General features: G+C 66.1%; 50 protein-coding genes and 1 tRNA gene (2 of these 51 cut by a window edge). 23 read left to right on the top strand and 28 right to left on the bottom strand.

From position 1 onward, the window contains the following. The 6 genes from tolA to yccX all read right to left on the bottom strand — a co-directional run. Positions 1-620 carry the 5' portion of a cell envelope integrity protein TolA gene (tolA, locus tag TK90_RS02800; RefSeq protein ID WP_012981978.1) on the bottom strand. The gene continues 394 nt to the left of window position 1, outside the view, so only the first 620 of its 1014 coding nucleotides appear in the window; its start codon is at positions 618-620; the stop codon falls past the left edge of the window. 11 nt (positions 621-631) lie between these two features. Further along, positions 632-1084, bottom strand: a complete 453-nt coding sequence (tolR, locus tag TK90_RS02795; RefSeq protein WP_012981977.1) for a protein TolR — start codon at positions 1082-1084, stop codon at positions 632-634. 3 nt (positions 1085-1087) lie between these two features. After that, positions 1088-1762, bottom strand: a complete 675-nt coding sequence (tolQ, locus tag TK90_RS02790) for a protein TolQ (RefSeq protein WP_026148154.1) — start codon at positions 1760-1762, stop codon at positions 1088-1090. A 40-nt stretch (positions 1763-1802) separates the two neighbouring features. Next, positions 1803-2255, bottom strand: coding sequence for a tol-pal system-associated acyl-CoA thioesterase (gene ybgC / locus TK90_RS02785; RefSeq protein ID WP_012981975.1), 453 nt, complete (start codon positions 2253-2255; stop codon positions 1803-1805). Beyond that, positions 2252-3298: a Holliday junction branch migration DNA helicase RuvB gene (gene ruvB / locus TK90_RS02780; protein ID WP_012981974.1), complete on the bottom strand. Its 1047-nt coding sequence runs from the start codon at positions 3296-3298 to the stop codon at positions 2252-2254. The genes ybgC and ruvB overlap by 4 nt, the downstream gene beginning before the upstream one ends. A gap of 81 nt (positions 3299-3379) precedes the next feature. Further along, entirely contained in the window at positions 3380-3670 is a 291-nt protein-coding gene (yccX, locus tag TK90_RS02775) for an acylphosphatase (RefSeq protein ID WP_012981973.1), read from the bottom strand. Positions 3671-3692: 22 nt separating this feature from the next. Between yccX and arsC the strand changes: the two genes are divergently transcribed. The 3 genes from arsC to TK90_RS02760 are packed head-to-tail and all read left to right on the top strand — an operon-like array spanning position 3693 to position 5022. Further along, a complete protein-coding gene (arsC, locus tag TK90_RS02770) occupies positions 3693-4049 on the top strand; it encodes an arsenate reductase (glutaredoxin) (RefSeq protein WP_012981972.1) in 357 nt (118 codons plus the stop codon). Then, positions 4046-4663: an NAD(P)H:quinone oxidoreductase gene (gene wrbA, locus TK90_RS02765; protein WP_012981971.1), complete on the top strand. Its 618-nt coding sequence runs from the start codon at positions 4046-4048 to the stop codon at positions 4661-4663. The genes arsC and wrbA overlap by 4 nt, the downstream gene beginning before the upstream one ends. Next, the gene (locus tag TK90_RS02760; RefSeq protein WP_012981970.1) at positions 4660-5022 is read left to right on the top strand and encodes a DUF2069 domain-containing protein; all 363 of its coding nucleotides are present in this window, start codon (positions 4660-4662) and stop codon (positions 5020-5022) included. The genes wrbA and TK90_RS02760 overlap by 4 nt, the downstream gene beginning before the upstream one ends. A gap of 12 nt (positions 5023-5034) precedes the next feature. Here TK90_RS02760 and hda read toward each other — a convergent pair whose 3' ends face one another. The 3 genes from hda to TK90_RS02745 are packed head-to-tail and all read right to left on the bottom strand — an operon-like array spanning position 5035 to position 7870. After that, positions 5035-5730: a DnaA regulatory inactivator Hda gene (gene hda, locus TK90_RS02755; protein WP_041444301.1), complete on the bottom strand. Its 696-nt coding sequence runs from the start codon at positions 5728-5730 to the stop codon at positions 5035-5037. 32 nt (positions 5731-5762) lie between these two features. Next, positions 5763-6842, bottom strand: a complete 1080-nt coding sequence (locus tag TK90_RS02750; RefSeq protein WP_017925846.1) for an AI-2E family transporter — start codon at positions 6840-6842, stop codon at positions 5763-5765. Then, positions 6839-7870 (bottom strand): DUF2066 domain-containing protein, encoded by a 1032-nt coding sequence (locus tag TK90_RS02745; RefSeq protein WP_017925845.1) that lies wholly within the window; start codon positions 7868-7870, stop codon positions 6839-6841. Before TK90_RS02745 ends, TK90_RS02750 begins: the two co-directional genes overlap by 4 nt. A gap of 382 nt (positions 7871-8252) precedes the next feature. Between TK90_RS02745 and purM the strand changes: the two genes are divergently transcribed. The 4 genes from purM to TK90_RS02725 are packed head-to-tail and all read left to right on the top strand — an operon-like array spanning position 8253 to position 12208. Continuing rightward, the gene (gene purM / locus TK90_RS02740) at positions 8253-9311 is read left to right on the top strand and encodes a phosphoribosylformylglycinamidine cyclo-ligase (protein ID WP_012981966.1); all 1059 of its coding nucleotides are present in this window, start codon (positions 8253-8255) and stop codon (positions 9309-9311) included. Beyond that, positions 9308-10045, top strand: coding sequence for a phosphoribosylglycinamide formyltransferase (gene purN / locus TK90_RS02735; protein WP_012981965.1), 738 nt, complete (start codon positions 9308-9310; stop codon positions 10043-10045). Before purM ends, purN begins: the two co-directional genes overlap by 4 nt. After that, on the top strand, positions 9996-10796 hold the full coding sequence (locus TK90_RS02730; protein ID WP_012981964.1) for a DUF3108 domain-containing protein: 801 nt from the start codon (positions 9996-9998) through the stop codon (positions 10794-10796). The genes purN and TK90_RS02730 overlap by 50 nt, the downstream gene beginning before the upstream one ends. A gap of 5 nt (positions 10797-10801) precedes the next feature. Next, complete coding sequence (locus TK90_RS02725) at positions 10802-12208, top strand: NAD(P)/FAD-dependent oxidoreductase (RefSeq protein WP_012981963.1); 1407 nt, start codon at positions 10802-10804, stop codon at positions 12206-12208. A 55-nt stretch (positions 12209-12263) separates the two neighbouring features. Here TK90_RS02725 and ilvA read toward each other — a convergent pair whose 3' ends face one another. After that, entirely contained in the window at positions 12264-13778 is a 1515-nt protein-coding gene (gene ilvA / locus TK90_RS02720) for a threonine ammonia-lyase, biosynthetic (RefSeq protein WP_012981962.1), read from the bottom strand. Positions 13779-13874: 96 nt separating this feature from the next. Here ilvA and rpiA point away from each other — a divergent pair, with 96 nt between their 5' ends. Together rpiA and TK90_RS02710 are read left to right on the top strand one after the other, a co-directional pair. Next, on the top strand, positions 13875-14537 hold the full coding sequence (rpiA, locus tag TK90_RS02715) for a ribose-5-phosphate isomerase RpiA (protein ID WP_012981961.1): 663 nt from the start codon (positions 13875-13877) through the stop codon (positions 14535-14537). A 12-nt stretch (positions 14538-14549) separates the two neighbouring features. After that, complete coding sequence (locus TK90_RS02710; protein WP_012981960.1) at positions 14550-14759, top strand: DUF2905 domain-containing protein; 210 nt, start codon at positions 14550-14552, stop codon at positions 14757-14759. Between the two features lie 76 nt (positions 14760-14835). Here the strand turns inward: TK90_RS02710 and TK90_RS02705 are convergent, their stop codons facing one another. From TK90_RS02705 to TK90_RS02660, 11 genes are all read right to left on the bottom strand, one after another. Next, entirely contained in the window at positions 14836-15672 is an 837-nt protein-coding gene (locus TK90_RS02705) for a rhodanese-like domain-containing protein (RefSeq protein ID WP_012981959.1), read from the bottom strand. Positions 15673-15872: 200 nt separating this feature from the next. Next, on the bottom strand, positions 15873-19715 hold the full coding sequence (locus TK90_RS02700) for a DUF3683 domain-containing protein (RefSeq protein ID WP_012981958.1): 3843 nt from the start codon (positions 19713-19715) through the stop codon (positions 15873-15875). Between the two features lie 150 nt (positions 19716-19865). Continuing rightward, positions 19866-20015: a DUF3096 domain-containing protein gene (locus tag TK90_RS14580; RefSeq protein WP_012981957.1), complete on the bottom strand. Its 150-nt coding sequence runs from the start codon at positions 20013-20015 to the stop codon at positions 19866-19868. 53 nt (positions 20016-20068) lie between these two features. Further along, positions 20069-20986, bottom strand: coding sequence for an MBL fold metallo-hydrolase (locus TK90_RS02695; protein WP_012981956.1), 918 nt, complete (start codon positions 20984-20986; stop codon positions 20069-20071). A 1025-nt stretch (positions 20987-22011) separates the two neighbouring features. Then, positions 22012-22085: transfer RNA gene (locus tag TK90_RS02690), tRNA-Gln, on the bottom strand. Between the two features lie 39 nt (positions 22086-22124). Further along, entirely contained in the window at positions 22125-22517 is a 393-nt protein-coding gene (gene rpsI, locus TK90_RS02685) for a 30S ribosomal protein S9 (RefSeq protein ID WP_012981955.1), read from the bottom strand. A gap of 29 nt (positions 22518-22546) precedes the next feature. After that, complete coding sequence (gene rplM, locus TK90_RS02680) at positions 22547-22975, bottom strand: 50S ribosomal protein L13 (RefSeq protein ID WP_012981954.1); 429 nt, start codon at positions 22973-22975, stop codon at positions 22547-22549. 259 nt (positions 22976-23234) lie between these two features. Continuing rightward, the gene (locus TK90_RS02675) at positions 23235-23762 is read right to left on the bottom strand and encodes a DUF4168 domain-containing protein (RefSeq protein WP_012981953.1); all 528 of its coding nucleotides are present in this window, start codon (positions 23760-23762) and stop codon (positions 23235-23237) included. Positions 23763-23860: 98 nt separating this feature from the next. After that, positions 23861-24322: a hypothetical protein gene (locus TK90_RS02670; protein WP_012981952.1), complete on the bottom strand. Its 462-nt coding sequence runs from the start codon at positions 24320-24322 to the stop codon at positions 23861-23863. Between the two features lie 312 nt (positions 24323-24634). Next, a complete protein-coding gene (locus tag TK90_RS02665; protein WP_017925835.1) occupies positions 24635-26062 on the bottom strand; it encodes a sigma-54 dependent transcriptional regulator in 1428 nt (475 codons plus the stop codon). Continuing rightward, entirely contained in the window at positions 26059-27594 is a 1536-nt protein-coding gene (locus TK90_RS02660) for an ATP-binding protein (protein WP_012981950.1), read from the bottom strand. The genes TK90_RS02665 and TK90_RS02660 overlap by 4 nt, the downstream gene beginning before the upstream one ends. Positions 27595-27958: 364 nt before the next feature. On the opposite strand from TK90_RS02660, the gene TK90_RS02655 reads away from it, so the two are divergent. Further along, entirely contained in the window at positions 27959-28639 is a 681-nt protein-coding gene (locus TK90_RS02655; RefSeq protein WP_012981949.1) for an MBL fold metallo-hydrolase, read from the top strand. 120 nt (positions 28640-28759) lie between these two features. Here TK90_RS02655 and htpX read toward each other — a convergent pair whose 3' ends face one another. Then, positions 28760-29647 (bottom strand): protease HtpX, encoded by an 888-nt coding sequence (gene htpX / locus TK90_RS02650; protein ID WP_012981948.1) that lies wholly within the window; start codon positions 29645-29647, stop codon positions 28760-28762. A gap of 229 nt (positions 29648-29876) precedes the next feature. Here htpX and TK90_RS02645 point away from each other — a divergent pair, with 229 nt between their 5' ends. Both TK90_RS02645 and TK90_RS02640 read left to right on the top strand, forming a co-directional pair. Continuing rightward, positions 29877-31970, top strand: coding sequence for an ATP-binding protein (locus tag TK90_RS02645; RefSeq protein ID WP_012981947.1), 2094 nt, complete (start codon positions 29877-29879; stop codon positions 31968-31970). After that, positions 31954-33747, top strand: a complete 1794-nt coding sequence (locus TK90_RS02640; protein ID WP_012981946.1) for a bifunctional diguanylate cyclase/phosphodiesterase — start codon at positions 31954-31956, stop codon at positions 33745-33747. Before TK90_RS02645 ends, TK90_RS02640 begins: the two co-directional genes overlap by 17 nt. A 48-nt stretch (positions 33748-33795) precedes the next feature. Here TK90_RS02640 and parC read toward each other — a convergent pair whose 3' ends face one another. Next, positions 33796-36057 carry a DNA topoisomerase IV subunit A gene (gene parC, locus TK90_RS02635; RefSeq protein WP_012981945.1) on the bottom strand — a complete coding sequence of 754 codons (2262 nt, stop codon included), beginning with the start codon at positions 36055-36057 and terminating at the stop codon, positions 33796-33798. A gap of 288 nt (positions 36058-36345) precedes the next feature. Between parC and TK90_RS02630 the strand changes: the two genes are divergently transcribed. Both TK90_RS02630 and TK90_RS02625 read left to right on the top strand, forming a co-directional pair. Then, on the top strand, positions 36346-37770 hold the full coding sequence (locus tag TK90_RS02630) for a phospholipase D-like domain-containing protein (RefSeq protein ID WP_012981944.1): 1425 nt from the start codon (positions 36346-36348) through the stop codon (positions 37768-37770). A gap of 85 nt (positions 37771-37855) precedes the next feature. Further along, positions 37856-40741, top strand: coding sequence for an EAL domain-containing protein (locus TK90_RS02625; RefSeq protein WP_012981943.1), 2886 nt, complete (start codon positions 37856-37858; stop codon positions 40739-40741). A gap of 11 nt (positions 40742-40752) precedes the next feature. On the opposite strand, the gene TK90_RS02620 is transcribed toward TK90_RS02625, so the two are convergent. Further along, positions 40753-42480 carry a diguanylate cyclase domain-containing protein gene (locus TK90_RS02620; protein WP_012981942.1) on the bottom strand — a complete coding sequence of 576 codons (1728 nt, stop codon included), beginning with the start codon at positions 42478-42480 and terminating at the stop codon, positions 40753-40755. A 156-nt stretch (positions 42481-42636) separates the two neighbouring features. On the opposite strand from TK90_RS02620, the gene TK90_RS02615 reads away from it, so the two are divergent. Continuing rightward, entirely contained in the window at positions 42637-43122 is a 486-nt protein-coding gene (locus TK90_RS02615; protein WP_012981941.1) for a DUF3293 domain-containing protein, read from the top strand. Here the strand turns inward: TK90_RS02615 and TK90_RS02610 are convergent. Then, the gene (locus TK90_RS02610; protein WP_012981940.1) at positions 43119-43586 is read right to left on the bottom strand and encodes a CopD family protein; all 468 of its coding nucleotides are present in this window, start codon (positions 43584-43586) and stop codon (positions 43119-43121) included. The genes TK90_RS02615 and TK90_RS02610 overlap by 4 nt on opposite strands. A 157-nt stretch (positions 43587-43743) precedes the next feature. Here TK90_RS02610 and TK90_RS15340 point away from each other — a divergent pair, with 157 nt between their 5' ends. Together TK90_RS15340 and TK90_RS15335 are read left to right on the top strand one after the other, a co-directional pair. Next, a complete protein-coding gene (locus TK90_RS15340) occupies positions 43744-44796 on the top strand; it encodes an SO_0444 family Cu/Zn efflux transporter (RefSeq protein WP_012981939.1) in 1053 nt (350 codons plus the stop codon). Between the two features lie 9 nt (positions 44797-44805). Beyond that, complete coding sequence (locus TK90_RS15335) at positions 44806-45468, top strand: O-methyltransferase (RefSeq protein WP_012981938.1); 663 nt, start codon at positions 44806-44808, stop codon at positions 45466-45468. A 27-nt stretch (positions 45469-45495) separates the two neighbouring features. Here TK90_RS15335 and TK90_RS02595 read toward each other — a convergent pair whose 3' ends face one another. Beyond that, on the bottom strand, positions 45496-45912 hold the full coding sequence (locus tag TK90_RS02595; RefSeq protein ID WP_012981937.1) for a hypothetical protein: 417 nt from the start codon (positions 45910-45912) through the stop codon (positions 45496-45498). Positions 45913-46026: 114 nt separating this feature from the next. On the opposite strand from TK90_RS02595, the gene TK90_RS02590 reads away from it, so the two are divergent. From TK90_RS02590 to TK90_RS02580, 3 genes are all read left to right on the top strand, one after another. After that, positions 46027-46596: a hypothetical protein gene (locus TK90_RS02590; RefSeq protein WP_017925827.1), complete on the top strand. Its 570-nt coding sequence runs from the start codon at positions 46027-46029 to the stop codon at positions 46594-46596. A 77-nt stretch (positions 46597-46673) separates the two neighbouring features. Continuing rightward, positions 46674-47207, top strand: coding sequence for a cytochrome c (locus TK90_RS02585; RefSeq protein ID WP_012981935.1), 534 nt, complete (start codon positions 46674-46676; stop codon positions 47205-47207). Between the two features lie 204 nt (positions 47208-47411). Beyond that, positions 47412-49469, top strand: a complete 2058-nt coding sequence (locus TK90_RS02580; RefSeq protein ID WP_012981934.1) for a bifunctional diguanylate cyclase/phosphodiesterase — start codon at positions 47412-47414, stop codon at positions 49467-49469. A gap of 32 nt (positions 49470-49501) precedes the next feature. Here the strand turns inward: TK90_RS02580 and TK90_RS02575 are convergent, their stop codons facing one another. Both TK90_RS02575 and TK90_RS02570 read right to left on the bottom strand, forming a co-directional pair. Beyond that, entirely contained in the window at positions 49502-52252 is a 2751-nt protein-coding gene (locus TK90_RS02575) for a cation-transporting P-type ATPase (protein ID WP_012981933.1), read from the bottom strand. Positions 52253-52367: 115 nt separating this feature from the next. After that, positions 52368-52919, bottom strand: a complete 552-nt coding sequence (locus TK90_RS02570; protein ID WP_012981932.1) for an outer membrane beta-barrel protein — start codon at positions 52917-52919, stop codon at positions 52368-52370. 326 nt (positions 52920-53245) lie between these two features. Here TK90_RS02570 and TK90_RS02565 point away from each other — a divergent pair, with 326 nt between their 5' ends. From TK90_RS02565 to TK90_RS02555, 3 genes are all read left to right on the top strand, one after another. Beyond that, positions 53246-53569, top strand: coding sequence for a high-potential iron-sulfur protein (locus TK90_RS02565; protein ID WP_012981931.1), 324 nt, complete (start codon positions 53246-53248; stop codon positions 53567-53569). Positions 53570-53854: 285 nt separating this feature from the next. Next, a complete protein-coding gene (locus tag TK90_RS02560) occupies positions 53855-57073 on the top strand; it encodes an EAL domain-containing protein (RefSeq protein ID WP_012981930.1) in 3219 nt (1072 codons plus the stop codon). A gap of 2 nt (positions 57074-57075) precedes the next feature. Beyond that, positions 57076-57087, top strand: the 5' portion of a protein-coding gene (locus TK90_RS02555; RefSeq protein ID WP_012981929.1) for a DUF3524 domain-containing protein. It continues 1071 nt past the right edge of the window; only the first 12 of its 1083 coding nucleotides appear in the window; the start codon lies at positions 57076-57078; its stop codon lies beyond the right edge, outside the window.

The following is a 57087-nucleotide window of genomic DNA, read 5'->3' as shown; positions in this document are numbered from 1 at the left end:
CGACGCTCGGCCTCTTCCTGAGCGCGACGTTCGGCCTCTTCCTGCTCGCGGCGCTCCTGCTCCTCGCGGGCCTGGCGCTCGGCCTCTTCACGCTCGCGTCGCTCCGCCTCTTCGCGCTCGCGGGCCTCCTCGGCCTCCTGTCGCTCACGCTCCGCCGCCTCGCGCTCGGCACGGATGCGTTCACGCTCGGCCTCGGCTTCTTCCTGTGCGCGCTGGCGCTCCTCTTCGGCCTCGCGGCGGGCCTGCTCGGCTTCCTCGATCGCCTGCTGCCGCGCCCGTTCTTCCTCTTCGCGGCGGCGCTGCTCTTCGGCCTGTCGCCGCTCCTCCTCGCGGCGGGCCTCTTCTTCGGCACGCCGTTGCTCCTCTTCCTCGCGCAGCTGCTCGGCGACTTCTTCCTGACGAGCAACCTCGCGCTGGTGCTCGACCTGATCGAACGCCTCGGCATCCACCGCCACCGCGTCGATCACCTCAATGTCCTCCTGCACCGAGATCTCCACCGCAGCCTGCGAGGAGGTGGGAGATATCAGGCTGATATTGAACATCAACGCCGCAAACAGCACCCCGTGCAACAGGAGCACGAGGAGGAAGCTGACAGGATGACGGCGGACAAGCTCGAACACGGTGGCGGGAATCAGTCGCTGTTTTCGCGCGGCGGCTCGGTAATCAGACCGACACGCCCACCGCCCGCTCGCTGCAGGGCGATCATGGCGTCGATCACACGCCCGTAGTCCACGTTACGGTCGCCACGCACAAAAGTCTGGGTTCCCGGGTGCTCCGCCAGGAATTCGCGCACGATCTCGGTCATCTCCTGCGGCGCCAGCGGCTCGTCAATGATCGGCCCCTGGTTCAGGCTCATGGCCCCGCTGGCATCCACGGTCACCACCAGCGGCTCGGCCGCCTGTTCGTCCCGATCCAGGGCCTCGGCGTCCGCCTCCGGCAGGTCGACTTCCACGCCCTGCTGCAGCATCGGCGCGGTGATCATGAAGATGATCAAAAGCACCAGCATCACGTCGATAAACGGCACGACGTTGATCTGGGACATGGGCCGCCGCAGGCGGCGGCTGTTACGGCGCTGCTCGGACATGGGTCAGGCCGTGGCCTCGGAGGCCGTATCCGTGGACTTCGCGTGCACCTGTCGGTTGAGCAGGGCCACGAACTCGTCATTGAAGTTCTCCAGGCGCACGGCCACGCGGTCGACATCCCCCGCAAAGCGGTTGTAGGCGATCACGGCCGGGATCGCAGCGAACAGGCCCAGCGCCGTGGCAATCAGTGCCTCCGCAATGCCGGGTGCCACCATCGCAAGGGTCGCCTGCTGCACCCCGGAAAGCCCCAGGAAGGCATGCATGATGCCCCAGACCGTGCCGAACAGGCCGATATACGGGCTGGTCGACCCCACCGTGGCGAGGAACTGCAGATAACGCTCCATCTCGTCAATCTCGCGTGCGATCGCCACACGCATGGCGCGCTGGGCGGGCTCACCGGCCGGGATGCCATGCTGGCGCGCACGCAGAAATTCCTTGAACCCAGAGGAGAAGACGTGCTCCATGCCCGTCATTTCCTGCTTGCGCCGCACCCCTTCGTAGAGGTGAGACAGATCGGCCCCCGACCAGAAGCGCTCCTCGAAATCATCGCAGGCGCGGTGCGCCGCGTTCAGGGATCTGGCCTTGACGATAATCGCCAGCCAGGAGAGTACGGAGGCGAGCACCAGAATCACCATCACCAGCTGGACCACCAGGGTCGCCTCCATCACCAGCTGGTACATCGAAAAGTCGACTGCCACTTGTCCGTCTCCCGTTACAGCGTTATTTGGTTCCGGCCGCGCGCGCTACCGGTCCGTGATCATGATGTCGACGCAAGGCCTCCAACACCGGGCCGGGGATCGCGGCGGGCGCCTGGCGCGCCACCTCGACACAGGCAATCCCCACCTCGCCGCTGGCCAGGGTCTCCCCGTCGCGCTCCACCCCCTGGTGGAACTCCAGGCTCGCCCGGCGCAGCGAATGCAGCCGGCAGGTCACCGTCAGGGCATCGTTGAAGCGCGCCGGGCGCCGCATGTCCACACAGCAGCGGCGCACCGCAAAAACGATCCCGTATTCCTCGCGCAATGCATCCTGCTCGAACCCCAGCGCGCGCAACCACTCGGTTCGCGCGCGCTCCATGAACTTGAGGTAGTTCGCGTGGTAGACCACGCCGCCGGCGTCAGTGTCTTCGTAATAGACCCGCACCGGCCACTCGAACGGGGCGTCAGAATCCGTCATCGACGATCTCCGCCCTGGCTGTCGACCGGCGCCAACAGGTCGGGTTCCACCGACCCGGCCAGACCGAACATCGCCAGCGTCCGCCGCGTAGCCTGACGCCCGCGCGGGGTTCGCTGCAGATACCCCTGCTGGATCAGAAACGGCTCGACCACATCCTCCAGGGTGCCGCGATCCTCGTTCAGCGCCGTGGCCAGGCTCTCGACTCCAACGGGACCGCCGTCGAATTTCTCGACCAGCACCTCGAGCAGGCGTCGATCCTGGGCATCCAGGCCCGAGGCATCTATCGCCAGCAAATCCAGCGCCTGGGCCGCAACCTCGGCGGTAATCACCCCGGACGCGCGGACCTCGGCATAGTCACGTACGCGCCGCAACAGGCGATTGGCCAGGCGCGGCGTGCCCCGCCCGCGGCGTGCGATCTCCGCCGCCCCTTCAGGCTCGATCCCGACACCGAGCAATCCGGCGGCGCGGCCGACAATATGGGCGAGATCGGTGACAGTGTAATGATCGAGTCGCTGAACGATGCCAAACCGGTCACGCAACGGCGCCGAAAGCAGGCCCGCGCGGGTGGTCGCGCCCACTAGTGTGAACGGGGGCAAGTCCACCTTGATCGAGCGCGCCGCCGGCCCCTCGCCAATCACGATGTCGAGCTGACCGTCCTCCAGCGCCGGATACAGGATCTCCTCGACCACGGTCGGCAGGCGGTGGATCTCGTCAACGAACAGGACATCCTGGGGCTCCAGCGCGGTCAGGATCGCGGCCAGGTCGCCGGCGCGCTCCAGAACCGGACCCGAGGTCTGGCGCAGCCCCACCCCGAGTTCGTTCGCCACGATATGGGCCAGGGTCGTCTTGCCCAGGCCCGGAGGGCCGGCCACCAGGGTATGGTCCAGGGCCTCCCCGCGCCCGCGCGCCGCCTCGATGAACAGGCCCAGTTGTTCAACCACCCGGGGCTGTCCGGTGTAGTCGTCCAGCCGTTTGGGACGCAGGCTGACCTCCACCCGCGGGTCCTCCGACTGACTCTGCATATCAACCAGGCGTGATTCCATGACCCCGCAGTATGCATCCGTCGCGATGGCGTTTATAGACCCCTTTGGAACTTTGGACTCAGCGTCCCGACACCAGACGACTCAGTCAGTCCTGAAGCCCGTCGGCAGCGGCTCGGGCGACGGCACAGCCTGCGCCTCCAGCCCCTCCACGCGGGCCATGCGCGGGCCTTCCCGGAGCCATGTCTCCAGCCGGTCCAGGGCATCCGGGGAACCGACCGCCAGCACCTCCACACGACCGTCCGGCAGGTTGCGCGCATACCCTGTCAGTCCGAGCGCCTGCGCCTGTTCCCGGGTCGAGGCGCGAAAGAACACGCCCTGCACGCGCCCCCTGACATGCCAGCGGCGGGCGTGGGTATCATGGGCCTTTGCCATCGATGACCTCCGGAGTCGATTCATGTCCGATGCCCCTACGCTGTATCACAACCCGCGCTGCAGCAAGTCGCGCGCGGCCCTCGCCCTGCTGCGGGAGCAGGGCGTGGAGCCCGAGATCGTGGAATACCTGAAGACACCACCGGACGCCGCCACCTTGAAGAGCGTGATCGAGAAGCTGGGCATTCGCCCGCGCGACCTGCTGCGCACCGGCGAGGCGGAGTACCGCGAGCTGGGCCTGAAGGACGCCGAGATGGATGACGAGGCGCTGATCCAGACCATGATCCAGCACCCGAAACTGATCGAGCGGCCGATCCTGGTCGCCGGGGGCCAGGCCCGCATCGGACGCCCACCGGAACAGGTCCTGGAGATCCTGTCGTGAGCAGCACGACGGAGATCCTGGTCCTGTACTACAGCCGCTACGGGGCGACCGCCGAGCTGGCCCGCCAGGTCGCAACCGGCGTCGAAAAGGCCGGTGCCTCCGCGCGGGTGCGCACCGTAGCCCCGGTCTCCACGAATATCGGGGAGGACCGTCCGGCGGTGCCCGAGGACGGGCCGCCCTATGCCGAACTGCGCGATCTCGAGGAATGCGCAGGGCTGGTCATGGGTTCGCCGACCCGCTTCGGCAACATGGCCGCACCGCTGAAGTACTTCCTCGACGGCACCAGCGGGCTGTGGGCCAGCGGCGGGCTGGTGGACCGACCCTTCGGCGTCTTCACCAGCACCGCCACCCAGCATGGCGGGCAGGAGACCACCCTGCTGAGCATGGCACTGCCGCTGATCCATCAGGGCATGCTGTGGGTCGGCGTGCCCTACACCGTGCCGGAACTGAACAGCACCACCAGCGGCGGGACCCCCTATGGCGCCAGCCATGTCGCCGGCACCCAGGGCGATCAGGCGGTGACACGCGACGAACAGCGCATCGCAACAGCCCTTGGGGAACGCGTCGCGCGTATCGCCCTGCGCCTCGACGCGGCACCTGGCGCCCCGGCATGATCGCGCTGTCTCGCGCCCTGGCCCTGGCCGGCTTTCTTGGACTGCTGCTGCTGATCCTGATCTGGACCACCTGGATCGCCCCGCCGGAGATCGTCCCGGTTTGGCTGGCGCTGATCGTGCTGGTCATGCCGCTGTTGTTTCCGCTGCGCGGGATGCTGCACGGAAGGCGCTACACCCATGCCTGGTCCAGCCTGCTGGCGCTCGCCTACATCACACTCGGGATCACCATCGGCGCGGCCGCGGAGGACCGGCTCTACGGCCTCCTGATGACCGGTACCAGCCTCGCCTGGTTCGCGGGCAGCCTGCTGTTCGTGAAACTGGACGCCCGGCGGGCCCGCGCGGCGGCCGAGCAACCTTAGGCAATCCCGGATTCAGCCCATGCGGGCCAGCTGTTCGCGCACGAACGGGATGGTCAGTCGCCGCTGCTGGGCCAGCGCGGCCAGATCCAGACGGTCCAGCAGCGCCAGCAAGGTGGACAGGTCACGCGAGCAGCGGCGCAGCAGGTAATCCGCGACCGGCTCCGGCAGCTCCAGCCCGCGCAGTGCCGCGCGCTGCGCCAGGATCTCCTTGCAGGCCACATCATCCGGCCGCTGCATCCGGAACACCGGGCCCCAGGCCAGGCGCGAGGCCAGATCCGGCAGCCGCACCGGGAGGCCCTCGGGAGGCGCCGCCGCCGCCAGCAGCACCCGACAGCCGGCGTCGCGCAGCCGATTCACCAGCCCGAACAGGGCCTCGTCCCAGTCTCCGCGCCCCACCACGGCCTCCAGGTCATCCAGCGCCACCAGACACGAACGTTCCAGGCCATCCAGCACTGCCATCGGCGGCGCCTCGGCGACTTCACCCAGCGGCAGGTAGCTGACCGGATCCCCGCGCTCATGACCCTGATAACAGGCGGCCTGCAACAGGTGCGTCTTGCCGGAGCCGGAAGGCCCGTGCAGCAGGATCTGTGGCTCCTGGATCCCGGTCCCGACACTCAGGGCCTGTACGGCGTCCCGCGCCAGGGCGTTACCCCGTGCATAAAAACCGGAAAAACGCGAGGCGTCCCGCAGGCGCAGATCCAGCGGCAGCTGACGCTCGAGCGGGCTGTTGCCCTCGGATCTCACGGGGTATCGGCCTCGGCTGCGTTCATGCCCCGATAGCGCGCCAGCGCCTGACGCACCGCCACCGCCAGCACCGCCGCCACCGGCAGCGCGAGCAGAACCCCGAAGAAACCGAACAGTTGACCGCCGGCGAGCACAGCAAAGATCACCGCCACCGGATGCAGCCCAGTCCGGTCCCCCACCAGCCATGGCGTCAACACCACCGATTCCAGGACCTGCGCCACCGCAAAGATCACCAGCACCGCCAGCAACAGCGTCCAGCCATCGCCCTGGAACAGCACGGCCGCCGTGGCCAGCACAATGCCCACGATCACACCCACATAGGGGACGAAACTGACCAGCCCGGCAATCAGGCCAATGGCCAGCCCCATCTGCACGCCCGCCACACTGAGGGTAATCGCGTAGAACAGCCCCAGCGCCAGCATCACCAGCAACTGCCCGCGCAGAAACGCCCCCAGGGTATTGTCCGATTCCACCGCAAAACGCGTGACCGGATCACGCCAGGCGCGCGGCAGCAGGTCATGCAGCCCCGCGACCAGCCGTGGCCAGTCACGCAGCAGATAGAAACTGACCACCGGGATCAGCACCAGATTGAGCACGCCCAGCACCAGGGCGCTGGTCGAGCTGCCCAGCCAGTGCAGCAGCCCGCCCGCCAGCCCGCCGGCCTCGCGCCAGTGTTCGGCCAGCAGCTCCTGCAGTGCCGCCGGCTCCAGGGCCGGCAGGCGATCGCCCGCCTGCTGTTCGATCCAGGGACGGACCTGCTCGTCGAACCAGGCGATCACCTCGGGCAACAGCAGCATCAGGCGCTCGAACTGGGCCATGGCCAGCGGGATCAGGACCAGCACCAGCCCCGCCAGCCCGAGCATCACCAGCACGAAGATCACCAGCGTGGCCAGGGTGCGTGAACCGCCCGTGCGCACCGCCAGGCGCGTGACCAGCGGGTTGAACAGGTAGCCGATCAGAAGCGCGATCAGAAACGGTGTGAGAATCGGCGCCAGTAGATAGAGTGCAACCCCCAGGATCACCAGCCCGACCAGGGCCGCCAGCGTGGCGGTGGAGAACGGTGCCGGAGAGTTCACTCGCGGCGCAGCCAAGCCTTCGCCTCGGAATCGCCGTGCGGGTCTTCCGCCACGCCGTAGCCGCTGGCGTGCAAGAGGTCTACCAGGTCATCCGGCGCCAGTCCCGTGCGCACCTCGAGCGTCACCGCGTTACCACCCAGTGAATCCAGCCTTGCACTCTCGATGGCCTCGATCTGCGCCAGCTCCCGCCGCAATGCCTCGAACGCGGGAAAGCCCTCGACCCCGACAAAGCCCAGTTTCACCCAGTCGGGCTCGGCGGCAACGCGCGCCAGCGGTGCCACGACCTGGTCAAGACCATCCTCAACCGCCGCGCGGGCCGCGGCGGCCGGGGATTCGCCACGGCCCTCGCTACGGTACTCGCGCCCACCATGCACGGTGATGGCACGCGCCTCGGCACCACCCCCGACCGGGCGTACATGCAGCGCCACGATACCCGTCGACCCGTAGCGCCTGGCCGCTTCCTGCAGCGGCTCGGTCACGCCACCGATCACATCCCCCGCCTGCGCGGCGCGGCGATCTTCCAGATCCCCCAGCGGCAGCACGAAAGGCGTGCCGCGATCGCGCCCCAGCGCGTCAATCCCGGCCAGCACATCGGCCTCGTCCTGGGTGGAGCCCAGCAGGTGGCGGCGCCCGCCCTCCTCGTATACCGCCCAAACCAGCAGTTGCGGGCGCGCGCCCAGCACTACGGGCACGTCGGCCGCGCGCAGGGCACTGCGTAGCCGGTCGCGATCGAATTCCAGGCGGTATTCCCCGTCGTCCACCTCCTGGCGCCGACGCAGGGCCTCAATACGCCCCTCCTCGTCCAGCTCCAGCAACAGGACCTGCACCAGTTCGCTCAGCTCCGGCGAACGCTGCCCGGCCACGCGCACCAGCGCCTGTTCCAGGCCTTGCGCCAGCGCGGCCGTTTCGTCCTCCGCATGGACATTCACCACCACGGCATCATCTGCCAGCAACGGGGAGACCCCCACCAGCAGACACAGGAGCAGGCACGCAGCCAGGGCGCGGGACGGACGAAAGAGGCGCAGCATAAGGTTGAATGGCGTTTTCGACAGGCGCCCAAAATACCACAGCGCCCCAGGGAAACACCGATCCATGTATACGCTCGCGGCTTCGTCGCTTTTGCGTGCGTTTAATGCGCGGTGACCGCCGTGCAGTCATTCTGCACAAGGGAGCCGCAACGCTGCGCGCGCGCCCGTTTTGGATCACAACGGGCGAGTAGAACCACTACCCGCCCCACGACGCGCCTTGTCTCGGACAACCTGGGGTGCCAACGCGAGCGTGTACATTCATCAGTGTTTCCCTAACCTGCAGTGCCCGACTTTTTGCACGCCCCCCGGCGCCTCGCTACCATGCCGGATTCCGCGAGCGCCGCCGGATACCGGATGCGGCCACCAACCACCCAGGGTACCCATGTCCGAAACCCGTTCAGGCCTGACCTACCGCGAGGCCGGTGTCGACATCGAGGCCGGCGCCGAGCTGGTCGAACGCATCAAGCCACATGCCGCCCGCACGCAGCGCCCCGGCGTCATGGCCGGGCTGGGCGGCTTTGGCGCCCTGTTCGAGCTGCCGATGGATCGCTACAGGCAGCCCGTCCTGGTCTCCGGCACTGACGGCGTGGGCACCAAGCTGCGCCTGGCCCAGGAGACGGGGCGGCATGACAGCATCGGCATCGATCTGGTGGCGATGTGCGTGAACGACATCGTGGTGCAGGGGGCCGAGCCGCTGTTCTTCCTCGACTACTACGCCACCGGGCACCTGGACGTCGACATTGCCGCGGATGTCGTCACCGGTATCGCCACCGGCTGCGAACAGGCCGGCTGCGCCCTGATCGGGGGCGAAACGGCCGAAATGCCCGGCATGTACCAGGGCGAGGACTACGATGTCGCGGGCTTTGCGGTCGGCATTGCCGAAAAAGAAGCCCTGATCGATGGCACTCGGGTCAGCGCGGGCGACGTCGTGCTCGGGCTGGCCTCCAGCGGCCCGCACTCCAACGGATACTCCCTGATTCGGCGCGTGCTGGAACACGCCGGCGCGGCCCTGGATGCCCCGCTGCCAGGGGCCGAAGGCACCACACTGGGCGATGCCCTGATGGCGCCGACCACCATCTACGTGCGCCCGCTGCTGGATCTGATGCAACAGTTTCCGGTACACGCGGCGGCCCACATCACCGGCGGCGGCCTGACCGAAAATCTCCCGCGGGTGCTGCCGGACCAGCTGTGCGCCCGCATCGACCCGCAGGCCTGGCAGTGGCCGCCCGTGTTCGACTGGCTGCAACAGGCCGGCGACATCGCGCCGGAAGAGATGCTGCGCACATTCAACTGCGGGATCGGCATGACCGTGATCCTGCCCGAAGACCGCGTCGAGGCCGCCAGTTCGACACTGGCCCGTGCAGGCATCCCGAGCTGGCCGATCGGCGTGATCGAGGACTGCGAAGACACGGCCCCCGGGGTGGTCTACGCCGCGCGATGAGCAGTACCACCGGACCCGCAAACCCGGAGTCCCTGCCACGCCTGGTTATCCTGATCTCCGGGCGCGGCAGCAACCTCGGCGCCCTGATCAAGGCCTGCAACAGTGGCCACATTCAGGCCCGGATCGTCGGCGTCATCAGCAACCGCCCTGACGCAGGCGGGCTGGCCTACGCCAAACAGCACGCGATCCCGGCACGCGTCCTGAACCACCGCGACTATCCATCGCGCGAGGCCTTTGACGCAGACCTGGCCGAGACGATCGAGGCCTTTGACCCCGATCTCGTGATCCTGGCCGGCTTCATGCGCATCCTGACCCCCGGATTCGTCGATCGCTTCACGGGACGGCTGTTGAACATTCACCCCTCCCTGTTGCCGAAGTACCGTGGGCTGGACACACATGCCCGCGCGCTGGCCGACGGGGAGGACGAACACGGCGCCAGCGTGCATTTTGTCACCCCCGAACTGGACGGCGGCCCGGTGATCATGCAAGCCCGCGTGCCGGTCCTGCCCGATGACACGCCGGAGAGCCTCGCCACCCGTGTCCAGCGCGCCGAACACCGGCTGTATCCCGAGGTCGTGCGGCGCCTGTGTTCAGGGGAAATTCAGTGGCGCGACCGCATCGTGACCGGGGACGACACCCCGCTGACGGTCCCGCTGCAGCTCGAAACCAATGAGGTAGTACCCGATGTTGAAGCTCCCGAGGAACGGAGCCCTGTGCCGCGCGACGCGGACTAGCCTGCTGGCCGCCCTGCTCCTGCTGGGACAGGCCCTGCTGGCGTCCGCTGCCGCCAATGAGCCCCAGGAGGGTCCGCGCCTGCCGCCATTCACGGCCAGCTACGAGGCCCAGGCCATGGGCAACACCCTGAACGCGCGGATCACCCTGAACCACGAGGATGTACAGACCCGCATGGCCATGGATGCCCATGTATCCGGCTTTCTGCGGATCCTCGGTCGCTTCGAGCTGAGCCGCGAGGCGCTGATGAACGCCAACGACGTCGGCCTGCAGCTGGTCACTTCGCGCAGCCGCGAAGTGACGCCCCGCCGCGAACGCAAGGTCGAAACTCGCTTCGACTGGGAAGAAGACCGCGCGATCGGACATGTAGACAACGAGCGTTTCGAAATCGAAGTGCCCCCGCATACCCTCGACTTTCTCGGCTCGCTGTACTTCATGATGCAGCGTCTGGAGGCGGGTGACCTCGCCGGAGAGGGTGACGGCGAAACGGTACAGACCCTGGAACGTGACCGCCTGCGCCAGTACCGTTTCGAGTACGCCGACACCGAGACGATCGAATCCCCGATGGGTCGCATCGAGACCGTGCGCGTGGTGCGCAAGAGCCAGGACAGCGACATCGAACTCTCCGCCTGGTTCGCGCCCGACCTCAGCCACCTGCCGGTACGTTTCGACTACGAGGCCGATGGCCGCGTATTCGAGCTGAAGCTGACCCGGCTGGAATGGCACGACCCGATCATTGACCTGACCGAGTAGACACCATGAGCGAGACCTTTGACCTGGCCATCATCGGAAGTGGCCCCGGGGGCTATCGTGCCGCCGTTCTGGGCGCCCTGCGCGGGCTCAACGTCGTCATCGTCGAAAAGGGCGACTGGGGCGGCTGCTGCCTGAACCGCGGCTGCGTGCCGAAGAAGGACTGGTACCACACCGCACGCACCGTCGCCGCGCAACGCCACTTCGAGGGCCGCGGCATCAGCGGCCGCCTCAAGGCCGACATGGCCCGCGCCTGGGACCATCAGAAGGAGGTCGTGACCACCGTGCGCGACTCCTACCTCGGCTACATGAAGCACCTGAAGATCCAGTACCGCCACGGGACTGCCCGCTTCCGCGATGCCGAGACCCTCGAGGTCGCGACGGAGGATGGCACCGAGACCGTCCAGGCTCGCCACACCATCATTGCCACCGGCGCCACCGCCACCGTCCCGGCCCCGTTCGCGGTCGAGCCCGGCCGCGTACTGACCACCGACATGCTGTTCAACGACAAGCCACCGGCGGGCGAGCGCGTCGCGATCATCGGTTCCGGCGTGGTCGCCACCGAGTTCGCCTGGATCTTCCACCATCTCGGCAAGAAGGTGACCTGGCTGTCGCGCTCCAAGCCGCTGTCCACCCAGAAGTTCAGCCCGCAGGCGCTGGGCACGCTGAAGGAGCAGCTGGCCGCGGACGGCATCGAGCCCGTTCGGGTCAAGGGATATGACAAGGTCGAGACCTCCGAGGCTGGCGTGGTCATCACCGACGCCGAGGGCAACACCTTCGAGGTCGACTGGGTCCTGCTCGGCACCGGGCGCACCCCGCATACCGAGGGCCTGAACCTCGACGAAATCGGGGTGAAAACCGACGCCCGCGGCTTCGTGAAGCGCCGCCCCACCCTGCAGACCGATATCGACACCATCTACGCCATCGGCGATGTCGCGAGCGAATGGCAGACCGCGAACCATGCCCTGGCGGACGCGACCATCGCGGTGGAGAACATCCAGAACGGCAACACCCGCGAGCAGGACGAGCGCTTCGTACCGATCGCGATCTATTCCGCGGTGGAGATGGCGCGCTTGGGGCTCGACGAGGACGACGCCGAGGACGAGGAGCTGGAGCCGGCGGTCGGCTTCGCCGCCTTCGAGACCTCCCCGCGCGCGCTGGGCCAGGACGAGCCGGAGGGCTTCGTCCGCCTGATCGGCGACATGGATACCGGGGCCCTGCTGGGCGGCGAGGTGATCGGCGCCGACGCCGGCGAGTTGATCCACATCCTGTCGCTGGCCCCCGATCGCGATACCGCGCTGTCCTGGATTGCCCGCGGCCAGTGGAACCACCCAACCCGCGCCGAGGAATTCCTCAATGCAACGGAGACCCTCGCCTCGAAGTGGAACCTGAAGTCGGAGATCTTCGGGCTTTAGCGGACACGGGCGGCACAAGGATGTGCCCCCAATAGCCGCCTAAGCCGAAACGCGATCAGCGCAAGAACAGCGAGTAGGCCGGGTTGCCCGTCTCCTCGTGCCACGGGTAGCCGACTTCCTTCAAGAATTCGCGGAAGCGCGCGCGATCCTCGGCCGGGATCTGCATCCCCACCAGCACGCGGCCGTAGGCGGCCCCGTGGTTGCGGTAGTGGAACAGGCTGATGTTCCAGGTCTGGCCCATATGGGTCAGAAAGTTCAGCAGGGCCCCCGGGCGCTCGGGGAACTCGAAGCGGTACAGGCGTTCATTGCGGACCTCGCCGCCATGGCCCCCAACCATGTGGCGCAGGTGCAGCTTGGCCACCTCGTTTTCGGTCATGTCCATGACCTCGTAGCCCTGTGCCTCCAGTGTCTCGCGAATCGCCTCGCGCTCGGCATCGCCCCCTTCCAGCTTGATGCCGGCAAACACATGGGCGCGTTCATCATCGGCGTAGCGGTAGTTGAACTCGGTGATGCCGCGTTTTCCGATGGCCTGGCAGAACTGTCGGAAACTCCCCGGGCGTTCGGGAATGGTGACCGCAAACAGGGCCTCGCGGTGTTCGCCGATCTCGGCGCGCTCGGCGACGTGACGCAGCCGGTCGAAATTGATGTTGGCCCCGCTCAGCACGGCGGCAAAATCGCCCCCCGTGATCCCCTCGCGGGCGATGTACTGCTTCATCCCGGCCACGGCCAGCGCACCCGCGGGCTCCGCCAGCACGCGGGTATCGTCAAAAATGTCCTTGATCGCCGCGCAAATCGAATCGGTGTCCACCAGCAGGACCTCGTCGACCAGCTCGCGCACCAGGCGGAAGGTCTCCTTGCCCACCTGGCGCACGGCGGCACCGTCGGCAAAGATCCCGACCTGCTTCAGCGTGACGCGACGATTCTGTTGCAGCGCCTTGTACATGGACGGGGCATCGTCCGGCTCGACCCCGATCACCTTGATCTCCGGACGCAGACGCTTGATGTAGGCGGCCATGCCCGCCGCCAGGCCTCCACCACCGATGCAGACGAACACCGCATCCAGCGGCGCGGAGTGCTGACGCAGCAGCTCCATCGCCACGGTGCCCTGCCCGGCGATTACGTCCGGATCGTCAAACGGGTGGATGAACGTATAGCCATGCTTCTCCTGCAGGGTCCGCGCATGCGCGGCCGCCTCGTCGAAAGAATCGCCATGCAGCACCGCCTTGCCGCCAAAACGGCGCACGGCATCGATCTTGATCGACGGGGTAGTCACCGGCATCACGATCACGGCCTTGATTCCCAGGTGGCTCGCCCCCAGCGCCACGCCCTGTGCATGGTTGCCGGCGGACGCGGCAATCACGCCTTTCTTGCGCTGCTCGGGCGTGAGCTGCGCAATCTTGTTGTAGGCCCCGCGCAGCTTGAACGAAAACACCGGCTGCAAATCCTCGCGCTTGAGCCAGATGCTGGAACCCAGTCGCTGCGAGAGCGTCGGCATGACCTCCAGCGGCGTCTCGCGCGCGACGTCGTAGACGCGTGCCGTGAGGATTTTCTCAAGGTAGGGGACTGTCATGGCCGGAACGATAGCACGGCGCGAATCATGCTTGTCTCGGTTGCGCGCCAGTCGGTATCCTCGTTGGGTTATGGACAGGACAGACGAGACAGCGTAATGACTCAGGACGAAATGAAGAAGGCGGTCGCCGAGGCCGCGCTCGAACGCATCGAAAGCGGCTGGATCGTGGGTGTCGGCACCGGCTCGACCGCGAACTACTTTATCGATGCCCTGGCCCGGATCAAGGGCAAGATCGACGGTGCAGTGGCCTCCAGCGAGGCCAGCGCGGAACGCCTGCGCGGGCACGGGATCGAGGTCCTGGACCTGAACTCCGCCGGCCCCCTTCCGATCTATGTCGACGGGGCTGACGAGGCCACCCGGCACCTGCACCTGACCAAGGGCGGGGGCGGTGCGCTAACCCGCGAAAAGATCGTCGCGGCGGCGTCCAAGACCTTCGTCTGCGTCGTGGACGAGACCAAGGTCGTGGATTACCTGGGGGCCTTCCCGCTGCCGGTCGAGGTGATCCCGATGGCGCGCAGCCATGTGGCCCGTGCCCTGTCGAAGCTGGGCGGAAACCCGGAGCTGCGCGAGGGCTTCAAGACCGACAACGGCAATGTAATCCTCGACGTTCACAACCTGCGTATCATGAATCCGGTGGAGCTGGAGTCGGAGCTGGACCATATCGCCGGCGTCGTCACCAACGGCCTGTTCGCCCGCCGCCCGGCGGACGTGATGCTCGTGGGCTCGCCCGCAGGCGTCGAGGAGATGACCGCCAAGTAAGCGCTCCCACCGATGAGCGAAACCGGTAAGTGGTTGATCGTGATCAGCGGGCTGATCGTCGTGATCGGCCTGCTGTGGCCCTGGCTGGGCAAGATGCCCTGGGGTCGCCTGCCGGGCGACATCGTGATCGAACGCGAGAACGCCCGCTTTTATTTTCCGATCACCACGATGATCATCATCAGCGTGGTGATCTCGATCGTTCTCGCAATCTTTCGGCGCTGATATCGTTCCAGCAAAAAGGGGCCGGAATCATCGATTCCGGCCCCTTTTTTATGCGAACTACAATGCGCGCCCTGGATCAGCGTGCCATGACCTCGTCATAGAACCGCTGCAGCCCCCCCTCCAGGAAGTAGTAGTCATCCACTCCGAGTTCTTCCAGGTGATACTGCAACCAGCGGACCTGCTGGCCATACTGGTCGAAGATCAACAGGGTCTGCTCGTTGCGTCGGGCCTGATCCACGATGCGATCCAGGGCACTGATATCCGACAGAGGCGCTCCGACCTCGCGGCCGCCAAACAGCGAGATCTCGTCGCGTTCGCCGCGGCTGCGGATATCCACAACGACGACATCCTCACCCTGGCGGGCGCGCCGGGAGAACGCATCGGCCGCCAGCACGCGCGCCTCGAAGGCGTCCTCGCTGATCAACTCGTCCTCGACCTCGTTGGCGGGCTCGCCACGGAAACGAGCCAGCCCTGGGTAGCGTTCGACCCAGTCCTGCATGCCGGCATCGTAAGCTTGTGCCGCAGCCACGCCAAGCTCGTTGGCCCGGGCAGCCGCACGGTAGCCGGCATAGCTCTGCCGACCGTTGCAGTAGAACACCAGCGGGCTGCCGTGTTCCTCTTCCAGCGCCAGGATCTGCTGATCGAAGTCTTCGCTGTCGAGATCGACGTGATGAGCGCCCTCGATATGCAGGATGTCGTATTCGAGCCGGGGGCGAACGTCGACCACGGTGGAGCCCGACAACTGGCCGCGCAGATCGAACAGATCTACCGCCTCGACGCCAAAGCGTTCATAGAGCGGGCGGCCAGGGAATTCCACAAAAGGTTGCTGGGCCGAGGCCACGATGGGGGCTCCGGCCAGACTCAGGCACAGGGCCACCAGGGCCACTCGGGGGCGAGCGAAACGAACGATCATGCGAACTCCCTTGGTTGACGATGGGCGTCCGCGAACTGCGGCCCACGAATCGCCCTTTAGCCCTCCGGGTCCCGACCCGGAACGCACATCCCGCGATGCACGTTCTGGCAGGGTACCCGGTTGCCCCGATTGTAGCCAACCATACGCGGCTTTCCAGGCGTGGGCCTTGCCCCCGTCCTGGTGCCGCAGCGTCGCCCCCCCTAAAGGAGGACCTTCTCGATGCCGCCCTCGCGCGCCCGGTCGATGAAGCCCTTCTGCCAGCCCTCGCCCATCAGGCGGTTGGCCATCTCGACCACGATGTAGTCGGTGTCCAGCCCCGTGTCGTCGCGGTAGCGCGACAGGCCCTGCTGACAGGCGGGGCAGGAGGTCAACAGCTTGACGTTGCCGTTTTCGGCCTTGTCCTCGCCGGTGAGCTGACGGATACCCTTGTGCAGCTCTTCCTGCTTGCGGAAGCGCACCTGGGTGGCAATATCCGGACGGCTGACCGCAAAGGTGCCGGCCTCGCCACAGCAGCGGTTGGACTGCAGCACTTCCTGGCCCAGCAGCTTTCCTGCCACGTCGGTCGGCTTGTGCGACTTCATCGGCGAGTGGCAAGGGTCGTGGTACATGTACTGTACGCCCTTGAGCCCCTCGAGCTTCACGCCCTTCTCCATCAGGTATTCGTGGATATCGAGCAGCCGGCAGCCCGGAAAAATGCGCTCGAATTCGTACTTGAGCAGCTGATCCATGCAGGTGCCGCAGGAGACCACCACGGTCTTGATGTCCAGGTAGTTCAGCGTGGTCGCCACGCGATGGAACAGCACCCGATTCTCGGTGGTGATCTGCGAGCCCTTGTCGAAGTCGCCGTTGGAGTTCTGCGGGTAGCCACAGCACAGGTAGCCGGGCGGCAGAACCGTCTGCGCGCCAACGTCGTAGAGCATGGCCAGCGTGGCCAGGCCGACCTGACTGAACAGGCGTTCGGAGCCGCAGCCGGGGAAGTAGAACACCGCGTCCGAGTCGAGATCGGTCTTGACCGGATCGCGCAGGATCGGCACGTAGCGCGAATCCTCCAGTCCCAGCATCTGCCGCGTCGTCTGGCTCGGAAGACCTGCGGGCATCGGCTTCTTCACGAAGTGCACGACCTGCTCGTGCATCGGCGCCTTGCCCGTGGTCGAGCGCGGGCGCTTGCCCTCGCCCAGCAGGTTGAGCTTCTTGAAGGTGTAATGGCCGAGCCGCTGGGCGGCATACCCCAACTGGATCGCACCCTTGCGGATGCCCTTGATCCTGGACGGGTCCTTGGTGTTCAAAAACGCCATGGACATCATCGTTGCCGGCGTGGCCTTGCGCTTGCCCTTCTTCTTCAGGATCGAGCGCATGTGCATGGTCACGTCGCCGAAGTCGATGTCAACCGGGCACGGATTCAGGCACTTGTGGCAGATCGTGCAGTGGTCGGCCACATCATTCATCTCGTCGAAGTGGTGCAGCGACAGACCTCGGCGGGTCTGCTCCTCGTATAGAAACGCCTCGACGATCAGCCCGGTCGCCAGGATCTTGTTGCGTGGCGAGTACAGCAGATTGGCCCGCGGAACGTGCGTATTGCACTCCGGCTTGCACTTGCCGCAGCGCAGGCAGTCCTTGATCTCGTCGTTGAGATCGCCCAGCTCGCTCTGCTCCAGGATCAGCGCCTCCTGCTTCACCAGGCGCAGGGACGGCGTGTAGGCGTTGGACAGCCCGGAGCCCTCGAGCAGCTTGCCGGCGTTGAACACGCCATTGGGGTCGACCTGCTGCTTGTACTTTGCGAACGACTCGATGCGCTCGGGCTCCAGATACTGCATCTTGGTCAGCCCGATCCCGTGTTCGCCGGAGATCACTCCGTTCAGCTCACGGGCCAGACGCATCACGTCATCCACCAGGCGTTCGGCCTGGTGCATCATCTGGTAGTCGTTGGAGTTGACCGGGATGTTGGTGTGCACATTGCCGTCACCCGCGTGCATGTGCAGGGCGATGAACAGCCGACTCGTCAGCACACGGTCGTGGATTGCGGCCAGGCGCTTGCGCACCGACTCCATCTGATGACCGTCGAAAATCTCGAACAGCGGACGCTCCACCTCCGCGCGATAGGAGATGCGCAGGCTGCGCCGCAGCAAGAGGTTGATCAGCTTGTCGTGGTCACGGCGATCGGCGCGGGCGGGTTCGTCCAGCAGCTCGTCGCACTCGGAGGCCAGCGTGAAGAAGTTGTCCGCGATCGCCTTCCAGCGCTTCTGCACCGCCTCGAGCTTCTCCACCGCGCGTTCGCGCTTGGCCTCGAACCACTGCTGCCCTTCGCCGCCGGTATCCTCCAGCAGTTCGCGCAGTTCGGGGTGGTCGCCGCGCATGCACTCCAGCACCTCGTCGACCATCGCCAGTTTGTTCTTCAGTGACTCGCGCACGTTCAGGGTCTCGACCCCCTCGGTGTACTCGGCAAGTCGCTCCAGCGGGATCACCACGTCCTCGTTGATCTTGAACGCGTTGGTGTGGTGGGCAATCGCGGCGGTGCGCGCACGATCGGCCCAGAAACGCTTGCGTGCCTCCGGGCTCACGGCGATGAAGCCCTCGCCGTTGCGGGCATTGGCGGCACGCACCATCTTGGCGGCGAGCTTGCCCAGGGCATCCTCGTTGTCGGAGACGATGTCGGCGATCAGCACCATTTTCGGCTGCTCGCCGCGGGCACCCTTGGGGGTGTACTTGACCGCGCGCACGTAGCGCTCGTCCAGGTGCTCCAGCCCCGCCAGCAGGACGCCGTCCTCGGCATCCACCGCGTCCTTGATCTCGACGATCGCCGGGACGGCCTGGTGCAGATCGGTCCCGTAGAACTCCAGGCAAACCGTGCGGATGTTGTCCGGCATCCGGTGCAGGATGAACTCGGCCGAGGTAATCAGCCCGTCACAGCCCTCCTTCTGGATACCCGGAACGCCCATCAGGGTCTTGTCGGTCACATCTTTACCCAGGCCGACCTTGCGGAAGCGCGCACCGGGCATTTCCAGCGTCTCGGGTTCGCCCCTGGGGGTACGACCGTCGGGGCCATAGCGAGTGATGCGAAACCGCACTATCTCCGCGTCATGGATCTTGCCGAGGTTGTGGTCCAGGCGCTCGACCCGCATCCAGTCGGCCTCTGGGGTGACCATCGTCCAGGAGGCCAGGTTGTCCAGCGCGGTTCCCCAGAGCACGGCCTTCTTGCCCCCGGCGTTCATCGCGACGTTGCCGCCGATGGTGGAGGCATCCTGCGAGGTGGGATCCACCGCGAACACCAGCCCGTTCTCGGCGGCCAGCTCGGAGACGCGCTTGGTCACCACGCCGGCCTCGACACGCACGACGGCCACGTCCTGATCAACACCCGGGAGCGGGCGACGCTCGACCGGGCCGATCCCTTCGAGCTTTTCGGTATTGATGACCGCGGAACGCTTGGACAGCGGCACGGCACTGCCGGTATAGCCGGTACCACCACCACGCGGGATCACGGTCAGGCCCAGTTCGATACAGGCGGCGACCAGCGGCCCCATCTCTTCCTCGGAGTCCGGCGTCAGCACGACGAACGGCAGCTCGACGCGCCAGTCGGTGGCGTCGGTGACGTGGGAGACACGGGCCAGGCCCCCGAACTGGATGTTGTCCTTGTGTGTCAGGCCCTTCAGACGCTTGCGCACACGCTCGCGCAGCTCCAGCGTCTGCTGGAACTCGTCGGCAAATGCGGTCACCGCGGCCTGGGCACGGCGCGCCAGCGTCAGCGCCTTCTCGTTGCCGTCGGCACGCTTGCGGATCTGGTCCAGGCGATGCTGCATCGCATCGATCAGCGATTTGCGGCGCTTCTTGTCGTCCAGCAGGTCGTCCTGGATATACGGGTTGCGGGCGACCACCCACATGTCGCCAAGCACCTCGAACAGCATGCGCGCGGACACACCCGTCTGGCGTTCCCCACGCAGTTCGTTGAGGAGGTCCCAGGTATCGGAACCCAGGAAGCGGATGACAATTTCGCGGTCGGAGAATGAAGTGTAGTTATAGGGTATTTCTCGAACGCGTTCGGCGGTCATTGAGGCTTGGCCCCCCGATCAGAATGAGCGCAAAGAGTAACGGCTCCGTGCGGGAGGCGCACGAAGTCGCACTCTTCGTCCATGCTTTTGGGCACCAAAGTACCTGCCGTTCGCCGCGCAGGTCGGTGCTCGGCTTCTGGCGTCCCGGCGTTACAGGTAGGCCAGCAGCCCCACCGCACCAATCACGATCAGGTAGATCGCCACGATGTAGTTCAGCAGCCGGGGCCAGATCAGGATCAGGATGCCGGCACCCAGCGAGAGGATGGCCGTCAGCAGGCCGGGGTCAATATGCAGCGTCATGCGGAGACTCCTTTGCCGGGCGCTACGGCCCGGCATACCGCGAGTGGTCGAGATCAGAAGAGTTTTTCTTCCATCTCCAGATAAACGGCGTTGGTGTTACTGCGGTTGGTCTCCTCAAAGGCCGGCAGGTCTTCGTAGTCGGACCAGTCCATTGCCGCATAGGCCTCGTCGAAGGAATCCATATTCTCGACTGCCGCGCCCATGTGTTCACGCAGATAGGCGATATAGTCACGGGTAAACTTCACTGCGCGTGCGGCCTCGTCGGTGGCGTCGCCATGCCCTGGGACCAGGAACTTCAGGTCCATCTCCATCAGCTCTTCCAGACGATTGACCCAGTTTTCCGAGTCCAGTGCGTCATCACCCATGAACGGGATGCGGCCGTCGAACACGATGTCGCCGGCAAAGACCACCCCCGTCTCTTCAACCACCATGATGATGTCATCCGGTGAATGGGCCGGGCCGGCGTGTACGCAACGAAACGTCTTGCCGCCCAGCTCGATCACGTACTCGTCATCAAAGAACTCGTCCGGCGGGATGATCTGGGTGTCTTCGTCGACCCAGGGTGTCAGCACGCCCCGGCGCTGTTCGAGCCGTGCGGCGGCCCCGGGGCTGTCAAGATAGTCCTTCGCGCGCGACTGGCCGATGATCTTCGCGTCCGTGTGATCGGCGAACGCTTGCAGGCCATAGATGTGGTCCGCGTGATAATGCCCGGCGATCACGTACTTGATCGGCTGGTCCGTAACCTCCTTGATCCGCCGGATCATCTCGAACCCAAGCGGAGGCGTCCCCAGCGCGTCGTAGACCACCACACCCTCGTCCGTCACCACGAACCCCGCGTTCGAGGTGTGCCCCTCGTTGTCCGGGTCCGGGATTCCGGATATCCCGATCATGTACCAGGTATCCGCGCCCTCGACCTCGTGGGCAGTGGTATCGACGCTGACCGGCTCGTAGGGGTTGTCAGGTACCGACATGGACTCTCTCCTCTCCTGTTTTTTGGTCTTGTTTGACGCATATCGAGTCGACGTTCGCGCCATTCCTGAAGGGTTCGACGCAGAGGGGCCGCAAGAATTCCCGCGGATGCGGGTGGCGAGGCGTCGACAGAAGGAGTGTAGCGACTTTGGGACGAGGGAAGGGAGCGCAGCGGCATTAATAGCCGTATCGCGATGCCCTCCCCGCAAGGGCCTTCGAGGGGCACACCGTCATAGCTGGGGGACCAGGATGATTCGGCGGCTGCGCCGCCTCACCCCTGCGGGGCTGCACGCGCTCAGCGCGTGCAGTGCTCCGCTGCGCTTCGCCGAACCTTCCAGGTTCGAACCCTGGACTCGCTCAAATATCCATAGAAAAGGGCCCCACGAGGGGGCCCTCCCCTAAAGTAGTGACCAGTCCAAAGCAAATGGCTGTGAGCCCCTTCGAGGGGCACGCAGCCATAGCTGGGGGACCAGGATGATTCGGCGGCTACGCCGCCTCACCCCTGCGGGGCTGCACGCGCGCTGCGCGTGCAGTGCTTCGCTGCGCTCCGCCGAACCTTCCAGGTTCGAACCCTGGGCTCGCTCAAATATCCATAGAAAAGGGCCCCACGAGGGGGCCCTCCCCTAAAGTAGTGACCAGTCCAAAGCACATGGCGGTGAGCCCCTTCGAGGGGCACACCGTCATAGCTGGGGGACCAGGATGATTCGGCGGCTGCGCCGCCTCACCCCTTCGGGGCTGCACGCGCTCAGCGCGTGCAGTGCTTCGCTGCGCTCCGCCGAACCTTCCAGGTTCGAACCCTGGGCTCGCTCAAATATCCATAGAAAAGGGCCCCACGAGGGGGCCCTTTTCTATGGATGGCTGGGGGACCAGGATGATTCGGCGGCTACGCCGCCTCACCCCTGCGGGGCTGCACGCGCGCTGCGCGTGCAGTGCTTCGCTGCGCTCCGCCGAACCTTCCAGGTTCGAACCCTGGGCTCGCTCAAATATCCATAGAAAAGGGCCCCACGAGGGGGCCCTTTTCTATGGATGGCTGGGGGACCAGGATTCGAACCTGGGTTGACGGAGTCAGAGTCCGTAGTCCTACCGCTAGACGATCCCCCAGTAAACCGGGTGCCGTACGCGCCGGCACTCGAGCGCCGTTTAGCGCTTCGAGTACTGGGTCGCGCGGCGGGCCTTGCGCAGGCCGACCTTCTTTCGCTCGACCTCGCGGGCATCGCGGGTCAGGTGGCCACCACGACGCAGCGGCGAACGCATGTCTTCGTTGTACTGCACCAGCGCGCGGGCAATGCCCAGACGAATGGCACCGGCCTGTCCGTTGCCGCCGCCGCCTTCCACGGTCGCAATCACGTCGAAGTTCTCGGTGGACTCGGTGGCCTCCAGCGGCTGACGCACGACCATGCGCGAGGTCTGGCGGCCGAAGAACTCGTCCAGCGGCTTGTCGTTGACCGTAATGTTGCCCGTACCCGGGCGCAGGAACACGCGGGCCGAGGAGGTCTTGCGACGGCCGGTGCCGTAGTATTGATTGGTAGCCATACGGATCGATTTCCCTTGCTGTTTAGCCGTCAGATGTCGAGCGGCTGCGGCTGCTGCGCGGTGTGGCGATGCTCGGTACCGGAGTACACCTTGAGCTTCTTGAACATGGCGCGGCCCAGCGGGTTGCGCGGCAGCATGCCCTTCACGGCGAGCTCGAGCACCTTCTCCGGATGACGGTCAATCATCTGGTTGAAATTGGCTTCCTTGATCCCACCCGGGTAGCCGGTATGGCGGAAGTACTTTTTGTCGCTGGCCTTGTTGCCGGACACGCGAATCTTCTCCGCGTTGATCACGACGATGTAATCGCCAGTGTCCACGTGCGGCGTGTAGACGGGCTTGTGCTTCCCGCGCAGGCGACGCGCGATTTCCGTGGCGAGGCGGCCGAGGGTCTTGTCCGCGGCGTCGACCAGGAACCAGTCGCGTTCGACTTCAGCCGGCTTGGCGCTGATGGTGCTCATGTCTTGATGCTCCGATGTCGGGGCGATTCAGAAAGCGCGCAAGAATAGCGCTTCCCGGCGCGCGGTTCAAGGGACACACTGATTAATCTGCACGTCCCGAGAGAACCCGTGTGAGTTCGCACCCATGAGATGTCCTTTCAGGAGCGAGCATGGCTCCTTTCCGGAAACATCCCGTAACAGAAAACAATAAAAAGGCCGGCACGAAGGCCGGCCCTTTCTGGACCCGGGCACGAGGCCCGGGGTCCGGAGCGGGAATGGATTACATCTCCGCTTCGGCGCGCTCCTGGACTTCCTGCATCAGTTCGGGATCGTTCTGCAGGGCCATGGCCACTTCGTTGTATTCCTCGACGGTCATGCCGGCGTCTTCAACAGCGCTGACCATTTCGTCCTGGGCTTCCTGCTGCATGGACTGGGCTTCGGTTTCGTCCTCGGCCTCCTGCAGGCGGTTGGCGAAGTCTTCGCGCACTTCCTGGACTGCCACAAAGGCACCCACGAAGGTGTCGATATCTTCTTCGCTCAGATCAACCTCAGGGGCCTGCTGAGCGGGCGGGGCACCAGCAGCACCACCTTCCGGCGGAGCACCACCTTCAGGCGGCTGGCCACCCTGGGCACCACCTTCCGGCGGCTGACCACCCTGCGGAGGCGCACCTTCGGCACCACCCTGCGGCGGGGCACCCTCGGCGCCACCCTGGGCACCACCCATATCGCCGGTCTGCGCGGTCGCCACGCCACCGATCGCGAACATGGAAGTCAAAGCGAATGCGAGTGCGGTCTTGCGAAAGCTCATCGTGTCTACCTCTTCCTCTGGGTGAAAAAATCTCGAGGCTCCTGCCTCAGAGATGGGGGCCGGGCAGACGAACACTGCCCGGCTTGCCCGTTAGCCCCTTACCAATCCGGGGCGTCGTCTTCGTCGTCGTCATCATCGCCAGCCGGGGCTTCAGCGCCGCCCGCCTGGGCCATCTGCGGCATACCGCCTTCGCGGTCTTCATCATCATCGTCCGCGGGCGGGGCAGCAGGCTCACCAGCCTGAGTCATCTGCGGAGGCATACCGCCGTTGCCCTCGTCTTCGTCGTCATCCGCGGGCGGAGCAGCCGGTTCACCGGCCTGGGCCATTTGCGGAGGCATACCACCACCGTCCCGATCCTCGTCGTCATCATCGGCCGGCGGCGCGGCAGGCTCACCCGCCTGGACCATCATCTGGGGCGGCATACCACCCTGTTCTTCCTGCGCCTCTTCTTCATCCGGCGCCTCGGCACCTTCGCCCATGGCTTGCGCGGCGCTCAGACCGCCGAGGGCAAAGAGGGAACTCATCGCGATTGCAAGAGCGGATTTGCGGAAAGTCGACATTGTGCTTCTCTCCTTCATTTGAGGTTTCAGCACAGCCAACGGAACGGCTCGATTGGCTTTCGGTTGACTGCACCCAAGGAAGTAGCAGAAGCCGTGCCAAAAACGGCCGAAAAATAAAAACGATTTTATTTTCCGATAGTTATTAACCCACAAACGGGCACCAGGTGGGCCTGGGTCACAGGGAGATGCGGGTCAAAACGACACATGGGTCAGGGCGACCCGGGTCAGTACGGCCCATCCAGGGTTGGGCGAGGTGAAAGGGCTCACGATACAGCCGGCCGTAAACCGTGGAGAGGCGCCGAGCAAAGGCGCTCAGGAATCCGACTCGCTCTCGCCCAGCTTGCGATAAAGCGTCTTGCGCCCGATCCCCAGAATGCGCGCGGCGCGCTGCTTGTTGCCCTCGACATGCTCCAGGACCCGATGCAGATAGGCCTGCTCGACCTCTGCGAGGCTGGGCCAATGGCTGTCATCACCGGTGCCGGGTATCGGCAGGTCGGTTCCAGCGACATTCCCGGGCGATACACCCGAGCCGCCAGCGGTCCCGGACTGGCGCACACGCTCGGGCAGGTCGCGTAGCTCGATCACCTCACCGGATGCAAGAGTCGCCGCGCGTTCCATCAGGCTGGCCAGTTCGCGGACGTTCCCGGGGAAGCCGTAGCGCAGCAGGGCACGCATGGCCTCCGGGCTGAGTTCGCGCACGGGCAGCCCGCGCGCCAGCGCCTGCTCGCGCAGGAACTGCTGCGCCAGGCGCTCGATGTCGTCACCGCGATCGCGCAGGGGCGGGATCTCGATACGGAAGGTCTCCAGACGATAATAGAGGTCCTCGCGGAACTGCTCGTGGCGGATACGTTCCTGCAGGTCCTGATGGGTGGCGGCCACGATGCGCACGTCCGTCTCGATCTCCTCGTTGGAACCGACCGGTCGGACACGCCCGTCCTGCAGCAACCGCAGCAGCTTGCTCTGCATGGCCACCGGCATCTCGGCGATCTCGTCGAGGAACAGCGTGCCGCCGTCGGCCTCGGTAAACAGGCCGCGGCGCGCGCCCTTCGCGCCGCTGAACGCCCCGGCGACATGCCCCAGCAGCTCCGACTCCAGCAAGGTCTCCGGGATGCCCGCACAGTTCAGTGCGATGAATGGGCCTTCCGCGCGGGCACTCTCCGCATGCAGGGCACGGGCAACCAGCTCCTTGCCCGTGCCCGATTCTCCTGTGATGAGTACGCTGCCGTCGGCAGCGGCGATACGCCGGATCAGATCGTGCAACTTGAGCATCGCCGGGCTCTTGCCCTGCATGCCATGAAAGCTCTCGTCGCCCGCAAGGGCCTCACGATACTGGCGTACCTCCGCACGCAGCCGACGGGCCTCGGCCACTCGCTCGGCCGCCAGACGCAGGTGTTCCAGATCGACGGGCTTGGTCAAGAAGTCGTCCGCACCCGCCTTCAACGCCGTCACGGCCTGATCGATCGTGCCGAAGCCCGTGAGCATGATGAACCCGGGCACCGGCACCGTGTCGCGCGCCACCTCCAGCACATGGAAGCCATCGGCACCGGGCAGACGCAGGTCGCTGACCACCAGGGAAACCGTTTGCTGGCGCAGTACCTGCTCGGCCTCCTCGGCCGTCTCCACCGCAGTGACCGCGTAACCCACCTCGGCCAGCTCCTCGGCCAGGAGTTCGCGATGGCCCCGATCGTCTTCGACCACCAGTACGCGATCGTTCAGCCCGTCACTCGGGGACATGCTCATGCCGCTCCTCCACCTGTTGCCTGCCCGTCCTGGACCGGCTCCGCCGCGGACGGTTCCGGCTGTCTGTCGCGACAGGCGCCGGACGCGAGCGGTAGCGTGACCACAAAACGCGTGAGCTGCGGATCGTCACGATCCAGCCTCACCTGCCCACCATGGTCCTCCAGCGCCACCTGTGCGACCGCCAGTCCCAGGCCGGTCCCCTCCCCCGTCGGCTTGGTCGTAAAGAAGGGCTCGAACAGGCGCTCGGCCTGCTCGTCGGAGATCCCGCGCCCCGCGCGCGGACCATCGTCCGCGATCACACACTCGAGCGTGTCGCCCTGACAGCGCCAGTTCACCTGCACACATTCGGCCGCGGCCTGCGCGGCATTGTCGATCAGGTTCTCCAGCGCCTGCCCCAGACGCAGCCGGTCCGCCGCCACGGTCAACGCCCCGCCGTCCAGATCAAAGCGCACCTGTTCGCGCCCTTTGCCACGTTCCTGTACGCGTGCCACGATCTCGCGGACCAGGCCCTGCAACTCCAGAGGGCGCTGCTGCAACGGATTGCGCCGCGCGAAATCCAGGAGCTGGCGGACGATAGTCTCCACACGCTCGAGTTCCGCCTGCAGTTCCTTCATCTCCTTGTGCGCGGGGTCGTCCGCGGGCAACCGCCGCGACGCGCGCTGGGCCCGACCGGCGATAATGCCCAGGGGTGTCCCCAGCTCATGCGCGACCCCGGCTGCCAGCTGGCCAATGGCCGCCAGCTTTTCCGAATGGCGCAGCTTTTCCTCGAGCCGCGCCTGTTCCTCGCGCTGCGCCTGCAATGCCGCTTCGGAGGCCTCGCGGCGCTCGAGCATTCCGTTCATCGTGATCGCCAGGCGGCGCAGCTCCCAGGGACCCTTCTCCGGGGCCCGCAGCCCCCGCTGGCCGTCGCCGATATCCCTCATGGCACCGATCAGACGCGCGACATGGCGGCCAACGGCGCGGTGGTGACCGATCAGGACCACCAGCAGGAACAGCACGCTGACCGCCAGCATCACCAGCCCCCCCTGCCAGCGCAGCTGCGAGACATAGGCCCGAAACGGCGAGACGTCACGCGTGACCTGCAGCAGGCCGACGATGCGCCCGGCGGAATCCGACAGCGGCAGGAAGAACGAGAACACTTCGCGCCCCTGATGCTCGTCGAAGGCACCAAGGCTGCCCGTCTCGCTGATCGCCTGGGCCTCGCCCGGGTGGCGAATGGTGGGACTGGGCGGCCCGCTGGTGGCGACCATGTCGCCCTGGGCATCGTAGACGTAGACGCCGAACACCTGGTCGATCTGGAACAACGAATCCAGCGACTGCTGCACCGTGGTCACGTCCTGATCGATCATCGCAGTGGCGACGGGCAGTCGAATGGAACGCGCGACCAGCTCGATATCGGCCTGCATGCGGTTTTCCATTTGCGTCTGGAATTCCTGCAGCCCGAGCGTCACCGTGCCACCGACCACCAGCAACAGGGGCAGCAGGACAAACAGCAACACCGCATTGCGCAGACTGTTCAGACGTGTGGGCATCAGGTGTTCGGGAGCCGGGGCATCGTTGCCATGTTAGGGAAACACTGACGGAATGCGAATTCCGGGCAAAAAAAAGCGCGGGTCGAAGCCCGCGCCAAGAAAACCACCAAAGGAGGATGGAGGAGTCTGCTGACGCTGCCAGGGGGGACAGCAATCAGCGTATGCAAATCTTCTAATATAACGATCTTCTTGTCAAGCAGCCTCGTACGCAGGGGGTCGTACTCTCGGGCTGCTCCGCTTGACCGCTTTTTCTGAAGACCTGCACACCCTTTAAGACGCAGGCGCGCGTATTCTATTCCCGGACTCTCGTCACGAATCAAAAACGGGCACAATCCGCGTTCTCGTCACGGATCTGCACACCCCCATGCTCCAGCACCTGAGCCACCCCGTTACCGCACTCGCGCAGAACGCCACCCTGATCTGGTGCGACCAGACCCGCGTGGCCGCCTGGGTAGACCCCGGGGCCGAGCCCGACACGCTGATCGCGATCGCACGACAGCAGGATGTCCGGCTGGACTGCATCCTGCTGACCCATGGCCACCTCGATCATGTCGGGGCCGCCGCCGAGATGGCGCGCCGCTGCGATATCCCGATCCTGGGCCCTCAGGTTGAGGATGCCTTCTGGCTGGATCAGCTACCGATGCAGTGTCAGATGTTCGGGTTTCCCGAGCTGCCCGCACTGGTTCCGGATCGCTGGCTGCAAGATGGCGAACAACTGCCGCTGGGCAAGGTCACGCTCGAGGTGCTGCACTGCCCGGGACATACCCCGGGGCATGTCGCGTTCTTCGACCGCGAGAGTCGCCTCGCCCTGGTGGGCGATGTCCTATTCCATGGCGCCATCGGCCGCAGCGACTTCCCGCGCGGCAACGGGCCGCAACTAATCGAGTCCATCACCCGGCGCCTCTGGCCACTGGGCGACGATGTACGCTTTGTGCCCGGACACGGCCCGGAATCAACCTTCGGGGAAGAGCGCCGCAGCAATCCGTTTGTGGGTGATGCGGCCTTGGCCGCGGGTGGTCAGCCGGGCCGCGGACGTTATTATTGATGCGTTTAGCGGCGCTCAACGCATCCTGCGAGTAACCAGCCCCCAACGAAGAAGGCCGCCCTGTCGGCGGCCTTCCGCGTTCCTGCCGGATGCCAGGGAAACACTGTTCAATAGAGCGAATCAGCTGTTCGCTCGCAGCGACGCGATGCGCTGCTCGATCGGCGGATGGCTCATGAACAGCTTCTTCAGCCCCTGGGCCATGCCCCCGCGAATGCCGAAGGCCGCCATCTGATCGGGCATGTCCACCGGGCGCCCCGAAGCGCGCGCCAGCGACTCCAGTGCGCCGATCATCTTTTCGCGACCGGCGAGCTTCGCACCCGCCTCGTCGGCACGGAACTCGCGCTGACGCGAGAACCACATGACGATGATCGAGGCCAGGATCGCCAGGATGATCTCGGTCACGATGGTGGTGATCCAGAACGCCGGGCCATGACCGGACTCGTTCTTGAACACCACGCGGTCGACAAAGTGCCCGGCCACGCGCGCCAGGAAGATCACAAAGGTGTTCACCACCCCCTGGATCAGCGCCAGCGTGACCATGTCGCCATTGGCCACATGCCCGACCTCGTGACCCAGCACGGCCTCGACTTCGCCCTGGCTCATGTTCTGCATCAGCCCCGTGCTGACCGCGACCAGCGCATTGTTCTTGCTCATGCCGGTGGCAAAAGCGTTCGGGTCCGGCGAGTCATAGATGCCCACCTCCGGCATGCCGATCCCGGACTCACGGGCCTGGCGTTGCACCGTCTCCAGCAGCCACTGTTCGGTGGCATTGCGCGGCTTGTCGATCACGTGGACCTTCATCGTCTTCTTCGCCATCCACTTGGAGATGGCCAGCGAGATGAAGGATCCGCCAAAGCCGAATACCGCGGCAAAGATCAGCAGCGCATTGAGATCGAGGTTGACCCCCTCCTCGTCGAGGATGCGCTCCACACCCAGCAGGCGCAGGGTGATGCTGAGCACGATGATGATGGCGAAGTTCGTCGCCAGAAACAGCGCAATACGTTTCATGAAGCCTTCCTGTACCCCATCAGTCAAAATCGGTGGATGCGTATTAAATAGTTGCCACGCGCCGGAATTCAAGGCGCGCAGGCGGTATGTCATCGCCACTGGCGGGATACCGCGCCGCTTTAAGGACCACATTCCGACGCTGCGGTTCCCAGCCCCCAACCCTGCCGGGCCCCTCCCCCCAACGCCATTCTTCCCGCATACTGCCGTGCCATTCCTACGGTCCCGGCCAATGCCCTCCGCACCCTTGCCCGACAACGAGCAGGCCCGTCTGGAGGCAGTGCACCGCCTGCCCCTGGAACCCAGCGACCACGACCTGTTTAGCCCGCTGACGCGACTGGTCGCACGCCACTTCGACGTTCCCATGGCCACGGTCACGCTGGTCGACGAGAAATGTCAGTGCTTCATCGCGCCACAGGGTCCGCTCGGAGCCGGTACGGAGCGCAGCATCTCCTTCTGCGCCCATGGCCTGACCCGGCCGAACGAACTCCTGGTCGTCGAGGATGCTCGACAGGACGCAAGATTTTCCGACAACCCCTTGGTTCTCGGCGAGACGGATGTCCGCTTCTATGCCGGCATTCCCCTGGCACCGGAAGCCGGCCTGGCGGTCGGCAATCTGTGCATCATCGATACCCGGCCCCGCCGCCTGGATGAACAGGAGGTGACCGCACTGCGTGAATTCGGCGAGATCGCCACATCCCTGCTCCGCGAATACCTCGCACGCCGCGACCTGGGGCACAGCCGCAGCGCATTGGATGCCCAGGGCCAGCGGCTCGCCGCCGTACTCGAAACGGCCGCGGCCGGCATCATCCAGATCGACCACACCGGCCATATCGAGCAGTTCAATTCGGCGGCCGAACGACTGTTCGATTACCCTGCGGAGCAAGTCCTCGGACACAACGTATCCATGCTGATGCCGGCACGCTGGGCCCACGAGCACGACGACTACCTTCGCCACTACCGCGAAACGGGGCAGGCGCGGGTGATCGGCAGCGGGCGCGAGGTCGAAGGGCTGCGCCGCGATGGTTCCACCTTTCCGATGCAGCTCGCCGTCAGCGAGGTCCGAATCGAAGAGCAGCCCCACTACATCGGCATCGTGACCGACCTCACCGACCTGCACGAGAGCCAGCGCCGCGAACTGGCGGAGGCCGAACGGGCCAATCGTGCCAAGTCCGAGTTTCTCTCGAGCATGTCCCACGAGCTGCGCACCCCACTGAACTCCATCCTGGGGTTTTCCCAGCTGATGCGGGCCGACCGGACCCATCCACTGCCCGAGCGCCAGCAGCGCCAGGTCGAGCACATCGAGCGCAGCGGGCAACACCTGCTGGCCCTGATCAACGACATCCTGGACCTGTCCCGCATCGAAGCAGGGCGAATGGCGATGTCACTGGAACCCACGGATCCCGCCATGACCCTCGCAGAGTGCCACGGCATGATCGAGGGCGAGGCCCGCGAACGGGGCATCCAACTGGATTTCCCACCCCCGGAACCCGCCCTGCCCGCCGTACAGGCTGACCACACGCGACTCAAGCAGGTACTGCTGAACCTGGTCAGCAATGCGATCAAGTACAACCGCGACAAGGGCATCGTGCGCGTCCGCGTAACCCCCATGCCCGAAGGCCGTATGGAGTTCCGTGTCCGGGACACCGGCCTGGGGATCCCCGAAGACCGGCGCGCCGAGCTGTTCCGACCCTTCAGCCGTCTCGGGCACGAGACCGGCGCCATCCAGGGATCAGGAATCGGGCTGGTCATCTCTCGGGAGCTGGTACGGCACATGGGGGGCGAACTCGAATACCAAAGCCGGGAAGGCGAAGGCACGGACTTCTTCTTCACCCTGCCCATGAGCTGTACCGCCGAGCGTCTAACGACCCAGGATCACGCAACCCGGTCGCTCGACGATGCACCGCAACCGAACCGGTGCCGGCGAGTCCTGTATGTCGAGGACAATCCAGCCAATGTCAGCCTGATGCAAGAGATCCTGGCGCTTCGCGACGGGATCGAACTCCAGACCGCGGGAAGCGCTGATGAGGGCCTGAGGCTCGCCCGGGAGACCCCCCCGGATCTGGTAATCATGGACATCCATCTGCCCGGGATGAGCGGGACCGCGGCCGCCCGCCTCCTGCGCGCGCGCCCGGAGACTCGGGAGGTCCCGATCATCGCCCTTAGCGCCGACGCCACGCGTGAGGCCATCGATGACGGGAACCAAAACCCAGATTTTGTGACTTACTTCACGAAGCCCTTGGATATTGCGCGGTTCCTCGCGGCCCTCGACCCCCTGCTCGAGCCTCCCGCGGATCGCACGGACGCCGATGATCACACCCGATGACAGCCCCCGCGATGCCCACATCCTGATCGTGGACGACAACCGAATGAACGTGGATCTGCTCGGGGCCATCCTCGAGGAGGCCGGGTTCCGGGATGTCGCCGCCGAAACCAGCGGGGAACGCGCGGTGGAGCGCTGGCGCGAAGAATCCTTCGACCTGCTGCTGCTGGACATCCGCATGCCCGGCATCGACGGCCACGAGGTAATGCGCCAACTCAACAGCGACCTGGCCGAAGGCGACTGGCTCCCAGTCATCATACTGACCGCACAAATCGACCCCCAGACCCGGGAACAGGCCCTGGCCGCCGGAGCGCTAGACTTCATTACCAAGCCGTTCAACGCCACCGAAGTGGTGCAGCGGATCGACAATCTGCTGCGGGTCCGGGCCCTGCACAACGCCGCTCACGGCCGCGCCGAAGACCTGTCGCGCAGCCTGGCCGACCGTGCACGCACCTTGCAACGTACCGAGCAAGACCTCGAACACCTGGCCCACCACGACCCGGCCACCGGCCTGCCGAACCGGCATTCACTGCTGCGTTTCATCGACGAGGCCATCGAGACCGGCAGCGCCCTGGACCTGGTCATGGTGCACGTCCGTGGCCATGAGGCAGTGGAACGCCTTGAGGGCTATGCCGCGGCCGACCTGATGCTGCGCGAGATCGGTCAACGGCTGCGCCTGGCCCTGGAAGACCAGACCCCGGGGCGAGTGCAGTGTGGCATCTGGGGCGGTTCCACATTGCTACTCGCCGTGGCCAGCCGCGAAAGCATCGCCACCAGCACCCTGCAGGACTGCATGGATGCCTCGCTGGCGCACCTGCGCCTGGGGCGCTACGAGATCGCCCCCAGCGCCTCTGCCGGACACGTCCGGGCCCCCGACCATGGCCGCAACGCCGAGGAACTGATCCGCCGGGTTTCACTGACTCTGGCCAAGGGCGAACGCCGCGGGAGCGAGTGGCTCAGCTTCGACCCCGTACTGGAGCAGGACGCACGCCGTCGCCATCAACTGGAATACGGTCTGACGGTCGCCCGCGAGCAAGATCAGCTCCACCTGCTCTATCAGCCCAAGATCGAGCTCGCCAGCGGCTGCCTGGTCGGCTTCGAGGCCCTGATGCGCTGGGAGCATCCGCGTCTTGGGCTTATCTCGCCGGGGGAATTCATCCCGCTGGCGGAAAACACTGGGCGTATCGCCGAACTGGGAGAATGGGCCCTGCACGAGGCGCTGGCCGCCGCCCGCCGCTGGCGCGAGGCCAGTGGCCACTGCCCACCGATCGCGGTCAATGTATCGACCCAGCAATTCGCCGCCCTGACCCGGTCCGGCAGATCGCTGGTGGATGCCGTGCAAAGCGCGCTGAAGGCCAGCGGCCTGAACGGCAACGCACTGGAGATCGAGATTACCGAGACCGCAGTGATGCACGACGTGGCCGCGACAGTGGAGGAACTTCGAGCCCTCAGGGCCCTCGGGGTATCGATCGCGATCGATGACTTCGGTACCGGCTATTCATCGCTCGCGTACCTGCGTCGCCTGCCGGCCACGACCATCAAGATCGACCGCAGCCTGATTGACGGCGTATCCGCAAACCCGAGCATGGACACCCTGGCCCGCGCCATCCTGTCGGTCAGCCGCGGTTTTGGCCTGACCACTGTCGCCGAGGGCATAGAGACCGAGGCCGACGCACGGCACCTGGCAGCCCTCGGGTGCCCGATTGGCCAGGGCTACCTCTACCACCGCCCGCTCCCCGAGACGGACGCAAGCGGTCTGCTGGCCCGCGTCTGCGCCTGACCCCCAGACGCCCCCTCGCGCTTGGCGCTTGACGGCCACGCTAGTCAATCAGTCGCTGCGCACCTCCAGTCGATTGGCGTTTTGGTAGCCGCGCGGCAGCTGCCGCCCGCGCCGTGCGCGCTCGCCCACGTACTCCGCCCACTCGGCCGGGACCAGTGCCTTGAAGCGCTTGCCGGCGTGCACGACCAGGGTGTCCTGCGGCCCCAGCACGGCCACGTCGAGCACCCGTTCGGAACCGTCCTTGAGGGCCGCGGACGGGATGCCGATCAGCTTGTTGCCCTTGCCGCGCGCCAGCTCCGGCAGCTCCGTCGCCGGGAACAGCAGCAGATAGCCACGCGTGGTGACGACCGCGATGTGGTCCTCGTGCGGGTTGCGCACCGGCGCCGGCTGCAGCACCGCCGCGCCGGCGGGAACGGTGAGCACGTTCTTGCCGGCCTTCTGCCGGCCCAGCAGGTCGCCCAGCTTCGCGACGAAGCCGTAGCCGTGATCCGTGCCCAGCAGCCAGCGGTCTTCCTCCGCCCCGGTGGCCATGCCGACAAAGCGCGCGCCCTCCGGCGGGTTCACGCGACCGGACAGCGGCTCGCCCTGCCCGCGCGCGGACGGCAGGGTATGCGCGGCGATCGTGTAGGTGCGACCGGTGGAGTCGATGAACGCGACCGGCTGGTTGCTGCGCCCGGTGACCGCGGCCTGGAAGGCATCCCCGGCCTTGTAGTTCAGGCCGCGGGCGTCCACGTCGTGGCCCTTGGCCGCGCGCGCCCAGCCCTTCTCCGACAGCACGACGGTCAGCGGCTCGGTGGGCACCAGTGCGGACTCGTCCAGCGCCTGCGCGGCGGCGCGCTGGACCAGCGGCGAGCGGCGTTCGTCGCCATAGTCCGCGGCGTCCTTTTCGATCTCGCGCCGGACCTGCGTGCGCAGACGGCGTTCGGACCCCAGAGTCTTCTCCAGCTGGTCGCGCTCCGTGGCCAGTTCGTCCTGCTCGCCGCGAATCTTCATCTCCTCGAGCTTGGCCAGGTGGCGCAGCTTCAGCTCCAGGATCGCCTCGGCCTGGATGTCGGACAGGCCAAAGCGGCTCATCAGCTCGGGCTTCGGCTGGTCGTACTCGCGGATGATCGCGATCACCTCGTCGATATTGAGATAGGCGATCAGCAGGCCTTCGAGCACATGCAGCCGCGCCTGCACCTTCTCCAGGCGCCACTGCAGGCGCCGGCGCACGGTCTCGATGCGAAACTCCAGCCACTCGCCCAGCAGGCCCGCCAGGTCGCGCACCTGCGGCCGCCCGTCGAGGCCGATCACGTTCATGTTCACGCGGTAGGTCTTTTCCAGATCCGTGGTCGCGAACAGGTGCGCCATCAGCGCCTCGACATCGACCCGGTTCGAGCGCGGGGTGATCACCAGGCGGGTCGGGTGCTCGTGGTCGGACTCGTCGCGCAGGTCCTCGACCATTGGCAGCTTCTTCGCGCGAATCTGGCTGGCGATCTGCTCCAGCAGCTTCGCCCCGGAGACCTGGTGCGGCAGCGCGGTGACCACGATGTCGTCGCCTTCGCGTTCATAGCGTGCCCGCGCGCGGATCGAGCCCTGGCCGGTCTCGTAGACCTTGCGCAGCTCGGCGGGCGGGGAAATGATCTCGGCCTCGGTGGGAAAGTCCGGCGCCGGCAGGTGCTCGCACAGCTCGGCGAGGGTCGCCTTCGGGTGCTCCAGCAGGTGCACGCAGGCCGCTGCCACCTCGCGCAGGTTGTGCGGCGGGATATCGGTGGCCATGCCGACGGCGATCCCGGAACCGCCGTTCAGCAACACGTTCGGCAGCCGGGCCGGCAGCACCTTCGGCTCATCCAGCGCGCCGTCGAAGTTCGGCACCCAGTCCACCGTGCCCTGCCCCAGCTCCGAGAGCAGCAGCTGCGCATAGCGCGAAAGGCGCGACTCGGTATAGCGCATCGCGGCGAAGGACTTGGGATCGTCCGGCGAGCCCCAGTTGCCCTGCCCGTCGACGAACGGGTAGCGATAGGAGAAGGGCTGCGCCATCAGGACCATCGCCTCGTAGCAAGCGCTGTCACCATGCGGATGGAACTTGCCGAGGACGTCCCCGACCGTGCGTGCGGACTTCTTGTACTTGGCCGTGGCCGAGAGCCCCAGCTCGCTCATCGCGTAGATGATGCGGCGCTGCACGGGCTTGAGACCGTCACCGATGTGAGGCAGCGCTCGGTCCAGGATCACGTACATGGAGTAGTCCAGGTACGCCTTCTCGGTGAAGTCCTTCAGCGGCAGCTGCTCGCCGCTGTTGGCAAACAGGCTTGGGGTCTCAATATCGGTCATCGGCTTCCTCTAACGAAGCACTGAATAAAGCCATCCTGGCTTTCTCAGCGCGCGCGGCGCTGCATCGTCTTGTATATCTTTGCACTGGCAAAGGGGTTTGCAGCTTGCTTCGGAATCAACCACCTACGGTAGTCGATGCCGACGGCACGTCCCTGTGCCGCAGGGAAACGCCGAACAATCAACGTTTCCCTAAGGGCGAATGGATCACCATGGCGGCCTTTTACCGCTCGCCCGGCCCGCGTACTGTAGCGATCACACCGCCACCATTCCATTCCCGGGGAGAATGCCGTGCTGGGTACCGGCTGGATTGCCAGTATCACTGCCGTCGCCGCCTTTGCACTGGCCGCCGCCAGTGTGATGCACGCGCTGCTCCAGCGCCGCGAGACCGGGACCGTAATCGCCTGGGTCGGGCTGATCGTGCTGCTGCCGGTGGGGGGCTCGATCCTGTACTGGATGTTCGGGGTCAACCGCATCCGCCGCCGCGCCCATGCCCTGCGCGAGGGCCATCTGCTGGTCGACCCCGCCGCGCGCGATGCCGACGGCCCCGGCATTCCGCCCCGCTGGAGTCGCCTGCTGGGCTGTGGCGACCGGCTCGCGCCGTTTCGCGCCAGCGCCGGCAATTCGGTCCGGCCGCTGACCGATGGTGACCAGGCCTACGCGGCGATGCTCGCGGCGATCGACTGCGCGTCCCACAGCATCACCCTGGCGACCTACATCTTTGACTACGACGTGGTCGGACAGCGCTTCGTGCGCCACCTGAAGGCCGCCCGCGACCGCGGCGTCGAGGTCCGTGTCCTGATCGACGGCATCGGCGCCCGCTACAGCCGCCGCAACACACTGCGCTTCCTCAAGCGCGTCGGCATCCCGGCCGCCGCCTTCATGCCCGTCCATCACCTGCCGCGTACGCTTGCGGCGTTCAATCTGCGCAATCACCGCAAAATGCTGCTGGTGGATGGCGAGCACGGCTTTACCGGGGGCATGAATATCCGCCGCGGGCACAGCGCGAGCAACCCGGGACCGCACCCGATTCAGGACCTGCACTTCGAGGTCCGCGGTCCGATCTGCCTGCAGTTGCAGCGGGTGTTCGCGGAAGACTGGCAGTTCAGCACGCATGAGGCACTGGAAGGCCCGCCTTGGTTCCCGGAGGAGGCTCGCCTGATTGGCACCCAGTTGTGCCGCGCGCTACCAGACGGCCCTGATGAAGACTTCGAGGTGCTCAAGTTCACCCTGTTGGCCGCGATCGCGGAGGCGCGCGAGCACGTTACCGTGGTCACGCCCTATTTCCTGCCTGACCTGGAATTGCTGGGGGCGCTGAAGGCCGCGGCCCTGCGCGGCATCGAGGTTGATCTGCTGCTGCCGGAACGCAACAACCTGCGCCTGGTCGAGTGGGCCGCCCGTCCGCTGCACGGCGAACTCCTCACCCGGGGCTGCCGCATCTGGCTGACGCCGCCCCCGTTCAACCATTCCAAGCTGATGCTCGTCGACAGGGAATGGGCCCTGGTGGGATCGGCCAACTGGGACCCACGCAGCCTGCGCCTCAACTTCGAGTGCAACCTGGAATGTGTGGACCGCGACCTGGGGCAACAGCTGGCCGACTGGGCCGAGGATCTGCGCTCGCGTTCCCACCCGCTGAGCCTGGAAGATGTCCACGCGCGCACCCTCCCCGCCCGCCTGCGCGACGGCGCCGCCCGCCTGCTGACCCCGTACCTGTAGGCACCCGGCGGCGCGCAACCCACTCACGGTTGTGCTTAACTTGTCGTTAAGGAGAGGGATTTCCGTCGTACCAGGGGGATCGGCCATGAGTGGTCCATTGATCGCAGCGCTGTACCTGCTCGCCGGGCTGTGTCTGTACGCCTCGGCCAGCCACCTCCTGCATGCCAGCCACAGCGTACGCCGTGTGGAGCATCTGTTGTTCGCTGCAATGTGCCTGCTGTTGGCGGGCTCCGCGATCAGCATTGCCCTGTCCTACCAGGCGACCTCGATCGAGGCCTATACCGGCCCGATGAAGGCGTATTACGGCCTGATCGCGGCCCTGTACGTCCTGTTCGCGGCCTTTATAGCCCGTTACACGGAGACCCCCGCTCGGGTCCTGCTCTCGGTACTGGGGATATTGATGGTCGTGGTCTGGGTCGCCAATGCGCGCCAGCCCCATGGCCTGCAGTGGACCGAGATCGCGGAGCTGGGAAGCGTGGCACTCCCCTGGGGCGAGACGGTCACGCGCGCCGTGGGGTCCCCGAGCCCCTGGTTCCTGCTGGGCCTGGCCGGACTGCTCCTGGTGTTCGGGTTCTCCCTGTGGGCGTTGGTGAGCCACTGGCGCCGCGAGGGTGGACACCTCCCGCTGATCCTGATCGGCGCGCTCCTCCTGTTCCTGCTGGCGACCATCCAGGGCGTTCTGGTCCGCCTCGGGATCATCGATTCCATACCGCTCTCGGTCTTCGGCTATCTCGGCATGATTCTGGTGATGAGCCTGGTCCTGCACCGGGAGACTCAGGAACGGGTGCGCGAGTCGGAACACCGCTTCCGCGATCTGGTTCACCAGGCCCCGATGGCGATCGAGGTACTGACCCCGGACGGCGGGGTACGCCAGGTCAACACCGCCTGGGAAACCATGCACGGCCACGCAGGTGTCAAGGGCATGAATGTCCTCCACCACCCCGATCCCATCGATGGCCATGTGACCGAGGACATTCGCGCAGCCGCCAGGGGTGCCCGGCGTTCCATCGCGCCATTTGCGTGCCATGCGGTTGCCGATCCCGCGAAGGCGCCTGCGGGAAGTCGCTGGGTCAAGGGATACGTCTATCCTCTCAAGAATCACCGGGGCGAGGTGCGGGACATCATCGTCATGCAGGAAGACATCACACTCGCGCGGCGCGGCGAAGATGCCTTGCGGGTAATCGCCCAGGGATTCCGCGCCGACAACCGCCAAAGTTTCTTCCAGAACCTGGTATTGCGGCTGCGCGAGGTCTTTCGTGCCGACTACGCGCTGGCGGGCATCAACGTCCCGGACCTGCCCGGTCACGTCGAGACCGCCGCCCTTTGCCGCGACGGCGAACTGGTGGGCAACATCCGCTATGCCCTGGCCAGCACCCCCTGCGACGAGGTGCTCTCGCAGGGCTTGTGCGTGTATCCGGACCGCGTGCAGGAGCTGTTTCCGCGCGACGAAATGCTCGTCGAAATGGGTGCGCGCAGCTATCTGGGCGCCCCGATGATTGACAGCCAGGGGCGCGAGCTGGGGCATATCGCCATCGTCAACCGCTACCCGCTGGACGAGACCGAACAGGCGGCCGGCATCCTCGAGATCTTTGCCGACCGTGCCGCCGCCGAACTCGAGCGGCTGGAAGGTGAAGAACATATCCGCCGACTCGCCTACCACGATCCGCTGACCGGCCTGGCCAACCGCACCCAACTGCATGACGCACTGACACAGGACCTCGATCTGGCCCACCACGGAGGCCAGCACGGCGGGCTGATCCTGATCGACCTGGATCATTTCAAGACCATCAACGATGCCCTTGGACATGCGGTCGGCGACACTGTGCTGGCGGCGGTGGCCGACCGCCTGCGCCAGCACGCACCCGAGCAAGCACTGGTGGTGCGCCTGGGCGGGGACGAATTCGCCACCCTGATCCATCCCCGGCGCGCATCGCGTCAGGCGATCGAGGCGACGGTCAACGACGCGGCCCACCGGCTGCTGGATGCCTTGCAGCACCCGATCGTACTGGGGGAGCGCACCTTCAGTGTTGGCGCCAGTCTGGGCTGCGTGCTGTTCCCGGACGCGGGTCAGACCTCGTCGGATGCCCTGCGCCATGCCGACATCGCCCTGTATCAGGCGAAACGGGCCGGACGCGGCGGGGTGCAGTTCTACCGCCATGCGCTGCAGGACGAGGCACGCGCCCGGTTGCAGATCGAGGAGGGGCTGCGCCAGGCCCTGGTGAATCGCGAGATGCGCCTGAGTTACCAGCCGCAATTCGATGCCCAGGAGAACATGATCGGTGCCGAAGCGCTACTGCGCTGGACACACCCCGAGCTGGGCCCGGTCGGGCCGGCGCTGTTCATCCCGATCGCCGAGGAAACCGGGCTCATCCACCCCATCGGCACCTGGGTGGTCGAGCATGTACTGGAGAATCTGCAGGACTGGCACGCGCGAGGTCTGCCGCTTCCGCCCCGCGTGGCCATCAATATCTCGCCCTGGCAGCTGGCCCGCCCTGATTTCGTCGCACAGCTCCGGGAACGCGTGCAGGCCGCCGGCCTGGAAGCCGGCCAGATTACGCTCGAAGTCACCGAGTCGGGTCTGCTGCGCGACCTGTCCGACGCCATTGGCAAGCTGCGGGCCCTGCGCGAGTTCGGCGTCCAGGTGGCGCTGGACGATTTCGGCACGGGATATTCGTCGCTGGCCTACCTGCGCGATCTGCCACTGGACGAACTCAAGATCGACAAGTCGTTCATTGATGAACTCGTGGACAAGGGCGAGCAGATGCTCATCGAGAACATCCTCGATATCGGCCACAACATGGGCCTGCGCGTCGTCGCCGAGGGTGTGGCCAAGCCGGCCCAGCGCCAGCAGCTCCTGGCACTGGGTTGCACGCATTTCCAGGGGTTTCTCTACGGCCAGCCGATCGCGGAAGACGAGTTCCCGGCCTGGCTGGAACGAAACGCCACCCCGGCAGTGCAACGCCAGAGCTGACCCAGAGCGGACTACGGGCCTTCCAGACCAAGGCCGCAGCCCAGCGGCCCGCGCCGCCGATGTCGTGTGTGCGACCGACTGGCGCGGCTGGCATCGACCTGCTCGTACAGCACGATCCCGCCGCCCCCGGCCTCCTTGGCCGCATACATCGCACGATCCGCCTGCAGCATCAGTCCCTCCGCATCGGCACTGTCATGCGGGTACAGGGCCGCCCCCATGCTCAAGCCCACCTGCACGGCCTCGCGATTGACCTCGATGGGCTCGGCAAAGCGTTCGATCAGCTTCAGACCGACCCCGAGCAGGGCATCCGGGTCGTCCATGTTCTCCAGCAGGATCACAAACTCGTCGCCCCCCATACGGGCCACCACATCGCACTCGCGCACCCCTTCGCGCAGCCGCCCGGCCACCGTCACCAGCACGACGTCCCCCGCATCGTGGCCCAGGCGATCATTGATGGGCTTGAAGCCGTCGAGGTCACAGACCACCAGGGCCAGCCCCCTTTCGTGGCGCTGGGCACGGCGCAGGGCCTGGCGCAGATGCTCCTGGAAGAGGCTGCGATTGGCCAGACCGGTCAGGGAATCGTGGTGAGCCTGGTGCCAGAGCCGCTCCTCCGAGGCCTTCTCCAGGGTGATGTCCCGCACCATGCCCAGGACCTGCAACGGCCGACCGGCATCGTCACGGGCGATCTCGCCCTCCACACGCACGTGACGCACCCCGCCATCCGGACGCACGACCCGGTGATCGACACGATAGACCGCCTCGCTGGCCAGCGCCTGATTGATGGTGCGGCGCACACGGGTCCGGTCATCCGGATGCACCGCATGGATGTAGGACTCGAAGCCCGCCTCGTCCACCCTGGGGTCCAGCCCGAACAGCTCGAACACATGGGCGGACCAGTTCAGCTGACCATTGCGGATATCCCAGTCCCAGAATCCCGCGCCGGCGCTGCGCTGCGCCTCTTCCAGGCGCGCCGTGGTCTCTTCCAGTGCTGCCGTGCGCCGGGCCACCGCGGCCTCCAGCCCGCCCTGGGTTTCGCGCAGTCGGGCCTCCACCCGCATGCGCTCGCGCAACTCGTCCTGCAGCGCCTGATGGTTGCGCCGCAGGCGATAACGGACCCAGGCCGCGAGCAGGATAATCAGTACCGCCGCCAGCGCGGTCGCCCCAAGCATCCACTGCTGGCTTTGTTCATGGCGTTGCGCCATGGCCTCGATGGCCCGTGCATTATCGCGGTGGAAGGCCTCCAGGATGCGCTCCATCTGACCCAGAACCTCCTCCTGGATCGGCATCAGATCAGCGTACAGCATCCCCAGGGCCTCATTGCGGTCCCCGACCAGGGCAATGTCGACAATATCTTCCAGCAGCGGGGCGCCGACCGAGGTCAACTCCCGCAACTCCTGCATACGTTGACGGTCCGCAGGCCGTTCGGCCTGGGACTCGGCGGCCGTCAGTGTCTCGACAAAGCGGGGTGCCAGCTCGCGAAACTCGCGGTAGTAGCGCTCCTGCAGCGCGGTATCCTCCGCACTGACCACCAGCGAGGCACGCAGCACCCGCTCGCGCACCAGGCTGCGCATGCGATGGACATGATCCACTTTCTGGATGTGTTCTTCGGTGAGGGTCTGGATGTCCTGTTGCAGGTGCTGCACCCGCCACCAGCTGAACACCGCGATCGCCGCGACCAGCAACAGCACCAGCGCAAAGACGCTGGTGATTCCCGGGACACGCAGGCGATCGACGGACACGGTCAGCGCACCGGTCTTCCGGGCGCCAGGCCATGCGCCCGCACGATTACCGGGTCATCACCGACTGCCAGGCAGGGCTGAGTCCGATCCTTGACGTGCATGTTATCTCCCTGTGTGATCGTGGGGGAACACGACCACACGCGAGAGTGCCCCGGGATGGCGCCAAACTCAAGGGGTAACGGGACACCGGGCGATGTGCCAGAGGCCGGTGCGGAACTGGCCCGGGCCTACGCCGCCACGCACTACCGGATTGAGCCCCCGGGGCAGGCGTTCGTCCTGCGCATCGGTGAACGCGACCCTGGCCTTGAGGCCTGCCTGCAGGCACAGAGCTGGCGACAGGCCAGCCTGCTGACCGCCTGGAATCCGCGCAGTCGTATCGTGCCAGAGCAGGAGAACCGCGAGCGTCACGCCCGCATCAAATACGAGCTGGAGCAGGCCGGCTGGGCCTGCTGGCCCACAATCCACCGGGACCCGACCGGCCACTGGCCCGACGAACCCGGCTATTGCGTGCTCGGAATGGGCGAAGCGGACCTGGATCCCTGGCTGATCGCGTTCGGCCAGAATGCAGCCGTCCTGATCCAGCCACCCTCAGCCCCTCGCCTGATCTGGCACCCAGAAAGCAGACGACCGGTGTCTCCCTAGAAGGGCAGACGGCCCCCGGTGGCCACCACGATCACGACCAGGCCCAGCAAGGTGTTGATGCCCACCAGCACCCGGATCTGGGACAGCCGGCGCAGGCCCTCGTCGGTGTCATTCGCGGCGATCGCCTGACGCATGCGGCGATACGGGGCAAAGAACACATGGGCGAAGATCGCCATCATCACCAGCCCGAGAAGCAGCATCACATGCACCGAGGGATGCACATTGCCCATCCCGCCGAAGAAGCCAAAGATCATCCACAGTCCGCTCGCCAGCAAGAGGATTACGGACGCCCAGACCCAGGGGAAAAAGCGCGCGAACACGCCCTCCCACAACTTGAGGCGCGCTGCGCCGTCCAGCTGCTGTCCGGCCACCGGCCGCAGGAACATGTAGGCGAAGAACATCCCCCCCACCCACACTACAACTGCCAGTAGATGCAGCAGGTTTGCCAACGCGTAGCCGGTCATCGCGAACTCCTTTTTTTCGTCATCAGGGATCCTGGCGGTGCAGTGTAGCGGTCTCGACGGAGCACTGGCGAACCAAACCGCCAACCGCTCCGGATCAAAGGGCTCATCCACCCACGCCATCTTGACACCCCGCCCGCCCGTCACCAATCATCGGGCCATGGTGTTCGAAATCGCCCAGCAGACTCTGGCACTGGCCCTGACGGCGGCTCCCTGGCTGCTTCTGGGGCTGGCCGCGGCCGGACTGGTCAAGGCGTTCCTGCCAGAGGCGGCGTTGCAGCGCTGGCTGGGCGGGCCGGGCCTGGCGCCCACCGTGCGCGCCGCTATTGCGGGGGCACCACTGCCCCTTTGCTCCTGCGGGGCGATCCCGACGGCCCTGGCGCTGCACCGTGGCGGAGCGGGGCGCGGCCCGACCACGGCGTTCCTGATCGGCACCCCGGGCGTCGGCGTCGACTCGGTCGCGATCAGCTATGCCCTGCTCGGCCCGCTGATGGCCGTCGCCCGCGTCGCCGGCGCCCTGGTAACGGCCATCACCACCGGCCTGCTGGTTGGGCGAACCCGCGCATCCCGGACCAGTGCAGGCAGCGCGCAAGGGGCGGGGAGTGGCTGCGGGAGTTCTGCCTGCTGCGACACCCCTGCCACAGTGCCGCCCGCACCCCCGGGCCCATGGACCCGCCTGCTGGAGGGCCAGCGCTACGCGTTCGGCGACGTGCTGGACGATATCCGCCTGTGGCTGGTGGCCGGCCTGGTCGTCGCCGGGGCGCTGCTGACCCTGGTGCCACCGGCTGCACTGGCAGCGTACGGCAGTGGCCTGCCGGCGATGCTGCTGCTCGCCGTGATCGGCATCCCGATGTATCTGTGCGCGACCGCAGCCACACCCATCGCGGTCGCCCTGCTGGCGGCCGGCGTCTCACCCGGTGCCGTGCTGGTGTTCCTGCTGGCCGCCCCGATCACCAGCCTCGCGACGCTGGGGGTGTTCCGGCGGGAACTGGGCAATGCGGCGGTGAGTCTTTATCTAATAGGCATTGGCGCCAGCACCGTCGCGCTCGGACTGACACTGGATGCCGGCCTGGGCTTGAGCGGACTGAGCCCCGCGATCACCCCGGGCCAGGCCACCGAATGGATGCCGCCCGCCGTCGAATGGGTCGCACTGGCCGTGCTGGTGGTGCTCGCCCTGCATCCGCTACGCTGGTTGAACGCTGGCCGCACTTAAGGAACCGTGATGTCCAACCGCTCGATCGGACTCGATGACCATCTTCAGGCCTATGTACTGGATCGCTCGCTGCGCGAGTCCAGCCTGCTTGCGGAGTTGCGCGCCGAGACCGCGGGGCTGCCGGAGCACAACATGCAGATCGCTCCCGAACAGGGGCAGTTCATGGCGCTGCTGGCGCGCCTGGTCGGGGCCCGGCGCTACCTGGAAGTGGGCACCTTTACCGGCTACAGCGCGCTGGCCGTGGGGCAGGCCCTCCCCGACGACGGCGAGGTGGTCTGCCTGGACCACAGCGAGGCCTGGACCGCGATCGCCAGACGCTACTGGGACCGGGCCGGTCTGGCTGCGCGCATGGACCTGCGTCTGGGTGATGCACGCGCCAGCCTGCGCCAACTGGAGGACGAAGGACAGAGCGGCCGTTTCGATCTTGCGTTCATCGACGCCGACAAGACCGGTTACCCGGAATACTTCGAGACCTGCCTGCGACTGGTACGCCCGGGCGGACTGATCATGGTGGACAACACGCTCTGGCATGGCCGGGTGGCGGACCGGCACTGCGACGACGAGGACACCCGGGCCATCCGCGACTTCAACCAGGCGCTGCATCGCGACGAGCGCATCGACCTCTCGCTGGTACCCATCGGCGACGGCCTGTCCCTGGCCCGGCGCCGCTGATCCTCCGGCTGGCGAAGCGTTCGAGGGTCAGCGACAAAGCCCGTCGCCAGACAGCCCCCGGCGACAGATCACACGCCGTTCCAGCCCGGTCACCACCCAGCCATCATCGCGTTCACGAAGTGTCAGCCGGTATTCGTAATCGCGGACGGCATCGTCGCGCAGGTTCTTGACGAAGACCTCGGCCCGCTCGCGGCGCTGGTGGTGGATCTCCAGACTGGAGTAGTCCGTACCCAGGCCCTCGCGCCACCCGCTGGCATCCACCCAGTCCATCACCGCGACGCCCGGCGTGCCGGCCGGCTCGAGTTGCGGGATTTCGAGCGCCTTGCGCTCGGTCGGCTGCGGCTGGAATACGTCCGTCGCGCGCTTCTGCTCCGAGGGGAATGGCGCGCACCCCGCCAGCAGCCCGCCCAGCAGAAGCGCCCCGATTAATCGTGTGTCTCTCATGGCTGGTACCCCACGCGTGTCTCGCGTCGCAAATCCGTCATCCACTGCAACAAATTGCACTGGTCGAGCGTCATATCATCACATGACCACAAGCCCATTCCCACGGGGGATACGATGATGGACCATATCCGCACGACAGGACTCGCCCTGGTGGCCGCGGCCGCGCTCGCACTGAGTGCACCGCTCGTGCTGGCCGAGGAGCAGGCCGCCGAGGACGAGACCGCAACCGAGATGGAAGAACTGCGCGAAGACTGGGCGCAGACCCGCGAGGAGATTCAGGCCGACGCCGAACGCGACCGCGAGGCGACCCGTTCGCGCACCCGTGAAACCCTGGATACAATGGACCAGCAGCTCACCACCCTGCGCGAGCGCACGCGCGAGGGCTGGGACGACCTGAGCGATGCCACCCGCGAGCGCCGCGAACGGGCCTTTGATGCCCTGGTACGCGAACGTGACAACCTGGCCGAATGGTCCGCCGAGACCCGTGAGCGCTCCTCCGGTGCCTGGCAGGGTGTACGTGAAGGCGCCCGCGATGCCTGGGGCGGCGTGCGCGACGGCTCCCGCAAGGCTTGGGGCTCGGTTCGCGATGCCGTCCGCGGGGACCGCCCACCGGCCGAGCAAGGCGAACCGGGTACGCAGGAAAATCCGGCAGACCCGGACGATCCGGCCGTGCAGACGGATTGAACCGACAGACGGACTGAAATGGTATTCGTCGCAATGGGGGTTGAATGAAGCCAAACCGACACGGACGCCGGTCCGTCATGTTCCTTCCGGCCCTGGCCGCGCTGCTCGCCAGCTCGGCCCTGATCGGCTGCGACGGTCTGCCAGGCCTGGACGCCACCCCAGAACACCACCAGCGCGACTGGGACGACGAAACCCTGCAATACGGCGAACGGATGTACATGCAGCATTGTGCGGTATGCCACGGCGAGAATCGCGAGGGCGCGGAGAACTGGCGCCAGCGCGACGCGGACGGCTACATGCCGCCCCCACCCCTGGATGGCAGCGCCCACACCTGGCACCACCCCTACTGGCAGCTCAAGGACATGATCCGCTACGGCGCCGAAGCCCGCGGCGGGGCCATGCCCAGCTTCGAGGACACCCTGTCCTACGACGACGTGGAGGCGATCATCGCCTTCATCCAGGCGCAGTGGCCGGACGAGATCTTCGAGGCATGGATCCGCTACGACCAGAACCACCCGACTCAGGAGGCCTGGGAGGAAGAGATGGGCGAGCCCTGGGTCACTCACGCATCCGATCCGCGCACCCCTTCCACCGGGCGCGAGCATCATTAACCAGCGCTCAACCGGACCGCGCACTCCCTGCACCGCCCCGCGGGAATTGCGCTCAGGCGGGAATAGCTGCGAGTGTCGCGGCGTCTGCCGAGATAACTAGCCGCAAACGGGTTATGATCCGCCGCGTTCACACCCAGGGTATGGAAGACCGGGGAAGCCCATGCATGACGCAGCCAGTGGTCGCCGCGAACACGGAAACCACCCATGAATCGCCGCCGTAGCGACGCCCTCCCGGACGAGGAGCGCGCGCGCCTGGAGGGCCTGATTTACGAGGAACGCGAGGCCCGACAACGTGCCGAATCCCTGGCCGAGACCCGCCTGCAGGACCTCTACGCGAAGCAGCAGCAGATCGAACTGCTCAACACGATCGCCTCCGCGGCCAACCAGTCCGACTCCATCGCTGAGGTTCTGCGCACAGCCCTGAACGCGATCGGGGAGTTCCTCGACTGGCCAGTCGGCCACGCCTACCTCGCGCGCAAGACGTCCAGCAGCGACCTGGAACTGGGTCCCACGGGCATCTGGCACCTGCGGACCCTCGACCCCGTCGAGGCGTTCCGCGAATCCACGGAGGACACGGTCTTCCGGTCCGGCCAGGGCCTGCCCGGACGCGTCCTCGAACAGCGTGCCCCGGTGTGGGTCGAGCATCTGGATCAGGACCTCAATTTCCCCCGGCGCGCGGCGGCAGCCACGAGCGGCCTGTGTTCGGGCTTTGCCTTCCCGGTCATGGTCGGCCAGGAGGTGGCCTGCGTGCTGGAGTTCTTCACCGCCGAGACCACGCCCGAGCAGCCGGAGGTCCTGGCCCTGCTGGCGCAGGCCGGTGTGCAACTGGGGCGCGTGGTCGAGCGCAACCGCCACGCCGAACGGCTGATCCACCACGCCTCCCATGATCCGCTGACGGGCCTGCCGAACCGACGGCTCTTTCATGACCGTCTGGAGCACGCGATCGCGCGCTATGCGCGCGAGCCGGAGTCGCTGTTCGCCGTACTGTTCGTCGACCTCGACCGCTTCAAGCTCGTCAACGACAGCCTCGGCCATACGGCGGGCGACGAGTTGCTGGCCCAGGTCGGCAAGCGCCTGCTGACCGCCCTGCGCCAGAACGACACCGTCTCGCGGCCTGGGGGCAACCAGAACACAAGACCGGACGACACGCTGGCCCGTCTGGGCGGTGACGAGTTCACCATACTGCTGGAGGGCCTGCACGAGCCGGTGGACGCACTGCGCGTCGCCGAGCGCCTGCAGGCCATCCTGCACCAACCCTTCTCGATCGCCGGCCAGACCGTCTATGTAACGGTCAGCATCGGCATCGCCACGCGCCCCTATGGCCAGGCCTGCCCGGTGGTCAGCCCCGATCAGGACGGTCCGACCTGCGCGGAGGACCTGATGCGCGAGGCGGACATGGCGATGTATCGCGCCAAGTCGCTCGGCAAGGCCCGCTGCGAGTTCTGCGACCCGGGCATGCAGTCGCAGGCACTCGAGAGCCTGCGACTGGAAACCAGCCTGCGCGAATCGGTCGAGCGCAATGCCTTTGTCGTGCACTACCAGCCGATCATGTCACTGGCAGACAACCGCATTACCGGGTTCGAGGCCCTGGTACGCTGGGAGCGAGAGGGCGAGCTCCTGCCCCCGGACCGGTTCATCCCGATCGCGGAGGATGCCGGGCTGGTCCACCTGATCGACATGCAGGTGCTGTACACGGCGTGCTCCCAGCTACAAGCCTGGAATGCACAACGCAGCGGCCCGCCGCTGACAATCAGCACCAACCTCTCCGCACGGCAGCTCACCCGCCCCGAGCTGGTGGACGAGGTCGCCACAATCCTGTGCGGCACCGACACCCCGCCGGAGCAGCTGCGCCTGGAAATCACCGAGACCGCGACTCTGGGCAACCTCGACGAGCTGATCGCTACCCTGAAGGGCCTGAAGGCCCTGGGGGTCAGTCTGGCAATGGACGATTTCGGCACGGGCTACTCGTCGCTCAGCTATCTCCACCGCCTGCCGCTGGACATCCTGAAGATCGATCGCGCCTTCGTGGCCGGGCTGGATCGCGACGAATACAGCCAGCGCCTGGTGCAGACCGTGATCAACATGGCGCGCAACCTCGGGCTGGAGGCGGTGGCCGAGGGCGTCGAGAGCAATACCCATGCGGCCACCCTGCGCGCACTGGGGTGCACCCGCGCCCAGGGGTACTACTATTCCCGCCCGGTGCCCGCCGACCGGGCCGGCGACCTTCTGGCCGCCGACCAGCTCCCGCTGGTCACCGCCTGAGGTCACTGCCCGGACAGGAATGGGGAATGGAGCTACACCGCCGTCGGGGCAATCCCCCGACGGCGGGCCAGCACCTGTCGCACAACCAGTTTTTCCAGCTCCACGACCACGAACACCGCAAGGCCAAAGGCCAGGATGCGCAGCCAGTCGCCCAGGCCGATCGTGGTCGTCCCGAACAGGGTGTGCATCACCGGGGCATACGTGAACGCCAGCTGGAGCAGGATCAGGACACCGATTGCAATCCACATGCTGTGCGAGCGAAACAGCTCCAACCCCGGCAGCACCGGCTGGTGGATCAGGCGCAGGTTCAGCAGATAGAAGGCCTGCCCGGCCACCAGGGTGTTGATTGCGACGGTCCGCGCCAGCTCGTCGCTGACGCCGACGAACGTCTCCATGTAGACGAAATGCCCGAAGGTCCCGAGCCACAACAGGACCGCAACAAACGGGATGCGCCACAACAGGAACCCGGACAACAGCGGCTGATCCGGATCACGCGGTGGACGCTGCATGACCCCGGGCTCGGCACGCTCGAAGGCCAGGGCCATGGCCAGGGTCACCGAGGTCACCATATTGACCCACAGCACCTGCACCGGCGTCAGCGGCAGGGCCAGCCCCATCAGGATCGCCATCATGATGGTCAGCGACTGCCCGGCATTGGTCGGCAGCATGTGCAGGATGGCCTTGCGGATGTTGTCGTAGACGGTGCGCCCCTCCTCGACCGCATGGGCGATCGAGGCGAAATTGTCGTCCGCGAGCACCATCTCCGAGGCCTCCTTGGCGGCCTCCGTTCCCTTGCCGCCCATCGCGACCCCGACATCCGCGCGCTTCAGCGCCGGGGCATCATTCACCCCGTCCCCGGTCATGGCGACGATTCGGCCGCGGCCCTGCAGGGCCTGGACCAGGCGCAGCTTGTGCTCGGGCGATGTGCGTGCGAACACGTCGGTGTCCTCGGCCATCTGCGCCAGGCGGTCGTCGTCCACATCATCCAGCTCGTGCCCGGCGTGCGCCTCGGCATCGCGCCCCAGCCCCAGCTGCTCGCCAATGGCCCGCGCAGTCGCCAGATGATCGCCAGTGATCATCTTCACGCGAATGCCCGCCTCGCGGCACTCGGCCACGGCCTGAATGGCCTCTTCCCGCGGCGGGTCGATAATCCCGACCAGGGCGAGCAGAGCGAACCCGCCCTCTTCGACATGATCGAAGTTCAGTTCGCGCTGATCGGGCGGTACCTCGCGGCTCGCAATGGCCAGCACGCGCTGCCCACGAGCGGCGATGGTCTCCATCACCTGATGCCAGGCCTCACGGTCGAGGTCATCGGTACCCTCGCCCGTACGCACCTGATCGCACAGCTCCAGCACCCGCTCGGGGGCCCCCTTCAGGAAGATCCGTGCATGCCCGTCGTGATCATGGTGCAGGGTCGCCATATAGCGATGATCGGACTCGAAGGGGATCACATCGGTACGCGGCAAGCGCTCCGCCTCCAGGTGCGGGTCGAGCCCCGCCTTGCGCGCGGCCACCACCAGTGCCCCCTCGGTCGGGTCGCCCTCCATCACCCACTCGCCCTCGCGCTCGAATACCTGGGCGTCGTTGCACAGAAGGCCCGCACGCAGCACTTCCATTAGTGCCGGCTGCTCGTCGGCCTCCACCTCCTGCTGGTCCACGGAGAAATCGCCCTGCGGGGCATAGCCAACGCCGGAGACTCCGTATTCTTCGCCCGCCGTGCGCACGGTCTGCACCGTCATCTCGTTGCGGGTCAGCGTGCCGGTTTTGTCGGAGCAGATCGTCGAGACCGACCCCAGGGTCTCCACCGCCGGCAGGCGACGGATGATCGCGTTGCGTCGTGCCATCTTCTGCACGCCGATCGCCAGTGCGATCGTCATGATTGCCGGCAGGCCCTCGGGGATGGACGAGACTGCCAGACTGGCCGCCGCCAGGAACATCTCGTCCAGCGGATAACTGCGCACCCAGTAACCAAAGGCAAAGGTCGCGGCAGAGATCACAACGACAACGCCCGCCAGCCAGCGGCCGAACTGCTCCATCTGGCGGACCAGCGGCGTCTGCAGGCTCTCAACCTCTCCCAGCATCGAGGAGATGCGACCGATTTCGGTGTGTTCGCCGGTGGCCACCACCACGCCGTGCCCGCGCCCGAAGGCGACCAGCGTGCCGGAGAAGGCCATGCTGGTACGGTCCCCCAGATCCGCCTCGCGCTCGACGGCTTCGGGGGACTTGTCCACGGCGACCGACTCCCCGGTCAGCACCGCCTCCTCGACCCGCAGGTTCTTGACCTCGAGCAGGCGCAGGTCCGCCGGCACACGATCGCCCGCCTGCAGATAGACGATGTCGCCCGGAACCAGCTCTTCCGCAGGGACCTCGCGCCGGTGGCCATCGCGCAGGGCCAGCGCGCGGGGCGAGAGCATCTTGCGGATCGCGTCCAGTGCCTTCTCCGCCTTGCCTTCCTGGACGAAGCCGATCAGCGTGTTGATCAGCACCACGGCCAGGATCACGCCGGTGTCGACCCAGTGGCCGAGCAGGGCCGTACCGGCCGCGGCGGCCAGCAGGATATAGATCAGGATGTTGTGGAAGTGGCGAAAGAAACGCCGGATCAGGCCCGCCTGCTCCGGAGGGCGCAGCTGGTTCCTGCCGTACTGGTCCAGGCGCTCCCGGGCCACGTCAGCAGACAGCCCCTCGCGGCGACTGTCGCGCGCGCGCAGGGCGGAATCGGGATCAAGGGCGTGCCAGGCGATGGCCTCGTTCTTGGGGGCCTGCGCGTTTTGCGATTCGTCCATGCGGTACCGGTGCCGAGAGATGAACCCCCATCCTCGACCAAGACCCCGCGACCGGCAAGCCTCGACGGGCAGGTCGCGGGGCCTGATTCAGACCCGCCGTTCAGCCAGTAGCCGACTAGAAATGCACGCCCAGCTTGGCCATCACCCGCAGGTTGTCGACGTCCTCGCGACCGCGACCGCTACGAAAGCGATCGCTCTCCGTGAACTGATAGCGGGCCTCGACGCCCAGAAACATGTTGTTGTCCATCGTGTACTTCAGGCTGCCGCCGAACTGCGCCGCCCACAGGCCATTGGTGTCATCACCCAGTTCCGCACGTACATAGCCCAGCCCGGGACCAAACCCCAGCTCGAGGTTCGGAGCGGTCTCGAACATCCAGTGGGTGTTCAACTCGGTGCTGGTCATGCGCAGCGGGCTCTCGGAGTATCGAGAAACGCTCAGCTGATGGCGCAGGACACCGGTGCGCGGCTGGAGCAGCTGGCAATTCGCACCCAGTTCGATGCCATAGCCCCAGTCCGTCGAGGTCCCTGATGCATCCGGCGAGACCGAGCCGAGCATGACGGCGATACTGGGTTCCATGCCCACGCGTTCTTGCGCCTGGGCCGTTGTTCCGGCCAGCGCAAGAGTACCAGCGGCCAACATCGCAAGGGACGTACGTAGCTTGAACATGGGACACCTCCAATGAGTCATTGACAGGAACCGGAAGCCCCGCTGGCGCGTCGAGCCGCCACCGCCCGCAGGAACTTCAGCGCCTACTGATATTAGTGGATCGCCGGCCCCGTCGAAACCGGATCGGGCCACCAGGGAGCGGAATTTTTTCGCGGCCCGATGCATCGAAGGGTGCGGAGCGTGTCTTTGAACCGGGCCGAAGTTGCCCACCACGGGAACATCTGGATATTCCCTCGCTCTAAACATGCGATCCGTCCGGCATGCTTCAACCATGCCTTGGGTCAAGTTAAGCGCAAAAAATTCAAATGATCTACGGAGGTCACTCCATGTCCGATCAACCGAACGCGAACCGTCGAGCCTTTCTCCGCCGCGCCTCCATGGCGGTAGCGGCCGTCCCGCTCGCGAGCCTGACCACCTTCGGCGTTGCCTATGCCAAGCCCAAAGCCGAAGACGGCCACGCCCATGACTACGTGAACAACGCCTCCGACGCGTCCGACCACGACGCCTACGAAGACGGCGCCGTGTGCGAAAACTGCGCCTTCTGGGCGGGCGAAGAGGAAAACGGCTGGGGTGGCTGCCACCACCAGGCCTTCCAGGAAGTGCTGGTCAACGCTGAGGGCTGGTGCGATGCGCATGTCCGAGGCGGCTGATCGCCACACCGCCTGAGGGCACCTGTGAACACCGCCTCCGGGCGGTGTTCACGTTTGGGGGGCAGTCGATGGACGGCCGCGACTTGCGCACTGGGTCGCAAAAAGGTCAGGCTTGGGCCTAACAGGCCAGGCTTGGGCCTAAGTCGCTCAACTTTCCTTGCCAACTGGACGTTATCGGACGACGGCCTGCCCGTTAAAGGACTACCACGTGCCTTACTCCAGTCGCATACCAGCCTCACCTGCGCGCAAGGCCTCATCCTCCCAATCCGAGTTTCCATCTAGCTAGTGGGCCTGGAATCCACGCCACTGACGCTGCTGTACGCGCTCAACGGGCTCGCGTTCTTCACCCTCGGCATCGTGGCGCTGATGCTGCCGCGCCGCGAACGGTTTGTGCCTTTCGCCGCTCATGTCGGGTGGCTGGTGCCGTTCGGTCTGCTGCACGGGACCTATGGTTTCCTCAACGCGATCGGCCTGCATCACGAGTTGGGCGTACTCTCCGATCGCTGGTCCATGACGGCCTGGCTGGCGGTCTCCTATCTGCCCCTGCTGGAGTTCGGTCGACGCGCGCTGCTCGACATACGCCCCGGCCTGCACCTGCCGGCCTGGGGCGTGTACGGGAGTCTCGCCATCGGCCTGAGCGCGATACTCCTGGTCGCCGTTGAGCCGGCAACCGGGCTCGCCAATGGTGCCCGCTACCTGATCGGGTTCCCCGGCGCACTCCTCGCAGGGCTCGCATTCCTGCTGCACGTTCGTTCCCCGGGGGCACAGCCGGAGATGCAGCGACATATTCCGGCACTGGGGATCGCAGCCCTCGCGTTTCTGGCCTATGCCGCATTTCTGCCTTTCCCGGCGCGGGTCGATCTCGGCCTTCCCCCATGGCTTCCTACGCAGGGGGATTTCCTGGCCGCGACCGGGGTGCCGATCCAGACCCTGCGCACCGGAGCCGCGATGCTCTTCACCCTGGCGCTGATCAGCCTCGCGCGCACCATCGGCGCGCAGCACAGCGACGACTTGCTGCGGGTGCTGGAAACGGTCAACGGCTTTGTGTACCGCTGCCGCAACAACCCGCAGTGGGACGTGATCTTCGTCGACGGCGGGGTGCGCGAACTGACCGGCTACGAGGCCCGCGACTTTTATCGGGGTGACATCACCTTCGCCGCCTGGGTCCACCCGGACGATTCCGACTACACCTGGGAGGGCGTGCAGGAAGGGCTCAAACAGGACGGCCACTACCAGATCCAGTACCGGGCGGTAAACCGGGACGGCTCCGTGCGCTGGGTCTTCGAACGCGGGACCGGCGTGTACGACGCACATGGGCACCTCATCTATCTTCAGGGTCACGTGATCGACGCCCACGAGCTGGTCACCACCTCCCGCGAACTCGAACGCCGCAGCGAGGAGCTCGAGGCCTTTCGCAGCACGCTGGACCTGACGCTGGATGGCGTCTTCCTGTTTGACGTGGACAGCCTGCAGTTCATCTATGTCAACCAGGGCGCGATGGACCAGACCGGTCGTACTCGCAACGAATTGCTGCAGCTGCACCCGTACGACATCAAGCCGGAGTTCCCCGAGACCCGTTTTCGCAGCATGCTGGAGCCCCTGCGGCGAGGGGAGCGCGACCAGTTGCTGTTCGAGACCACGCACCAGCACGTCGACGGACACCTGATCCCGGTGCACATCTCGCTACAGCTGGTCGCCCCCCGGGGCGAGCGCCCGCGCTATGTCGCCATCGTGCACGACATCAGCCAGCGCAAGCGCAATGAAGAAGCCCTCCTGGAGGCGCTGGAGAGCCTGGAGACCTCGCGCGACGAGCAGGCACGGTTGCTGGAACTCACACGGCGCGAGCAGGGGCGCATGGCCTCGCTGCTCTCGGCCATGAGCATCGGCATCCTGTTCGAGGATCGCCAGGGGTCCATCGAGTACGTGAACCCCGCATTTCGCCGCATGTGGGCGATCGCCGACGAGGTCGATCTGGTCGGACAGCCCTCACGTGCCGTGCTGGAACATTCCACCCATCGCTTTGCCCGGCCCGACCATGCCTCGCGGCATGTACTGCACGTCCTCGACACCCACGAGATCAGCGAACGCTTCGAGGTGGACCTCTATGACGGCCGCATTCTCACGCAGCTGTCCTATCCGGTACACGATGCCGACGAGCGCTCCATTGGCCGACTGTGGCTGTACGAGGACGTCACCCACGAGCGCCAGACCGCCCAGCAGCTGGTCTATCTGGCCGAGCACGACCCGCTCACGGGCCTGTACAACCGCCATCGCTTCCAGCGCCAGCTGGAACAGGCGATCCACACCGCCCGTCGCCGCGGGACCCACCTGGCCCTGATCTATTTCGATCTCGACGAGTTCAAGACCATCAACGACACCTTCGGCCACCGCGCCGGAGACACCGTGCTGGTGCGCGCGGCAGGCGAGATCGCAAGCCTGGTGCGCGAAGAGGAGATCTTTGCCCGCCTGGGCGGCGACGAGTTCGCAATTCTGGTCGACCACGCAGCCGAACGGGAACCTGAAGGACTGGCCGAGCGGGTGGCACGCGCGATCTCCGCAATCCCGTTCCGCTTCCGCGGGCAAAATTACCGCCTGACCGCGAGCATCGGCATCGCCCGCTACCCCGAGCACGGAGACAACGTCGAAGACCTGGTGGCCCATGCCGATGCCGCGATGTACCAGGCCAAGGACTCGGGCAAGAACACCTGGGCGGTATTCGACGCCAGCCGCAACACCGCCGAACGCATGCTCGAGCGGATGAGCTGGAGCCAGCGCATCGGCAAGGCGCTGGAGGGCGGGCAGTTCGAGTTGCACTTCCAGGGGATCTACCACCTGGACAGCGGGGCGCTCAATCACATGGAGGCGCTGGTCCGCATGCGCGACCCGCTGGCACCCGGCGAGGTGGTGATGCCGGGACAATTCATCCCCGTGGCCGAGAAGACCGGGCAGATCGTCGATATCGACCGCTGGGTGATCCGCGAGAGCATCGCACACCTGGCCCGCCAGCCCGAGCTCCCGGGGATCGCGATCAACATCTCCGGGCGCAGTTTTGACGAACCCGGGCTGCCGCAATACATCACCAACGAGCTGAGCCAGCAGGGCGTCGACCCTCGGCGGCTCGTCATCGAACTGACCGAGACCGCGGCCGTCTCCGAGATGCAGGACGCCCAGCGCTTCATCGAGGCGTTGCAGCAGGCCGGCTGTCTTGTCTGCCTGGATGACTTTGGATCGGGCTTCTCCACTTTTGCCTACCTCAAGTACCTGGGCGTCCAGGTGCTCAAGATCGACGGCATGTTCGTGCGCGATCTGCCGAACAACCGCGACAACCAGGCGTTCATCCGCGCGATGGTCGACGTCGCCCGCGGGCTGGACAAGTGGACCGTGGCCGAGTGCGTGGAAGACGGCGACACCCTGGCGATGCTGGCCGACCTGGGGGTCGACATGGTCCAGGGTTACCATCTGAATCGCCCCTCGCCGGGTTTCCCGCCGGACCGGGCCCCGTAGGTGTGCAGCCCGCG

The sequence above is a fragment of the Thioalkalivibrio sp. K90mix genome (genome assembly GCF_000025545.1).
Taxonomy (GTDB): Bacteria; Pseudomonadota; Gammaproteobacteria; order Ectothiorhodospirales; family Ectothiorhodospiraceae; genus Thioalkalivibrio.
The sequence above is the reverse complement of the archived record's forward strand: the minus strand, read 5'-3'. Positions and strand labels throughout refer to the sequence as shown.

What these genes read in the sequence shown, in the direction of transcription:
- tolR (WP_012981977.1), bottom strand. Translation starts at nt 1,084, where the DNA reads ATGTCCGAGCAGCGCCGTAACAGCCGCCGCCTGCGGCGGCCCATGTCC.
- tolQ (WP_026148154.1), bottom strand. Translation starts at nt 1,762, where the DNA reads ATGTACCAGCTGGTGATGGAGGCGACCCTGGTGGTCCAGCTGGTGATG.
- ybgC (WP_012981975.1), bottom strand. Translation starts at nt 2,255, where the DNA reads ATGACGGATTCTGACGCCCCGTTCGAGTGGCCGGTGCGGGTCTATTAC.
- ruvB (WP_012981974.1), bottom strand. Translation starts at nt 3,298, where the DNA reads ATGGAATCACGCCTGGTTGATATGCAGAGTCAGTCGGAGGACCCGCGG.
- yccX (WP_012981973.1), bottom strand. Translation starts at nt 3,670, where the DNA reads ATGGCAAAGGCCCATGATACCCACGCCCGCCGCTGGCATGTCAGGGGG.
- arsC (WP_012981972.1), top strand. Translation starts at nt 3,693, where the DNA reads ATGTCCGATGCCCCTACGCTGTATCACAACCCGCGCTGCAGCAAGTCG.
- TK90_RS02760 (WP_012981970.1), top strand. Translation starts at nt 4,660, where the DNA reads ATGATCGCGCTGTCTCGCGCCCTGGCCCTGGCCGGCTTTCTTGGACTG.
- TK90_RS02745 (WP_017925845.1), bottom strand. Translation starts at nt 7,870, where the DNA reads ATGCTGCGCCTCTTTCGTCCGTCCCGCGCCCTGGCTGCGTGCCTGCTC.
- purM (WP_012981966.1), top strand. Translation starts at nt 8,253, where the DNA reads ATGTCCGAAACCCGTTCAGGCCTGACCTACCGCGAGGCCGGTGTCGAC.
- purN (WP_012981965.1), top strand. Translation starts at nt 9,308, where the DNA reads ATGAGCAGTACCACCGGACCCGCAAACCCGGAGTCCCTGCCACGCCTG.
- TK90_RS02730 (WP_012981964.1), top strand. Translation starts at nt 9,996, where the DNA reads ATGTTGAAGCTCCCGAGGAACGGAGCCCTGTGCCGCGCGACGCGGACT.
- TK90_RS02725 (WP_012981963.1), top strand. Translation starts at nt 10,802, where the DNA reads ATGAGCGAGACCTTTGACCTGGCCATCATCGGAAGTGGCCCCGGGGGC.
- ilvA (WP_012981962.1), bottom strand. Translation starts at nt 13,778, where the DNA reads ATGACAGTCCCCTACCTTGAGAAAATCCTCACGGCACGCGTCTACGAC.
- rpiA (WP_012981961.1), top strand. Translation starts at nt 13,875, where the DNA reads ATGACTCAGGACGAAATGAAGAAGGCGGTCGCCGAGGCCGCGCTCGAA.
- TK90_RS02710 (WP_012981960.1), top strand. Translation starts at nt 14,550, where the DNA reads ATGAGCGAAACCGGTAAGTGGTTGATCGTGATCAGCGGGCTGATCGTC.
- TK90_RS02705 (WP_012981959.1), bottom strand. Translation starts at nt 15,672, where the DNA reads ATGATCGTTCGTTTCGCTCGCCCCCGAGTGGCCCTGGTGGCCCTGTGC.
- TK90_RS02700 (WP_012981958.1), bottom strand. Translation starts at nt 19,715, where the DNA reads ATGACCGCCGAACGCGTTCGAGAAATACCCTATAACTACACTTCATTC.
- TK90_RS14580 (WP_012981957.1), bottom strand. Translation starts at nt 20,015, where the DNA reads ATGACGCTGCATATTGACCCCGGCCTGCTGACGGCCATCCTCTCGCTG.
- TK90_RS02695 (WP_012981956.1), bottom strand. Translation starts at nt 20,986, where the DNA reads ATGTCGGTACCTGACAACCCCTACGAGCCGGTCAGCGTCGATACCACT.
- rpsI (WP_012981955.1), bottom strand. Translation starts at nt 22,517, where the DNA reads ATGGCTACCAATCAATACTACGGCACCGGCCGTCGCAAGACCTCCTCG.
- rplM (WP_012981954.1), bottom strand. Translation starts at nt 22,975, where the DNA reads ATGAGCACCATCAGCGCCAAGCCGGCTGAAGTCGAACGCGACTGGTTC.
- TK90_RS02675 (WP_012981953.1), bottom strand. Translation starts at nt 23,762, where the DNA reads ATGAGCTTTCGCAAGACCGCACTCGCATTCGCTTTGACTTCCATGTTC.
- TK90_RS02670 (WP_012981952.1), bottom strand. Translation starts at nt 24,322, where the DNA reads ATGTCGACTTTCCGCAAATCCGCTCTTGCAATCGCGATGAGTTCCCTC.
- TK90_RS02665 (WP_017925835.1), bottom strand. Translation starts at nt 26,062, where the DNA reads ATGAGCATGTCCCCGAGTGACGGGCTGAACGATCGCGTACTGGTGGTC.
- TK90_RS02660 (WP_012981950.1), bottom strand. Translation starts at nt 27,594, where the DNA reads ATGCCCACACGTCTGAACAGTCTGCGCAATGCGGTGTTGCTGTTTGTC.
- TK90_RS02655 (WP_012981949.1), top strand. Translation starts at nt 27,959, where the DNA reads ATGCTCCAGCACCTGAGCCACCCCGTTACCGCACTCGCGCAGAACGCC.
- htpX (WP_012981948.1), bottom strand. Translation starts at nt 29,647, where the DNA reads ATGAAACGTATTGCGCTGTTTCTGGCGACGAACTTCGCCATCATCATC.
- TK90_RS02645 (WP_012981947.1), top strand. Translation starts at nt 29,877, where the DNA reads ATGCCCTCCGCACCCTTGCCCGACAACGAGCAGGCCCGTCTGGAGGCA.
- TK90_RS02640 (WP_012981946.1), top strand. Translation starts at nt 31,954, where the DNA reads ATGATCACACCCGATGACAGCCCCCGCGATGCCCACATCCTGATCGTG.
- parC (WP_012981945.1), bottom strand. Translation starts at nt 36,057, where the DNA reads ATGACCGATATTGAGACCCCAAGCCTGTTTGCCAACAGCGGCGAGCAG.
- TK90_RS02625 (WP_012981943.1), top strand. Translation starts at nt 37,856, where the DNA reads ATGAGTGGTCCATTGATCGCAGCGCTGTACCTGCTCGCCGGGCTGTGT.
- TK90_RS02615 (WP_012981941.1), top strand. Translation starts at nt 42,637, where the DNA reads ATGGCGCCAAACTCAAGGGGTAACGGGACACCGGGCGATGTGCCAGAG.
- TK90_RS02610 (WP_012981940.1), bottom strand. Translation starts at nt 43,586, where the DNA reads ATGACCGGCTACGCGTTGGCAAACCTGCTGCATCTACTGGCAGTTGTA.
- TK90_RS15340 (WP_012981939.1), top strand. Translation starts at nt 43,744, where the DNA reads ATGGTGTTCGAAATCGCCCAGCAGACTCTGGCACTGGCCCTGACGGCG.
- TK90_RS15335 (WP_012981938.1), top strand. Translation starts at nt 44,806, where the DNA reads ATGTCCAACCGCTCGATCGGACTCGATGACCATCTTCAGGCCTATGTA.
- TK90_RS02595 (WP_012981937.1), bottom strand. Translation starts at nt 45,912, where the DNA reads ATGAGAGACACACGATTAATCGGGGCGCTTCTGCTGGGCGGGCTGCTG.
- TK90_RS02590 (WP_017925827.1), top strand. Translation starts at nt 46,027, where the DNA reads ATGATGGACCATATCCGCACGACAGGACTCGCCCTGGTGGCCGCGGCC.
- TK90_RS02585 (WP_012981935.1), top strand. Translation starts at nt 46,674, where the DNA reads ATGTTCCTTCCGGCCCTGGCCGCGCTGCTCGCCAGCTCGGCCCTGATC.
- TK90_RS02580 (WP_012981934.1), top strand. Translation starts at nt 47,412, where the DNA reads ATGAATCGCCGCCGTAGCGACGCCCTCCCGGACGAGGAGCGCGCGCGC.
- TK90_RS02575 (WP_012981933.1), bottom strand. Translation starts at nt 52,252, where the DNA reads ATGGACGAATCGCAAAACGCGCAGGCCCCCAAGAACGAGGCCATCGCC.
- TK90_RS02570 (WP_012981932.1), bottom strand. Translation starts at nt 52,919, where the DNA reads ATGTTCAAGCTACGTACGTCCCTTGCGATGTTGGCCGCTGGTACTCTT.
- TK90_RS02565 (WP_012981931.1), top strand. Translation starts at nt 53,246, where the DNA reads ATGTCCGATCAACCGAACGCGAACCGTCGAGCCTTTCTCCGCCGCGCC.